The following is a 57219-nucleotide window of genomic DNA, read 5'->3' on the forward strand; positions in this document are numbered from 1 at the left end:
GTCCCGCACGCAATGTTCGTCGGGGACCCGCCGATGTACTTCTCAAAGGACCCCATATCCTCCAAGCGCCCTCCAACCTGTGACCCATATAAATCAACCGATGAACGCCCAATCGTAATCAAATCAAGTGTGGTCATGCGTCGTGTCCTATCGAAATTGGGGTGCCGTTCGAGGTGGCCATGGCGTGGATTACGGTTTCGATATCCAAGCCATGGGCGAAGTCGGGGGCCGCTTTGGGGCCGCCCGCGATGGCGCAGAGCAGATCACGCGCCTCAACCACCTTTTGTTCGTTAAAGCCAAAGTTATGTCCGGGTGCGGGGCAGAACGCGGTGAAATCCGGCTGCGCGGGACCGGTCAGATGGCGGGTGAATCCGTCCGTGCCGCGTTTGTGTATCCAGAGTTCGTTCATGTTTTCCTGATCGAACACCATGCTGCCGTCGGTGCCGTGGATTTCCCATTGCAGGCGGCACTTGCGGCCCGATGCCACGCGCGATGTGGCGAACACGCCCTGCGCGCCGCTGGCAAAGCTCAGCAGGGCATAGGCGGTGTCCTCATTTTCGACTGCCATCGGGCCCTTGGGCGATTGGCGCGTGGGGATCGCGATCTGCGTCTGGCCGATCACACGGGTGACCGGCCCCATCAGGGCAAGCATCTGTCCCACCAAGTGACAGCCCAGATCGCCAAGCGCGCCCAGACCACCGCCTTGGTGGGTCATCCGCCAACTCCATGGGAGATCGGGGTCGGCAGAGTAATCTTCGTCATAGACCCCGCGAAAGGACATCGGCGTGCCGATCTCACCGGCCGCGATCAGGGCGCGGGCGGCTTGGAACGCGGGGCTGCGCAGGTAGTTATACCCAAGGATCGTGACCTGATCGGGATGCGCGGCGGCAAGGTCCGCCATGGCGCGCGCATCGTCCAGTGTCAGGGCCATGGGTTTTTCCAACCAGACGTGCTTGCCCGCCGCCAATGCGGCCTCGGCCATGGGGCGGTGCATGTCGTTCGGGGTCGTGATCGACACGACATCAACGGACGGATCGGCAATGGTTGCGCGCCAATCGGTGGCCGCCCGTGCAAAGCCCCAATCGCGGGCCAGTTGCGCGGCACGGTCCGCGTCGGCATCGCATAGGATTGACAGGGTGGGTCGCGCACCGCCGAACACGGTGGTCACATTGTTCCACGCCATCGCGTGGCATTTGCCCATAAAGCCGGTCCCGATCAGGGCCACGCCAAGGGGCGTCCGAGGCATAGGATGCGTCATAGGATCAACCGGAAAATCAGGTGGGGACGGGCGCGAACGCCCGCCCAAAGGGGTTACACGGTGCCGCCAAGCGACCCTTCGAGCGTGGCCAGTTCCTGCCCGCCTGCCATGAGGTCTTGGAGTTCGGCCGAGGTGATGTCGCCCTTGACCGCCGTGCCAAGGGTCTGACCACGGTTCAAAACGGTGAACCGGTCCCCCACGGCCATCGCGTGGCGCACGTTGTGCGAGATGAAAACCACGCCGACGCCTTGTTCGCGCACCTTGGCGATGGTCGACAGGACGTTCGATGTCTGGCGCACCCCAAGGGCCGAGGTCGGTTCGTCAAGGATCAGAACCTTGGCCCCGAAATAGACCGCGCGGGCAATGGCGACCGTTTGGCGTTCACCGCCAGACAGGGTGCCAACCGCCTGATCCGGTGCGCGCAGGTTGATCCCCATGTTGCGCATTTCGGACATGGTGATTTCATTCGCACGCTCGACATCAAGGCGTTTGAACAGACCTTTACCCTTGGTCGGTTCGCGCCCCATGAAAAAGTTGCGCGTGACCGACATCAGCGGGATCATCGCCAGATCCTGAAACACGGTGGCGATACCGGCCTCCATCGCGTCGCGGGGACTGTCAAAGGACAGGGGTTTGCCCTCGAACTGGATTTCGCCGCTTGTGGGTTTGTGCACGCCGGACATCGTCTTGATGAAGGTCGATTTCCCTGCGCCGTTGTCGCCCAGCAAACAGTGGCATTCACCGGGCCGTACATCGAAGGTCACACCGTTCAACGCGATCACGTTGCCAAAGTGTTTCTTGATGTTTTCCATATGGATAATGGGATCGGACATTAGCGCTCTCCCGTGACACGTTTGCGGATGACGTTGTTAAAGACGACCGCCAGCAACAGCATCCCGCCAAGGAAAATCTGGAACCAGTCCTGATCGAAATCGGTGTAGGTGAGGCCGATGGTGACCATGCCAAAGATGATCGCGCCAAAGAACGCGCCGATCGCGGAGCCGTATCCACCGGTCAACAGGCATCCCCCGATAACGGCGGTGATGATTGCCTCAAATTCCTTCATGAACCCGCGACGGGCGTCCGTGGAACCGGCGTCAATCACGGTGATGATCGCGACCAACGCAGCGGCCATGGCGGTGACCATAAACAGGCTGACCTTGACCTTTTTGACGGGCACGCCCGAGTTCTGGGCGGCGTTGCTGTCGCCGCCGGTTGCGAAAATCCAGTTCCCGACCGGTGTGCGCAGCAGGATATAGGTCGCCACAAGGGCCATCGCGATGAACCACAGGATTTCGACCGGCACGCCAGGCACCTTGGGGGCGCCGGATTTGAATGTCTCGATCAGGCCCGCACTGGCCAGCCACGCGAACAGGCCCTCAAACGCCTCGCCCGAAAAGAACGCGGTCAGCGGATCGCCCTCAACCGCGTCACGCACGCCGCGCAACTGGGTCGAGCCGCCGGTAAAAAGCTTGAGCCCCACCAAAGACGCGCCGCGCAGAATGAACAGACCGGCCAGCGTCACGATAAAGGACGGCAGGCCCGTGCGGATCACGATCAACCCATTGCCCGCGCCAATCGCGGCGGCAAAGGCCAGCGTCAGGGGGATCGCCAAAATCAACGGCAGACCCATGTTCACGGACAGGACGCCAAACACCATGCCCGCAAAGGCCACCATGGACCCGATGGACAGATCAAACTCGCCCCCGATCATCAGCATCGCCGCAGCGATCCCCAAGATGCCCAACTGGGCCGCGGGGGTCATAAAGTTCATGATGCCGGACAGGGTGAACATCGCCTCATCGGCGGTAATCAGAAAGAACAGCGTGACCAGAATAACGCCGCCAATGGCGCCAAGTTCGGGTCGTTTCATCAGTTTCGTAAGAAAGGATTCTGACTTTATCCGCTCGTCTGCGGATGCGATGGCATCGCTCGCCATGGGGGAACCTCCGGAATGTGCCGGACCGCGCGGTGTCGCACGGTCCGGCGGATGTTATTAGCGGATACCTTGCGCCGACAGGTCGATGACCTGAGCAGCCGCATCTTGGGTCACAAGGTTCGGGCCGGACGGCACATCACCACCGGGAACCAGACCGTATTCCGCGTTCAGCGCCAAAAAGGCGACGGGCAGATAGCCTTGCAGGTATTGCTGTTGGTCGATCGCGAAGGCGGCTTTGCCGTCTGCAACCGCCTGCAGGAAGCCCGCCGACAGGTCGAACGAGGCAACCAGAACGTCGTCACGGCCCAGAGCCGTCACAGCCGCCACAGCAGGCTCACCCACCAGAGACGCGCCGAGGCCCAGAACCGTGTCGACATCGGGATCGGATTCCAGTGCCGCGCGGACCTTGGATTCAACCTCGGTCGGGTCGTTCTGGGTCGGGATCACGGTGACCTCTTGGCCGAAACCGTCTGCGAACCCTTCACAGCGCAGGTCCAGCGAGACGTTGCCGACCTCTTGGTTCACACAGATCCCCTTGGAGCCGCCCATTTCCGCCAGTTTCGCACCAGCCGCCTTGCCCGCATCGTATTCCGACTGACCAACGTGCAGCAGCGCACCCAGTTCACCGGCAACGTCCGAGCCCGAGTTCATCGAGATGACGGGAATGCCAGCGGCCACAGCGCGTTCGATCGACGGGCCAAGCGCATCCGCATCGGGGATCGACACGACAAGGCCGTCGGGCTCTTGGTTCACGGCGGCGTCGATCAGCTGGCTCATCGCGACCATGTCAAAGGTCTCGGGCGAGCGGAAATCGACGTTTGCGCCGGTGTGCTCGGCCGCTTTTTCAACGCCGTTTTTGACGACCGACCAGAAGGGGTCGTTGGCCTGCCCGTGGGCGACGACGATGATGTCGGCGGCCATGGCCGGAGCGGCAGCAGCCAGTACAGCGGCCGTAGCGACAGAAGTGAAAAGTTTGTTCATTGGTTCAGTACCTCCCAATTTCGATGATGCGACGACGAATGTCATCGCGCCTGAACTCTGGCCCCTTGGCAATTCAACTTTGGGAACAAAGCCGGAAGCGTCCCCCCTCCTTAAAGGTGACGCGCCCTATGGTGTCGGGTCAGTAGTCGATTTCGACAACCTGACCGGATTTGGCGGACTGGGTCGCGGCCTCGGCCATCGCGAGGGCGGCAATCCCGTCTTCCAATGTGACCGGCATATCCGTGCCATCCAGCGCGGCGGCGACAAAGGCCTCCCACTCGGTGGCATATGCGGGCATGTAGCGTTCCAAGAAGAAATACGTCGGTTTAGCCGACGACACGCCAGCGACGGTCGATTTCACGACCGTGTTTTCCAGCATGTTTTGCGCCTGTAACAGGCCCTCGGAACCCAGCAGTTCGACGCGCTGATCGTATCCATAGACCGCGCGGCGGCTGTTCTTGATGACGGCGATTTTGCCGTCGGCATAGGTCATCGTGACAACGGCGGTGTCGACGTCACCGGCGGCCCCGATTTCGGGATCGACGATGGAACTGCCCACCGCGCGGATCGTGACAGGACGTTCGCCCATCAGGAAATTCGCCATGTCGAAATCGTGGATCATCATGTCACGGAACAGGCCACCCGACACTTTGATGTAGGACACGGGCGGCGGTGCCGGATCGAACGAGGTCAGGGCAAGCAGTTCGGATTTACCGATCTCGCCGCGCAGGCTGGCCTCTTTCAGGGCGCTAAAGTTCGGATCAAACCGGCGGTTGAACCCGATCATGACGGGACGACCGGTGTCCGATGCGGCGGCAAGACAGGCCTTGGCGCGCTCTAGCGACAGATCGACGGGCTTTTCGCACAACACGGCCTTACCGGCGGCGGTGGCGGCCTCAATCAGGTCGGAATGGGTGTCAGTCGAGGTGGCGATCAGAACCGCGTCAATCGCGGGATCGTTCAGGATTGCCTCGGACGTGCGGGCCTCGGCGCCATAGTCTCCGGCCAGTTTTTCGGCGGCTTGTTCGTAGACATCCGACACGGCCACCAAGGTCGATCGCGCATTCCCCGCGATGTTAACGGCGTGCACCTGACCAATGCGGCCCGCGCCGAGTAACCCAACTTTCAGCATGTATTCCTCCCGAATCTGCCACGTCAATTTGTCGCGGCTGACGATAGGGATACGGATTTTGCACGCGCGTGCAAGAAAAAATTGCACGCGCGTGCAAAGTGGCATAGCGTGACATTTGCCCGAGGAGGGGCAGGGAGGAATACGCAAAGGTCTGGGATTTTCCGGAACGGCGTCGTACACCCGTTTAGTAGCCAAGAGGACTGGTGTGTGAGCGCGTCTGACCTACAAGCAAACATTACGGCGGATGATGTGGCCGTGCTGGCGGGGGTGTCCCGCTGGACGGTGAATCGCGCGTTCAAGAACAACGCCTCGATTTCGCCTGCGACGCGGGAAAAGGTGATGAAGGCGGCGCAGACGCTGGGCTATGTGCCCGATCTGCGCGCGGCGGCCTTGGCGTCGGACCGGTCCAATCTGGTGGCGTTGCTGGTCGATGATTTTAACAACCCGCACAAGCTGGTGATGCTGGAACGCCTGACCCGCGCCTTGCGTACGCGGGGATGGGATACGTTGTTGGTGAACACGCTGGACCGTGAGGATGCGGGGCCTGCGTTGATGAATGCGTCCCAGCGCCGCGTCGATGCGACGATCCTGATCGGCATCCAGTTCGATGACGAGGTTCTGGCCGCCGCCCACAGTGCGCGCCGGTTCAAAAAGCTGATCATCTTTGCGCGCACGTCCCAGAACCCCGACACGATTTCGATCGCCGTGGATGATGTGGCGGCCACCCGTGAAATCGCGCAGTACGTCATGCGGCGCGGGTATAAACGGCCCCTTTATCTGGCGGGTCCACGCACGGTGTCGGCGCATCTGTCGCGCAAGGAAACCTTTGTCGCGTTGTGGAAGGAACACACGGGATTCACTCCCGATGACGTCAGTGTCGCGGCCTATGATCCGAACCTTGCGACCGAGATTATCGATACGACTCTGCGTCCGATGGCGACGGAGGACCGTCCCGATATCGTTGTGTGCGAGAACGACGCGCTGGCCATTGGTGCGATTGATTGCATCAAGCACCGGTTCGGCCTGAAGGTGCCGCAGGACATTGCGGTCATCGGGTTTGATGATGTGCCCCAAGCGGCCAGTGCGAATTACCGTCTGACCACATACCGCCAACCGATTTCGGCGATGGCCGAGTATCTGGTGGATGTGCTGGAAAATTCCGGCACCGAGGACATGGACAAGATGTTCCTCGGGAAAATGGTGATCCGCGATAGCGCCTAGTGCGCGCCCGTGTAGGCCGCGATTTCGTTCTCAAGGCTGGTCAGCACCCGCGCCTCGGCGTGTTCGCCGTCACTGTCGGACGGGTTCAGCGCATAGTGTAGGTACAGCCCGTCGATCAGACCGCTGATTCGTTTCGCCACGTCAGGGGCCGCGTCGTCCCCGACCAGTTGGCGCAGGGCATAGACCAGATTGGAATGCAGGCGACGATGATACACGCGCAAGAGCCGCCCCGCCTCGGGCGAGGTCAGGGCCAGCACATAGAAATTCAGCCACGCCGCAATCACGTCCTGACGAAAGTTGGCCGGGGTAAAGCTGCTGCGGATGATGCCGGTGACGCGGTCTTTGGGGGTCTGGGCCGCACGCAGGGCACCGCGCACCTCGGCGCCGTAAACCGCCAGAATATAACGCATAGACGCCAGAAAGAGTTGTTCTTTGTCTCCAAAGTAGTGAAACGCCAACGCCGAGGAGACACCGGCCCGTTTGGCGATCTTGCTGACCGTGACGTTCAGCGATCCGGTCTCGCCGATCTCGTGTATGGTCGCCTCGACCAATTGTGCACGTCTTTTCGGCTCAACACTCATCACTCGGCCCTCTTCAACAGTTTTTGGTTGCAATTACAGTTTTGACCGTGACTAATTGACTCGTCAATCAACAAATAATGGGCATTATGTCCCACAGGGAGCACACATGAAATTCGTATCGACCGTTTCCGCGCTGGCATTGATGACGTCCGGCGCATTTGCCGCCAGCTGTGACACCGTCGTGATGTCGGATGTCGGTTGGACTGATATCACCACCACGACCAGCACGGCCAAGCACGTGCTTGAGGGTCTGGGTTACGATGTTGACGTAAAGGTCCTGTCTGTACCAGTGACTTTTGCATCGCTGGAGAGCGACGATGTCGACATCTTCCTTGGTAACTGGATGCCTGCACAGGCCGGTGCCATCGGCCCCTATCTGGACAGCGGTGAGATCGAGGCGATCAACGTCAACCTCGAAGGCACAAAATACACGCTGGCCGTGCCGACCTACACCTATGAGGCCGGTCTGAAGACCTATGCCGACATCGCCAACTTCCGTGAGGAACTGGACGAGAAGATTTACGGCATCGAACCCGGCAACGAAGGCAACGCCTATCTGGTTGAACTGGCCGAAAACAACACCCACGGTCTGGCCGGTTTCGAGGTCGTAGAGAGCTCGGAGCAGGGCATGCTGGCCCAAGTGGCACGCGCCTATGACGACCAAGAGCACGTTGTGTTCCTTGGCTGGGAACCGCACCCGATGAACGCAAACTTCTCGCTGAAATACCTGACGGGTGGTGAGGACTTCTTTGGTGGCGAAGGTGTCGTGCACACAGTGACGCGCAAAGGTTTCGTCGGCGAATGCCCGAACCTTGGCACGCTGTTTGGCAACATGGATTTCACCCTTGAGATGGAAAACCTGATCATGGGCCAGATCCTTGACGATGGTGAAGACGCCGATGACGCAACCATGGCGTGGCTCAAGGCCAACCCCGAGGTTCTGGACACGTGGTTGGCGGGTGTGACCACGCTGGACGGCGGCGACGCCATCGCAGCGGTCAAAGCGCACATCGGTCTGTAAGGACAAAACACAACGGGCCCCGCAACGCGGGGTCCGTTTTCTATTGGGGCAAGGGAAGATTAGTTTGGACTGGTTGACGGATAGCAAAATTCCCGTCGGCAAGACGGCCAAGGCCGTTTTTGACTGGGTCAGGGATAATTTCGACGGCGCGCTGGACGTGCTGGCCGATGTAATGGAAATGCTGATCGACGGGATTTTGTGGGTGCTGCAAGAACCCAACCCGTTGATTGTGATTTTGGGATTTGTGGCCCTGACGTGGGCGATTCAGCGCAGTTGGAAAACCTGCCTGTTCGTGTTCCTCGGGTTCTTGTTCATCCTGAATCAGGATTATTGGGAGGAGGCGACCGAGAGCCTGACGCTGGTTCTATCGTCCTGTGTGGTCTGTATGGCCATCGGGGTGCCAATCGGGATCGCGGCGGCGCACCGGCCGAAACTCTATACCTATATGCGGCCGGTTCTGGATTTGATGCAGACGCTGCCGACCTTTGTTTATCTGATCCCCGCGATTGTCTTCTTTGGCATCGGCATGGTGCCGGGCCTGATTGCGACGGTGATCTTTGTTCTGCCTGCGCCGATCCGCCTGACCTATCTGGGGGTGTCGTCGACGCCGACCGCACTGCTTGAGGCCGCGCGCGCGTTCGGAGCAACCCCGCGTCAGACGTTGCTGAAGGTCGAATTGCCCTATGCCGTGCCGCAGATCATGGCCGGTTTGAACCAGACGATCATGCTGTCGCTGTCGATGGTGGTTGTGGCCGCGCTGGTCGGGGCGGATGGTCTGGGTGTGCCGGTTGTGCGCGCGCTGAACCAAGTGAACACCGCCTTGGGCTTTGAGTCCGGTTTCGTGATTGTGGTCGTGGCCATCGTGCTTGACCGGATGCTCAGCATGGGAGGGCGCAAGTAATGGCCGATGCTGTTCAAATCGATAACGTCTCGATCGTGTTCGGGGATGCGCCGCAAAAGGCGCTGCCGTTGATGGATGCGGGACAGGAACGCGCGGAAATCCAGACCGACACGGGTCAGGTTCTGGGCGTGCACAATTGTAACCTGACCGTGGGTGAGGGCGAAATCCTTGTCCTGATGGGCCTGTCCGGTTCGGGGAAATCGACCCTGTTGCGGGCGGTGAACGGGTTGAACCCCGTGGTGCGCGGCGCGGTGCGGGTGAATGAAGGCGGGCAGATGGTCGATGTGACCAATGCCGACGCCCAGACCCTGCGCCGTATTCGCCTGAACCAAGTCGCGATGGTGTTTCAGCAATTCGGCCTGTTGCCGTGGCGCACGGTGCAGGAAAACGTCGGGCTGGGGTTGGAGCTGGGCGGGATGCCCAAGGCTGAGCGCGCCGAACGTGTCCGCAATCAGTTGGACCTTGTGGGTCTGTCGGATTGGGCCGAGCGTAAGGTCGGCGAACTGTCCGGCGGTATGCAACAGCGTGTGGGCCTTGCCCGTGCCTTTGCGACCGAGGCCCCGATCCTGTTGATGGACGAGCCGTTCTCGGCGCTGGACCCTCTGATCCGGTCGAAACTGCAGGACGAACTGCTAGAGCTACAACAAAAGCTGAAACGCACGATCATCTTTGTCAGCCATGACCTTGATGAGGCGTTCAAGCTGGGCAACCGCATCGCCATCATGGAAGGCGGGCGGATCGTGCAATGCGGCACTCCGCAAGACATCTTCTCCAACCCCGTCAATGAATACGTGGCGGACTTTGTGGCGCATATGAACCCGCTGGGCGTTCTGACCGCGCGCGATGTGATGGAAGATGTCGATGGCATGCCGACCCAAACCGTGAATGCCACGGATACGGTGGAACAGGTCATGCGCGCCATTACCGATCAGGATGCCCCGTTCGCCGTGATGGAGGATGGTCAGGTGATCGGTCAGGTCTCGCGCGCCAGTGTGCTGCGCGGTTTGCTTGATCCGCGCAAGGTGGATTCCTAACCGCATTTGCGCCTTGGCTCTGGTATACCATGGCCAAGCCTTGTACATAGGGCGTCGCTTGAGGCGGCGCCCTTTTTCGCGCCCCCATGCACCAACGGATGATTAAGCAAGGGAGGCGCGATATGCCCGCCTATCGTTCTAGGACGTCGACCCACGGACGCAACATGGCAGGGGCCCGTGGCCTGTGGCGCGCGACCGGCATGCAGGATGACGATTTCGGCAAGCCGATCATCGCCATCGTCAACTCCTTTACCCAATTCGTGCCTGGTCACGTGCACCTCAAGGATCTGGGCCAGATGGTCGCCCGTGAGGTTGAGGCCGCAGGCGGTGTTGCCAAGGAATTCAACACCATCGCCGTGGATGACGGGATCGCAATGGGGCACGACGGGATGCTCTATTCGCTGCCTTCGCGCGAAGTGATCGCCGATAGCGTCGAATACATGGTGAACGCCCACTGTGCCGACGCGATGGTCTGTATCTCGAACTGTGACAAGATCACCCCCGGTATGCTGATGGCCGCAATGCGCCTGAACATTCCGGCGATTTTCGTGTCCGGTGGCCCGATGGAGGCCGGCAAGATCGACATCGCCGATCTGGACATGAAAAAGATCGACCTTGTCGACGCAATGGTTGCCGCCGCAAGCGAGACCTTTACCGATGAACAGGTTCAGCACATCGAGGAAAACGCCTGTCCGACCTGTGGCTCGTGCTCGGGGATGTTCACCGCGAACTCGATGAACTGTCTGGCCGAGGCGCTGGGCCTTGCCCTGCCGGGGAACGGCTCGACCCTTGCAACCCACGCGGACCGCAAGCACCTGTTCCTTGAGGCCGGTCGTAAGATCGTCGACATCACCAAGCGCCATTATCAGGGCGAGGAAAAGGGCCTGTTGCCGCGCGAGATCGCGACGTTCGACGCGTTTGAAAACGCGATGAGCCTCGATATCGCCATGGGCGGGTCCACCAACACGGTTCTGCACCTCTTGGCCATCGCCAACGAGGGTGAAGTCGATTTCACCATGGACGATATCGACCGTCTGTCGCGCAAGGTGCCCTGCCTGTGTAAGGTCGCGCCGAACATCCACAACGTCCACATGGAAGACGTCCACCGCGCCGGTGGTATCTTCTCGATTTTGGGGGAGCTGTCGCGCGCAGGTCTGTTGAACAACGACTGTGCCACCGTACATTCCAACACCATTGGTGAGGCCATCGGCCATTGGGACATCAAGGTCGCCAACAACCCCGAGGCCGAACAGTTGTTCAAGGCCGCACCGGGTGGTGTGCGCACAACGCAGGCCTTCAGCACCGAGAACCGGTACAAGGAACTGGACACCGACCGTGAAAACGGCGTGATCCGGTCCAAAGAGTACGCGTTCAGCCAAGACGGCGGTCTGGCCGTTCTGTTCGGCAACATCGCCGAAGAGGGCTGTATCGTGAAAACGGCGGGGGTTGATGCCTCGATCCTGACCTTTACCGGCACGGCCCATGTCTGTGAGAGCCAAGACGCCGCCGTCAGTGACATCCTGACCGGCAAGGTCAAAGAGGGCGACGTGGTCGTGATCCGCTATGAGGGTCCGCGCGGTGGTCCGGGGATGCAGGAAATGCTGTATCCGACCAGCTATCTGAAATCCAAAGGTCTGGGTAAGGCCTGTGCGCTGTTGACCGATGGTCGGTTCTCGGGCGGCACCTCGGGTCTGTCGATCGGTCACGTCTCGCCCGAAGCGGCCGAGGGCGGCACGATCGGTCTGGTCAAAGATGGCGACAAGATCGAAATCGACATCCCCAACCGGAAAATCCATCTGGCCGTGGATGACGCCGAACTGGCCGCACGTCGCGCCGCGCAAGAGGCCGCAGGCTGGAAACCCGCCGAGCCGCGCAAGCGTAAGGTCTCGACGGCCCTGCGTGCCTATGCGGCCCTGACGACCAGTGCCGCCAAGGGTGCTGTGCGCAAGCTGTGATTTAGGTCCTGATCTGGATCTTGGGGCGTGCCGGTTTCGGCGCGCCCTTTTCGTTTGGCCTAACCGCGCCCGATATCCTGTTTCGCGACGGCCACGGATTTCAGCACGGCAAACAGGGTCTGCCCCGCGCGGATGTTCAACGTCTTGGCCGACCGTCCCGTGATGCGCGCCAGAATGCGGTCCGGCCCGACCTGCAACTGCACCATCGCACCCGGCCCGTCGCCATCGCGCAGGGACACGACCGTCGCGGGCAGGACGTTCAGCGCGGAGATGTCGTTGGGTTGCTGTAGGGACAGCATCACGTCGCGCGCCTCGACCCGCACGCGTACGGTGCTGTCCACAGGGGCCATGATCCGCGGCAACCACAGCTGTCCGCCGCCCACCGCCAATTCGGTCAGCCCGTCATCATGATGCGCCACCACCCGTCCGCGCAGCATGGCGCCCGCGTCCTGCACCCCGAATGTGGCGACCGCGTCGGGGTCGGACAGGATGTCCTCGGCGGCGCCCGCGCGCACCACACGTCCGTGTTCCAATGCGACCACCGACGTTGCCAGTCGCCCGATCTCGGTTATGGAATGGCTGACGTACAGGATCGGCAAATCAGCCTCATCCCGCAGCCGTTCTAGATAGGGCAGGATGTCGTCCTTGCGCGCCTGATCTAGCGCGGCCAGAGGTTCGTCCATCAGCAACATCTCGGGCCCCGACATCAACGCCCGCCCGATCGCGACGCGCTGTTTCTCGCCGCCCGATAGATCGGTGGGACGGCGGTCCAACAGATGCGCGATCCCCAACATCTCAACCACCTGATCGCCGGACACTCGGGATTTGCGGAACCGCGCGCCGTATTTCAGGTTCTGCGCGACACTCAGATGCGGGAAAAGGCGCGCGTCCTGAAACACATAGCCAAGGCCGCGTTTATGAACAGGCACATTGGTGCGGGTGGGGCTGTCGAACAATGTTCGCCCGTTCATCTCAATCCGGCCACGGTCGGGGCGAAACACGCCGGCAAGCGCGTTGATCACCGTCGTCTTGCCCGCGCCAGACCGACCGAACAGCGCGGTCAAACCGCCCTCGGTCTGGAATTGCACGTCCAGATCAAACCCGTCAAAGCGGTGGTGGATATCGACGCTCAGGCTCATGTCCCGCGCACCCGTTTGGCGATGCGATGGGCAAGGATTTCGGACGCGATCAGCGCGACCATGGAAATCGCCAGCGACACCAGAACAAGGCGCAGCGCGCGTGCCTCGCCCCCCGGCACCTGAAGGAAACCATAGATCGTGGATGGGATCGTGCGGGTCTCGCCCGGAATGCTGGATACGAATGTAATCGTCGCGCCGAACTCGCCCATCGCCTTGGCAAATGCCATGATCGCGCCGCCCAAGATGCCCGGCAGGATCAGGGGCAGGGTCACGGTCAGAAACACCCAGATCGGTGGCGCGCCCAAGGTGCGCGCGGCCTGTTCCAGTTTCGGATCGACCACCTCAATCGCCAGACGGATGGCGCGCACCATCAACGGAAACGCCATCACACCAGCGGCCAGCGCCGCGCCGGTCCAACGGAATGCGAACACAACGCCGAACAGATCCTCAAACAGCGCGCCAATCGGTCCCTGACGTCCAAACCCCAGCAACAGGATATAGCCCGTCACAACCGGCGGCAGGACCAAGGGCAGATGCACCAGACCGTTCAGAACCTGACGTCCGACGAACCGCCCGCGTGCCAGCGCATAGGCCACGGCCACGCCAAACGGCAGGCTACAGGCCACCGCCCACAGCGCCACCCACAGCGACAGTCGCACCGCGTTCCATTCTTCGGGGGTCAGCCAATCCATCATGGGGCCGACAATACCGTAAATCCGTGTGTTTCAAAGATGATTTGGCCCGCAGGGCCGGACAGAAAGTCCAGAAACGCGGCGGCCAATTCCGTGTTCCCACCGTTGATCGCCGCACCGGGATAGGTGATGGGCGGGTGGCTGTCCTCTGGAAAGGTTGCGGCGATGCGGGTGTCCGGCGCGGCGCGGGCGTCGGTCTCATAGACCACGCCCAACGGTGCCTCGCCCCGCGCCACAAGGGTCAGGGCCGCGCGTACATTATCGGTCTGGGCGACGCGCGTCGCGATCCCGTCCCAAAGGCCAAGGTGATCAAGGGCCGCGCGTCCGTAAATCCCCGCAGGCACCGCATCGACAAACCCCATCGCCAGCCGCCCATCGGGACCCAATGCGTGATCCAACCCCTCGGGCGTCAGGGGCACGTCGCCCCCCGCACCATGGGCGATCAGGACCAGCCGGTTCGCCCATAAATCGCGGCGTGTTTCCGGCGCGATCAGACCCGCGTCACCGACCGCATCCATCCATGTGACATTGGCCGACAGGAACACGTCCGCCGGTGCGCCTTGGATGATCTGGCGGGCCATGGTGGAACTGCCCGCAAGGTTCAATCGCGCAACATGGTCGGTTTGATCGGCCCATAGATCCGCGGCCTCGGCCAAGGCATCGCCAAGGCTGGCCGCCGCGAAAACGGTAATCGTTTCGGCCCGCGCGCCCAACGTCGTGGCGGCGATCAAAGCTATGCTGCACAGAAATCGGATCATCGCGTACCTGCCTCACCTGTGGCCGGTATCGTGCGAAGGGTGCGCGCCACATGCAAGGGCATTTGCGCACGACCTTGGTCGCGCCCGCCGGTCGAAACAGGCGGGCGCGGGGGGATTATTTGTGGCCGGACATGCCGCCCGACATTTCTTCGGTCGATTCTGCGGCCAGTTCTTGGGGCAGGATCAGGTTCAAAACGATCGCGATGAACGCGGCCGGCAGGATGCCCGAGGTCGCCAGCACCTTCAGCGTACCGGGCAGGTATTGCAGCGCGCCGGGTTCAAGTTGCAGCCCAAGGCCAAGCGACAGAGAGATCGCAAAGATCACCATGTTGCGGCGGTTCCACGGCACATCCGACAGCATCGAGATACCGGCGGACACGACCATGCCGAACATCACGATGACGCCGCCGCCCAGAACCTCAATCGGGACGGTCGAGATGATCGCGCCGATCTTGGGGATCAGGCCACAGATGATCAGGAAGATCGCGCCAAAGGTCACGACGTGGCGGCTCATAACGCCGGTCATGGCGATCAGGCCGACGTTCTGGCTGAACGAGGTGTTGGGCAGTGCGCCGAACAGACCCGACACAGCGGTGCCCAGACCATCGGCAAAGGTCGCACCTTGGATTTCGGTGTCGGTCGCCTCACGGCCCGCGCCACCCTTGGTGATGCCCGACACGTCGCCCACGGTTTCAACCGCCGACACGAACGACATCAGGCAAAAGCCGACAATCGCGGCCACGCTGAATTCCAGCCCAAAGTGCAGGGGGTTCGGCAGGGCGATCGTCGCCGCACGGCCCACGTTGCCAAAGTTGACCATGCCCATCATGAACGCCACGATGTAACCGGCGATCAGGCCCAACAGGACGGCCGAGACCGAAAGCATGCCGCGCGCAAAGAATTTCAGCGCAAGGGTCACAACGATCACAACGCCCGCCACGGTCCAGTTTTGCAGGCTACCGTATTCCTCGGTTCCGATGGCCGGAACACCACCGGCGGCGTACTGGATGCCGACCTTGACCAGTGCCAAGCCGATCATCGTCACAACCAGACCCGTCACCAACGGCGGCAGGGCAAAGCGCAGTTTGCCGATGAACAGACCCAAGATCGCATGGAACAGACCGCCCACAAGGATACCGCCCATCAAAACGGCCATCGCATCGACGCCCTTACCGGCGACCAGTGGGATCATGATCGGGATGAACGCAAACGACGTGCCCTGTACCACGGGCAAACGTGCGCCTACGGGGCCGACGCCGATGGTTTGGATCAACGTCGCGACGCCCGCAAAGAACATGGACATCTGGATCATATAGATCATCTGCGGAAAATCGGGCGAGTTTGAGCCGAACCCGAAACCCGCCGCGCCACAGACGATAATCGCCGGTGTCACGTTGGACACGAACATCGCCAGAATGTGCTGAATGCCAAGGGGAACGGCCTTGGCCAAGGGTGGGGTATAATTCGGATCGCGCAGCTGCGCGGCTGTCCCTAGTGAACTGTCAGTCATCTTTGGCTCCCTGTGAGCTGTTACAATGTCCCGGTTTTGGCCCGGGTTTTGGTTTTATGCGGGGTGTTCGACGCGATAGGGGGCGTCGAACCAATGTTCCTGTAGGTTGTCGCCCGGTCCGATCCGGTCAACGACGGCAAACCGGCCAGGCGCGTGCAGAGGCGTCAGAACCCCGTGCCACGTGTTCCGCGCGAAATTGATCGCGGTGCCCGGTGTCGTTTCGAACGCCAATGGCGTGCCGGGGGTGCCGTTCTGATCGGGCGCGACGATCACCAGGAACGGATGTTCGGACAGCGGAATGAACGCTTGTGATCCCAGCGGGTGACGTTCCACCATATCGAGGCTTAGGGGCAACACCCGTGGTTCGGCGTCAAACAGGCTGATCCCCGCGCGGCCATCGGGGCCAAAGTCCAGCCCCGCGCGGTCGTGATAGCGTCCGCACAGGCCTTGGTTGATGATCTTGTCCGGTGCCCCGTCAAAGTCCAACACATCGCCGAACGGTGCAAACGCGGCGCGGGTCAGGGGGGCGATATGGATGATGCGGGTGCTCATAGGGTCAGGGACGGATGACGGTTGACGTCTTTGTAGAGGAGATAGCGGAACGGCTCGGCCCCCGCCGCGTAACAGGCCTGTGGGCAAAAGGCGCGCAGCCACATGAAATCGCCGGGCTCGACCTCAACCCAATCTTGGTTCAACAGATAATTCCCGCGGCCCTGCAGGACATAGAGGCCATGTTCCATCACATGGGTTTCGGCGAACGGGATGATGCCACCCGGTTGGAAGGTGACGATGGTCACATGCATGTCGTGGCGCAGATCGTTCGTGTCCACAAACCGCGATGTGGCCCATGCCCCGTTGGTGTCGGGCATCGCATCGGGGGGGACATCGTCGTCATGGGTCACGAAGGCCTCGGGCGCATCCAGACCGGGGACGGGTTCATAGCGCTTGCGAATCCAATGAAAGGTCAGCGCCTCGGCGTTCGCATTGTGCAACGCCCAATCGGTTGCTGGCGGGATATAGACATAGCTACCGGGGCGGAGGGCATAGTCGGTGCCGTTCAGCGTCAGGGTCCCGTTGCCGCCGACGACGAACAACACGCATTCGGCGCCCGCGTCGGGTTCGGGATTTGTCGCGCCACCGTTCTGGGCCACTTCGACGATATACTGTGCAAAGGTTTCGGCGAAACCCGACAGGGGCCGCGCGATGATCCACGCGCGGGTGTTGTTCCAGCCGGGCAGGAGGCTGGTGACGATATCGCTCATCGTGCTGGCGGGGATGAACGCATAGGCATCGGTGAACACCGCACGGTCACGGGCGCGGGTGGTTTGCGGCAACAGCCCACCGGGCGGCAGGGCATAGGTGCGGGTCTGGGTCATAGCATGTCCTCAAGGCGCAGGCGCGCGATGCGTTCCACCTGTTTGCAGGCGGTTGTGAATTCGGTGTCACGGTCGTTTTGCAGGCGCGCCTCGAAGGCGGCCATGATGCCCGCCTTGTCGTGGTCGCGCACCGCGATGATAAAGGGAAAGCCGAACTTGTCCGTGTAGGCCGTGTTCAGGCGGGTAAAGGTCGCGCGTTCCTCATCTGTCAGGTGGTCCAGACCGGCGCTGGCCTGTTCGGCGGTGCTCTCGGCGGTCAGGGCCTTGGCCGCGGCAAGCTTGCCCGCCAGATCGGGGTGGGCGCAGAGCACGCCAAGACGTTCCTCGGCGCTGGCGCTGCGGAACATGCGGCAGAGGGCGGAATGCACACCCACCGCACTGTCATGCGCGGGGCCCAGTTCCAGATCATGCGCACGTTCGGCGATCCACGGGGAATGTTCGAACACACCGCCGAACTTGGCGACAAAGGTGTCGCGGTCCATCTGGCTGGGCCGGTCGATGCGCGCAGGCGGATGGGTGGCCGCCCAGTGGTGCGCGATGTCGATGCGGCGCGGGGTCCAGACCCCGTCGAAACCGGCGATATAGTCGATGAATTTCTTCAGCCCCGCCAATTTCCCGGGACGTCCGATCAGACGACAGTGCAAACCGATGCTCATCATCTTTGGCGCGCCTGCGCTGCCTTCGGCATAGAGTACGTCAAAGGCGTCTTTCAGGTACTGATAGAACTGTTCGCCCGTGATGTACCCCGGCGCAGTGGCAAAGCGCATATCGTTGGCCTCAAGCGTGTAGGGGATGATCAACTGATCCCGATCGCCGTATTCGGCCCAATAGGGCAGATCGTCGTCATAGGTGTCCGAAATGTAGTCGAACCCGCCCTCTTCGGCGACCAGACGGACGGTGTTTTCGCTGCACCGGCCAGTGTACCAGCCGCGCGGGCGTTCGCCGACGACCTCGGTGTGCAGGCGGATCGCCTCGGCAATCGCGGCGCGCTCTTCCTCGGGTGGCATGTCCTTGTGTTCGACCCAGCGCAGGCCGTGACTTGCAATCTCCCAATCGGCGTCGATCATCGCCTGAACCTGCTCGGGGCTGCGGGCAAGGGCGGTTGCAACGCCGTAAATCGTGACCGGAATACTTGCGCCCGTGAACAGGCGGTGCAGACGCCAGAACCCCGCGCGCGCCCCGTATTCATAGATCGATTCCATGTTCCAATGCCGTTGACCGGGCCATTGGGCCGCACCGGCGATATCGGACAAAAACGCCTCGGATGCGGCATCGCCGTGCAGGACACAGTTCTCGCCGCCTTCTTCGTAGTTCAGCACAAATTGCACGGCCACTTTGGCGTCGTTGGGCCATTTCGGATCGGGGGCATTGGCCCCGTAACCGGCCATATTGCGCGGGTATCTGTTCACGCGATGCTCCTATTTTTCGCTGTGCCCAGAATAGGACAGCGGAAACAGGCCCGCTTTCAAGAAAAACTTGAAACTCTTTCAGGTGGCCCCCAGTGTCATTTCAGGCCGCTTCGCCCCAAAGTGTGGGTGCGAATTTTAGGCGTTCAGCAAAGGATTTAGGCATGTCGCAAACCCAAGGATACCTGACCACGCATGTTCTGGACACGGCGCGGGGGATTCCGGCCCAAGGGATCGCGATCACCCTGTTTCGCATCACGGATGGCGGTCGCGAACAGATTGCCACGACCGTGACCAATGCCGACGGGCGCACGGATGCGCCGATCCTGCCGGTAGATGCGTTCGCGACGGGCACGTATGAATTGGTCTTTGCCTGTGGCGATTACCTGCGGGCGACGGGGCAGGCGGGGGATGATCCCCTGTTTCTGGATCAGATCCCGTTGCGGTTCGGGATGTCCGATCCGGACGCGCATTACCACGTGCCCCTGTTGCTGTCGCCCTATGGCTATTCGACCTATCGCGGCAGCTAAGCATCCGGCAAATGCGCCAGACAGGCCGCCAGTTCCTGTTTGCAGCGCGCGATCATGAAATCGACGAACAGGCGCACCTTGGGGTCCTTGAACCGGCGCGACGGGTAGAGACAGGCCAGTTGCGTCGACACGGGCGGTGATCCCTTGGCCACCACGACCAGATCCCCGCGCGCAATGTAATGGGCGACCTCGAACAGGGGTTTCATGATGATCCCCCGACCGGCCAGCGCCCATGCGGTCAACACATCCCCGTCGTCGGATTCCAGTGGGCCGTGCACCTCAAACCTGTGAACGCCGTCGGGCGTCTGTAGGGGCCAGCGGAACTCCGTCGCCCCCGGAAAGCGCAGGTTCAAACAATCATGACCGCCCGTGACCAATTCCCGCCCGTCCGCCGGTGCGCCCCGCCGCGCGATATAGTCCGGCGCGGCGCATAGGACGCGCTGACACTCGGCGATGCTCTGGATTTTAAGGTCGCTGTCGGCCAGCGGCCCAAGGTGGAACGCCACATCCAACCCCTCGGCCATGATGTCGATCACGCGGTCCGACATCCGCAGTCGCACGTCCACATCGGGATAGGCGTCCTTGAATGACGGCACATGGGGTGCGATGAAGCGCCGCCCGACCCCAAGGGGCGCGGCGACAAACACCGTGCCGCGTGGCGCGGATTGATCTTGGGCGACTTCGGCCTCGGCCTCGGCGATGGTTTCAAGGATGCGCTGGGCACCCTTATAGAACAACTGTCCCGCCTCGGTCGGGCGCAGGGTGCGGGTGGTGCGGTTGAACAGACGCACGCCCAGATGCTTTTCCAACTCGCCAATCCGCGCCGAGGCCACCGCCGCCGAGGTGCGTTGATCGCGCGCCGCGGCGCTCATGCTGCCCAATTCATAGACACGGACAAACATTTTGACGTTGTTGATATAGGCCATGGGCGTTCGGATTTGGTTGAAACAGTTTTCGGTTTTACAAGAATTAACAAGCACGGCGCATCGGGTATAGCGTTGTCTTATGCCAAATGAGGGATGTGATGCTGGAACTTGTGGTTCTTGAGGAATGGGCGCGCCTTGCGGTGCGGTGGTTGCATGTGACGACGGCGATTGCGTGGATCGGGTCGTCTTTCTATTTCATCGCGCTGGATCTTGGCCTGCGCCGTGATCGCGCGTTGGCAAGTGGTGCCGACGGTGAGGAATGGCAGGTCCACGGTGGCGGCTTTTATCACATCCAGAAATACCTCGTCGCGCCCGCGTCCCTGCCCGAACACCTGACGTGGTTCAAATGGGAGAGCTACGCGACGTGGCTGTCCGGTTTTGCGATGCTGGTTCTGGTCTATTACCTTGGGGCGGATTTGTATCTGGTGGACCCAAGCGTTCTGGACCTGCCGATCTGGGCCGCGATCCTGATTTCGCTAGGGTCGCTGTCGATTGGGTGGCTGATCTATGACGCCCTGTGCAAATCCCCACTCGGGAACAACAACACGCGGTTGATGGTGCTGCTCTATATCGTGTTGGTCGCAATGGCGTGGGGCTATACCCAAGTGTTCTCGGGGCGGGCGGCATTGCTGCATCTCGGGGCGTTCACGGCGACGATCATGTCGGCGAACGTGTTCCTGATCATCATCCCGAACCAAAAGGTCGTTGTGGCCGACCTGCGCGCGGGCCGCTCACCTGATCCGAAATACGGCAAAATTGCCAAGCAACGATCCACGCATAACAACTATCTTACCCTGCCGGTGCTGTTCCTGATGCTCAGCAACCACTATCCGCTGGCCTTTGCGTCCGATTACAACTGGCTGATCGCCAGCCTTGTGTTCCTGATGGGCGTCACCATCCGGCACTATTTCAACACGCACCACGCCCGCAAAGGGAACCCGCGTTGGACATGGGCGGCCACGGCGGCGATTTTCGCGGTGATTGTGGTTCTGTCCCTGCTGCCTCTCTATTCCGACGATGACTATGCCGAAGAGGCCGCCCTCTCCGGTGCGGCCCAGAAATTCGCCGCGTCCGAGCATTTTGAGGACGTCTATTACATCGTCGCGGGCCGGTGTTCGATGTGTCATGGCCAGTATCCGGGATGGGACGGGATTGTCACTGCGCCGCGCGGCGTGTTGCTTGAGACCGAGGCCGATATCGCCCGCCATGCACGCCAGATTTTCCTACAAGCGGGTGCCACCCACGCCATGCCCCCCGCCAACGTCAGCTATATGGAACAGGCCGAGCGCGACCTGATCGTGGCGTGGTATAAGGATGGTCTGACCCGCTAAACAAACATGATCTCGATCAAAGTGCCCTCACGTCAAATCCTGTATCAGCGATAGAGATTTGACGAAAAATCACAGAGGGACAGGATCATGCGCCTGACAACGCGGACCAATATTGCCATGCGCGCATTGATGTATTGCGCCGTAAATCAGGACCAGATCGTCCGAAAATCCGACATCGCAACCGCCTGCAACACGTCAGAAAATCACATGGCGCAGGTGATCAACGCCCTCAGTCACGCGGGGTTCCTGTCCACGGCGCGCGGGCGCAATGGCGGTGTGATGCTGGGCGCGCCTGCGGAAACGATTTCGGTCGGCAAGGTGTTTCGCACGCTTGAGGCCGGTGTGCCTTTTGCCGAATGTTTCAGTCAGGACAAGAACACCTGCCCTCTTGCCGATTGCTGTCGGCTTAAGGGTGTTTTGTGCGAGGCCCTGAATGCCTTCTACAGCGCGCTGGATAAGGTTACGCTGGCCGATCTGACGGAAAACAACTGTATGTTGGAAACCACGCTGGCAACCACGGAACGCCTTTCCCTCACGATCCCTACGGCCTAAGCTCTCCCCTGAGAGACAGGGGATTTATACGTATGCACGACACGGATGGCACCGATTGGCCCGCCTTTTTGCGGGGGCTGTTTGATGTGGCTGTGGCGGCCGCCGACCCGATGTGCTGTGTTCCCGATGCCCTGCCCGAACGACCCGAAGGGCGTGTTTTCGTGGTGGGAGCGGGTAAGGCCTCCGCGCGCATGGCCGAGGCGGTCGAACAGGTCTGGCCCGATGTGCCTGGATACGTCATCACACGCTATGGATATGAGCGCCCTACCAAGTCCATCGAGATCGTGTCCGCCGCGCATCCCGTGCCCGACGCCGCCGGTCGCGACGCCACGCGCGAGATGCTGAGCCGGCTACAGGATTATGGCGAGGGCGATCTGGTCATCGCCCTGATCTCGGGCGGTGGCTCGGCCCTGATGATCGATCCGGCGGGTGATATCACGCTTGAGGAAAAGCAGGCCGTCAACGCCGCCCTTTTGGCCAGTGGCGCGCCCATCACCCAGATGAACACGGTGCGCAAACACCTCAGCCGCGTGAAGGGCGGCCAACTTGCCGCCGCCGTCCACCCCGCACGCCTGATCACGCTGATGATCTCGGATATTCCCGGCGACGATCCGGCCTTTATCGCCTCTGGCCCGACCGTGGGCGACGACACAACGCCAGGTGACGCGCTGGCCATCGCGGATCGCTGGGGGATCGACCTGCCCCTATCTGTGCGTGCGGTCCTTGGCGGCTCGACCGGTGTCGTTCCCACCTCAGACCCGCGCCTCACCGGATGCGAAAACATCATCGTCGCCGCTCCGTCGCAATCCCTTGCCGCCGCCGCAGAGGCCGCCACCGGTTGCACGACCGACATCCTCGGTGACGCGCTGGAGGGCGAGGCGCGCGATCTCGCCCAAACCCACGCGGATGCCGCGCGTGATATCGCCAAAAAACTCACCGCCACGGACAAACCTCACCTTCTGCTCTCGGGCGGCGAATGCACGGTGACCCGCCGTGGTGACGGCATTGGTGGCCCGAACGCCGAATATGCGCTGGCCCTTGCTGTCGCCCTCGACGGCCATCCCCAAATCTACGCCATCGCCTGTGACACGGACGGCGTCGACGGCGCGGCCGAGGTCGCGGGTGCCACAATCGGCCCCGAAACCCTCGCGCGCGCCACGGCACTAAACCTCGATGCACAGGACTATCTGTCCCGCAACGATGCTCATACGTTTTTCGAAAAAATCGACCGCCAGATCGTCCCTGGCCCAACTCTGACCAATGTCAACGATTTCCGCGCAATCCTGATCCTGCCGCCCGACGCGCCCTGATCTTCAGCTTGGCCCAAATACTCGCGCCGCAGGCTCGGCCTTGGCACCGCCAAGGCCGACACCCCGTGTTTAGTCCGTCACAACCTCGCCGGTGATCGGGTTCTTGCCCAGAATAATCATCCCCAGCAGATCGTCGTCGGTCACATCGGCAATGTTCACCACCCCGACCAGCTTGCCGTTCTTCATCACGGCGGCTCGGTCGCACAGCTTCATCACCTGATGCACATCGTGATCGATCAGGAAAATGCCCAAGCCCTCGGCCTTGAGCTGCTGGATCAGATCGGCCACCATCTGGGTCTCGTGTGGACCCAATGCGGCGGTCGGCTCATCCATGATCAAGATCTTGGCGTTGAAATAGACGGCGCGGGCAATGGCCACCGACTGACGCTGACCGCCCGATAGGGACGAGACCGGCGCGGCAAAATTCTTAAAGTTCGGGTTCAAACGCGCCATGATCTTGCGCGTCTCGGCTTCCATCGCGTCATCATCCACGAACCCCGATCCGGTAACCAATTCACGTCCCAGAAACAGGTTGCTGGCCGCGTCAAGGTTATCGGCAAGTGCCAGCGTCTGATAGATCGTCTCGATATTGTGGGCGCGCGCATCGCGGGGATTGTGGATTTCCACCTTCTCCCCGTTGATCCGGATCTCACCGCTGTCAGGACGATAGGCACCGGACAGCATCTTGATCAGGGTCGATTTACCCGCACCGTTGTGGCCCAGCAGGCCCACAACCTCCCCCGGGTTCAGGTCCACGGAGACGTTGTTCACCGCATGGTTCCCGCCAAAGCGGATGTTCATGTCGCGCATTTCGACCAGAGGTGTCTGTGTCATAGTTCTGCTCCCTTTGCGCAATTAGCTGCCGGTGCGGCGGCGATAGATGATGTCGACATAGACGGCAAAGACCAGAACGACCCCCACCACGATGGATTGTAGAGGCGCATCCACGCCCACCATCGCCATGCCCGATTGCAGCGACTGCATGATCAATGCGCCCAGAACCGCGCCATAGATCGTGCCAACCCCACCCGACAGGGCGGTGCCCCCGATGACGGCGGCGGCGATTACGCGCAGCTCATCCAGCGTACCCAGATCGTTCGCGGCCGAGCCCAGACGTGCCGATGCGATCACGGCCCCCAGACCAACCAGCGCGCCCATCAGGGCAAAGACCTTGACCGTCAACAGGCGGGTGTTGATCCCCGACAGTTCCGCCGCATCAGGGTTGCCGCCCGTGGCAAAGATATAGCGACCCAGACGGGTGCGGCGTGCCAGAACCGTCATCGCAACGGTCACGCCCAGAACAATCAGAACCGAAATCGGCAGGCCATAGCCAAGGGTCAGGCCCTCTGGCATGGTTTCGCCACGCATCTCGAACATCCGTTCCACACGGCGGGTCGGAATTTCATAGGCATTCAGCACGCCAACAAAGCCAAGGATCGTGCCGACATAGATGCCGGATAGGGCGACCTCGGCCCACATGGGCTTGGTGCGGAACCCGTGCGCGATCTTGCGGGCACGCGACCGGAACACCAACAGAACCGCCGCAGCACTCGCCAGACCGCCGACGACCCAGCTCCAGAAGACACCAAGGGTGCCGCCGGCGCCGCCCAGCATTTTGAACGTCTCATCAAGGGGCGCAACGGTTTGGCCTTCGGTGACCCACCACGCGGCCCCGCGCCATGCCAGCAACCCGCCCAGCGTCACGATAAACGCGGGGATCATCTGGTATCCGACCAGCCAGCCCTGAAGCGCACCGATCAGCGCCCCCATGATCAGACCCGCCGCAACGGTGATGATCCACGTCATCGAATGGCCATAGCCCAGAACCTCGGGCAGGACTTGCGCCTGCAAGAGGCCCATGCTCATCCCGATAAACCCGAGGAGCGAGCCAACCGACAGGTCGATATGGCGGGTGACGATGATGAACACCATGCCCGTGGCCATCACGGCCACCGACGCGGTCTGCACTGTCAGGTTAAACAGGTTGCGGGGCGTGATGTACAACCCGCCCGTGAACAGGTCGAACACCAGCCAGATCACGCCAAGTGCGGCGATCATACCGATCAGTCGCAGATCGATCTCTAGCGTTTCTACAATAGACCTTAGCCGACGCATCGACACGCCCCCTTTGTTATTCGATGTAAGGAGTTTGAAATAAAAAGGACCGCCGCGCGCCGTTCTGTGACGGGCGCGGCGGTCCGAATTAGTGCTTAGTCACACGCGGCGACGGCACCTGCGGGAACACCCTGACACAGGGCGTCTTTTTCGATCCAACCGGCGGTGACAACGTCACCAAGGTTGTCGCGGGTCACCGGAACGGGCGACAGGAACGAGGCGCTCATGTTGGTGCCGCCCGGGCTCATCCAGTTGACGGTGCCGCTGATGCTGGACATCTTGGCGCCACCGGCCAGTTCCACCGCGATTTCGCCTGCGGCCATGCCCAGATCACGCGCATCTTTCCAGACCGACACGGTTTGCGTGCCCAAGGCAACGCGGTTCAGCGCGGCGTGATCGCCATCCTGACCGGAGACCGGGATACCTTCCATGCCTTGCGCGGTCAGAGCGGCCACAACACCACCGGCGGTGCCGTCGTTCGAGGCCACAACCGCGTCGACGTTGTTGTCGTTAGCGGTCAGGATCTGTTCCATGTTGCGCTGGGCATTGGCGGGCAGCCAGCCATCGGTGTAGGCCTCGCCCACGATGGTGATGTCGCCGGCGTCGATCGCGGCTTGCAGTACCTCTTGCTGACCACCACGCAGGAAGTCTGCATTCGGGTCGGTGGGCGAGCCTTTGATCATGACGTAGTTGCCGCTAGGCTGGGCCTCAAGCACGGCGCGGGCCTGCATCCGGCCAACCTCGACGTTGTCAAAGGTCAGGTAATAGGCGCGGCTGTCTTCGATCAGGCGGTCATAGGCCACGACAGGAATGCCCTCGTCGCTGGCGGCGTCCATCGCCGGACCAACAGCCGAAGCATCTTGTGCCAGAATGATCAGGGCGTCAGCGCCACGGGCGATCAGGCTCTCGATATCGGACAGCTGTTTCGCGGACGAGCTCTGGGCGTCGGCCGAGATATATTCAGCGCCAGCAGCTTCCAGTGCGGCCTTGATCGCGGCCTCATCGGTCTTCCAGCGCTCTTCCTGAAAGTTCGACCAGCTTACGCCGACGATCAGGTCTTCTGCCCAAGCCGAACCGGCAAAGGCCGAAAGCATCGCGGCAACGGCCGCGGTGTGTTTAAGTTTTTGCATGTCTTCCTCCCATTATCGCATATTCAAATCGCGTGGATTCGAGCGAATGTTAGGACGCTAACATTTATAATTCGAGTTTCCAATTTAAAATTTCAATTTCCGTCAGGAAAATCGTCCTGCGACGGGAAGTATGGCGGGCTATACGGGGTAATTCATGTCCTGATGCGGTTTTTCGTTTGGGGTGTGAAATATATTTCTGCTACAGAGATGTTCTAGGGGAGGACAGGCCATGGTGACAGATCAGCGCGACGCGGGGCGGCGTTTGGTGTTTTCGGCAATCCGCAAGGCGGGGCGCATTGCCCGTGTGGATTTGGCGCGGATCACGAACATCAGTGCCGCGACAGTCACCTCCATCACCGCCGAACTGATCCGTGAAGGTCTGATTGAGGAAACCGGTCCCAACACCGAGGGCGACCTGCGCCGCGGACGCCCGCGCGTGGATCTCAAGGTGCGGGGCCCCGCCCGATACGTGGCGGGGATGAAGCTGGCCTATGATACTTTGACTGTGGCCGTTCTGGATTTTGAGGGCGAGTTGGTCTCCGAGAGCCACATGCGTCTCAGCCGTGTGCGCCACAGCGCCGAGGAACTCGGCCCGCTGTTCGCGCTGGCCCTTGATCAGGCGGCGGAACAGGGTGGGCTAAAACGATCCGATTTGGCGGGCGTTGGTCTTGGGGTGTCGGGCACGGTCGATGCGAACAACGGCGTCGTCTACTGGTCCCCCGGTTTGAAAGAGCGCAACGTCCCCCTGCGTGATATGCTGCAATCCCATCTGGGTGTGCCGGTGTTCGTCGACAACGACGCGAACCTTGTCGCCATGGCCGAGATGTTCTTTGGTCAAGGGCGCGGGGTCAGCGACTTCATCGTTCTGACCATCGAGAGCGGCGTCGGCATGGGCATTGTGATCAACGGCGAGCTTTACCGTGGGGCGCGTGGCTGTGGCGCGGAATTCGGCCACACCAAGGTGCAGCTCGACGGCGCGCTGTGTCGTTGTGGTCAGCGCGGATGCCTAGAGGCCTATGTCGCCGACTATGCCCTTCTGCGTGAGGCCGCAACGACAACGGATTTCAACGATCAGGCTACCGCGCAGGAAAAGCTTCAGTCGCTGGTTGAGGCCGCGCGCGGCGGTGATCAGACCGCCCAGATGATATTTGAGCGCGCGGGGCGCATGTTCGCCATGGGCTTGGCCAACATCGTCAACATTTTTGACCCGCAGTTGATCATCCTGTCGGGTGAGCGGATGCAGTTTGATTACCTCTATGCCGACGAGGTTCTGGACAGTATCCGGAAATCCATTGTTCAGATCGATGCCGATCCGCCCGAGGTGCGCATCCACAAATGGGGCGACCTGATGTGGGCGATGGGCGCGGCGGCCTATGCCATTGATGGGGTTGCCGAAATCGCAATGCAACAGATTGCCGGCCATGCGGCCTAGCGCGGTTTTTGCGACGTGGTTGGCAATGGCGGGTGCGGCGATGGGCGATCCGCTTTTCGTTAATCGTGCGCCCGACTTGGGCATCACTCACACCTACGACGGCGGGTGGGAGCACTTTGTCGGTGGCGGCGTTTCGGTGTTCGATTGCAACGGCGATGCACGACCCGAGATCGTTGCGGCGGGGGGTGAGAACCCGATGGCTCTGCTGCTTAATCGCGGTGAGGCCGGGGGCGATTTGAACTTTGTTCAATCCGCCGATTTCCCCGAAATCAACGGCGTCACCGGTGTCTATCCGGTCGATATCGACAACGACGATATCCTCGATCTGGCGGTGCTGCGCGTCGGGGAAAACCGGTTCCTGCGTGGGCAGGGGGATTGCACGTTTGTGCCTTTTTCGGGTCTTGGTTTGACGTCGGATGATCGGTGGAGCACGGCGTTTTCTGCAACGTGGGAGGCGGGCCAAGCCCTGCCGACACTGGCCGTCGGGAATTACGTTGACCGCAGTGATCCGAATGGCCCGTTCGAGGCCTGCGATGATAATACCCTCTATCGGCCTGATGGGGATCACTACCCTGCGCCGATGGTTCTGACTCCCGGATACTGTGCGCTGTCTATCCTGTTTTCCGACTGGAACCGGACCGGCCGCGCCGATTTGCGGGTCTCGAACGACCGCCACTATTACGTGCGTGGCGGGGCCGAGCAGATGTGGCGCATGGACGGCGAGCCCCGTCTTTTTACGGCGGATGAGGGCTGGGCCAAGCATGAACTGTGGGGCATGGGTATCGCCAGCCGCGACATCACCGGTGACGGCTTGCCCGAAGTGTTCCTCAGTTCCATGGGGGATCAGCGGTTGCAAATGCGCGATCTGACGCGTGACGGGCCCGCCTATGTCGATGCGCCGTTTTCGCTCGGCGTGACCGCGCATCGCCCCTATGCGGGCGGGGACGGGCGGCCCTCAACCGGCTGGCATATCGCATTCGGGGATGTGCAAAACGACGGGCGCGATGATGTGTTCATCGCCAAGGGCAATGTCGAAATGATGCCCGACAGTGCGATGGATGATCCCAATAACCTTTTGATTCAAAAAGACGACGGCACGTTTTCCGAATTCGGCGGCATGGCGGGGATCGGATCGATGGCGCGGGCGCGCGGGGCGGCGTTGGCCGATCTTAATGGCGACGGGGCGCTGGATCTGGTGGTGGTGAACCGTCGCGCGCCGATGGAGATTTATCAGAACATCACGCCGGACATGGGGCATTGGATTGCCGTCGATCTGCGCCAAGAGGCCGTCAATCGCCGTGCCGTTGGCGCGTGGATTGAGGTGACGGCGAACGGGCGCACCTATGCGCGTGAGATCACGATTGGCGGCGGTCATGGCGGCGACGTTGCGGGGCCCGCGCACTTTGGTCTGGGCGATGCGGGGCGCGTTGATCTGCGCGTGATCTGGCCGGACGGGGAGGTTCAGGACTGGACCGATGTCGCGGCGGATCGGGTGATTACGCTGCGCCGGTGATCAGCGGTCGATGGGCAGGTGGCTGGGCACGCTGTCAGGAATGCCGAGGCGACCTGTGAGGCTCTGCGGGTCCTCAAACGTTCCGAGAAAGGCGATGATGGCCGCGATATCAGCGTCGCTTAGGTCCATCGGCGGCAATGTGTTTGCGGCGGCAATCGTCGCCACCTCATCCGCATCCTGCAAAATCCGGTCGTCCGGTGCGACGTCAATAGTCGGCAGGGTTGCGGCGGAGATATCATAGGATTGGAGAGATTGAACGGCGTTCAGATGATGCCGGATCACGCTATCCAAATCGGGAAACGCGCCGCTGTGCCCATAGGGGGCGGTGCGCGTCACATTGCGCAGGGACGGTGTGCGAAACGCAAAGGCATCCGCCGGATCACCCGTCACCCGCAGGCGTCCGGTGTCGCGGGCGTGGCGTTCAAATCGGGCGCTTTTGCCCGGTCCGATCTGGGGCATAGCAATGGCGTGAAAATCGTGATCCGTCTGGAATTGTCCCGCGTGACAGGTGCCACATTGCGCGGGGCCATAGAACAAGTCCATGCCGGTCATCTCGATCGCGGTGAGGTTCTTTTCGCCCCGCAGGTATTGGTCAAAGCGGCTGTTGTCCGCGCGCCATTCAAACGCGATAAAGGCCGCCAAAGCGTTTGATATGTCGGCAAATGTGATCGGCGCATCTGTGCCCAGAACCGCATCGAACCGCACGCGATAGTCGGGGATACCTGCGACCCGCGCGGCGATGATGTCCCACGCGCCACCCGGTTGGGCCAACATCCCGCGCCGCACGGCGGTGGATACGTCGTTTTCCGAATAATGCCCGGCCATCTCATCAGGTGACAAAGCGGGGAACATGGTCTGTGCGGCAAGGGCGTTGTCAAACCCCACGACCATATCCGCGCCAAGGGGGGTGCGGATGCCGTTCGGGGCGTTTGGATCGTCCTCTAGCCGCCCGTCATGAAAGAACCGCGTGAATTCCGTCGCGCCCAGATTGAACAGGGCGGGGGAATGGCGGGGGATACGTTGTTCGGGTGGATTTTCAGGGTCTGAACGGCGTTCGGGCCCAAGGCCAATGCCGCCATCCCCAACGCCCAAAGACACCCCATCGGACGTCGCAAATTTTGGATGGTGGCAGGTGGCGCAGGACACGGTTTTGTTGCCCGACAGGATCGGATCGTAGAACAGGAGCTGTCCCAACGCCACCTCAACCGGATCGGTGGGGCGGAACGTGGCATCCGCACGGGGCAGGGGTGTCTCGGCAAGGGCCATCGCCCCCGCTACCGCCATCACGCCCCCAAACAGGATGCCACGCGCCCGCATGATCAGACGAACCGGTTGATGACGTTTTCCAGATATTCCTGCTTGCCCGATTTGGGTTCGGGGCGCAGGTCGGTCGTTTCGACCATCTGGGCGATCTGGTCCAGATCCATTTCACCGTTCAGCATTTTCGCGGCCGTTTCGCCCTGCCAGCCCGCATAGCGGTCGGTGACGAAATCGGCCATCGTGCCGTCCTCGATCATCTTGGCGGCGGCCTTGAACCCGCGCGCGCAGACGTCGATGGCGCCGGCATGGGCAAGGATCAGGTCCTCGGGATCAATCGACTGGCGGCGCAGTTTGGCGTCGAAGTTGGTGCCGCCCGTGCTGAACCCGCCGCCCTGCAGGATATAGTAATAGGCCAACGCGACCTCGGGCACGTTGTTGGGGAACTGATCCGTGTCCCAGCCCGATTGATAATCGTTGCGGTTCATGTCGATCGACCCGAATAGGCCCAGCGATTGCGCCATTGCGATTTCGTGCTCAAAGCTGTGACCGGCAAGGATCGCGTGCCCCTGTTCGAGGTTCAGCTTGATCTCGTTTTCCAGACCGTGGCGTTTCAGGAACCCATAGACCGTCGCGACGTCATAGTCGTACTGATGCTTGGTCGGTTCTTGGGGTTTCGGTTCGATCAGCAGCGCGCCTTTGAACCCGATCTTGTGCTTGTACTCGACCACCATGTTCATAAAGCGGCCAAGCTGTTGATCCTCATGCCGCAGGTCGGTGTTCAGCAGGGTCTCATACCCCTCACGACCGCCCCAGAGGACATAGTTTTCCCCGTTCAGGCGATGCGTCACATCCATACAGGTTTTGACCGTGGCCGCGCCAAAGGCGAACACATCGGGATCGGGGTTGCTGGCCGCGCCGCCCATATAGCGGCGGTGCGAAAACAGGTTGGCCGTCCCCCAGAGCAGTTTCGTGCCGGTCTCTTCCATCTTGTCCGCAAAGTAATCCGCGATCTCGTTCAGATTGCGGGTGTTCTCGGCAAAGCTCTGACCCTCGGGGCGGACGTCGGCGTCATGGAAACAGAAATAGGGCACGTTCAGAATGCGGAACATGTCAAAGGCGGCGTCGGCCTTGGCTTTGGCCAATTCCATGCTGTCGGCGGGGAACCACGGACGCTCAAACGTCTGGCCGCCGAACGGGTCGTTCCCGGGCCAGACAAAGTTGTGCCAATAACACACGGCAAGGCGCAGATGCTCGGCCATGGTTTTGCCCATCACGACCTCGGACGGATCATAGTGGCGATAGGCAAAGGTGTTTGTGCTGTTTGGGCCTTCGTAGGTGATGTCGGGGATGTTCTGGAAATAGCATTGGGTCATTTTAGGGCCTTAAGTGCAGGGTAAAGCGCGCGGAAACGGGCATAGGCATCGTCATATGCGCCGCGCAGGTCGGTGTTCGGGGTGATGGTGCGGGCCACTGGCGGGGGCGTCATGACGTCGGATGCCGAGGCGCCTTCGGCCCCCATCATCGCCAGTCGCGCCGCCCCAAGGGCCGCGCCGAAATCGCCCGCCTCGGGCAGGTCGATGGGCAGGTTCAAAACGGTGGCCAGCAGTTCGACCCAATAGGCCGATTGCGCGCCGCCTCCGATGGCCAGAACGTTTTTCAGATCTGTGCCGGTGCCCTCCAGCGCATGCAGGTTGTCGCGCAGGGCGAATGCGACGCCTTCCATCACGGCGCGGGTCAGATCGGCGCGGGTCGTGTCGACGCCGATGCCGGTGAACCCGCCACGAATGTGGCTGTCGTTGTGGGGGGTGCGTTCGCCCGACAGATAGGGCGCAAACCCGACCGCGCCGGGGGTGGTCAGGTCATCGCCCACCTCGGCCGCCAGATCACGCGCGCTCTGTCCTGTGATGCGGGTCAGCCAGTTCAAACTGTCCGTCGCCGACAGGATCACACCCATCTGGTACCACGTGTCCGGAATGGCGTGACAAAACGTGTGCACGGCGGTTTCCGGCGCGGGGGCAAAGCGGTCCTTGGCGGCCAGCAATACGCCCGACGTACCAAGGGAAACAAACCCCTGACCTTCGGACATGGCGCCGATCCCGCAGGCCGCGACGGCATTGTCGCCGCCCCCGCCCACGACGGTGACGGTGCCGGAAATGCCCCAGCGTTTGGCCAGTGCACGGCGTAATGTGCCGGCGGGCTCTGACCCCTCAACCAGATCGGGCATCTGATCGCGGCGCATTTGCCCAAGGCTCAGCAGCCGGTCGGACCAATCACGCTTTCCAACGTCCAGCCATGAGGTTCCGGCGGCATCTGACATGTCGGCAGCCACGGTTCCGGTCAGCCACAGGCGCAGATAGTCCTTGGGCAGCAGAACCTTGTCGACCTTGTCAAACAGGTCCGGTTCATTCTGTTTCAGCCACAGCAGTTTCGGCGCGGTGAACCCCGGGAACACGATGTTGCCGGACAGATCGCGCACCTCTTGGATCGCGTCCAGCGCGCGCGCCTCTTGATGGGCGCGGGTGTCATTCCACAGGATACAGGGGCGGAGCGGCTTTTGTGCGGCGTCGATCAGGGTCGCGCCATGCATATGTCCCGACAGGCCGATCCCGCGCAGGGCGGCCATCGCCTTGGGCGCCTCGGCGTGCAGCGCGTCCAGCACGGTCTCACAGGCAGAAACCCAGTCATCGGGGTTCTGTTCGCTCCACCCCGAATGGGGGTGATCAACATCATAGCGTGCTTCGTGCGCGGCAATTGTGGTGCCGTCTGAATCGACCAGACAGGCGCGCAAGCCTGATGTTCCCAGGTCAAGACCGAGAAACATGTGTCCTCCCTTAGTTTTGCGCTATCATCTGCCTTATTATTTTTTCTGTCAAATTTAAAATGCCTGTGATCTGGCTGATTTGGGGCGTTTCATCGGGTTTTCTGGCAAATCCCGCGCCAAAACTTTGGTATAAAATTCCTGAGGGTCGTTAAAATGTCGGGGCCCACACGTTTCCCGAGTGATGAATATATGGGCGTGATTCTGGTTGGGGTCGCCGATTTTCCTCTCTCGCACACAACCGCAACGGGGGGTCTTGCCACCGCTTTCCAATTGTCCAAACATGCGCAGAGGGGCTGAGGGGTAAGAATGACGACAATTTCGCCAAACCTGAAAATGAAGCTGCGTGATTTGCTAGAGCAGATCTATCCGGCGTTGGACCAAGATCATCTGGCGCATGAGGTGATCGCGGCCTTTTGGCCCGAGGACATGCATCCGCGCAAGCGCTCCCGCGTGCCGGGGAACAAGCTATGGTCGTCCAAAGACGTCATGGTCATCACCTACGGCAACAGTTTTGTCGATGGCACGCACAAGCCGCTGGACCTGCTGAACGACTTTTTGAAACGGTATCTCAAGAGCTATGTGAACTCTGTTCATATTCTGCCCTTCTTTCCGTTCACGTCCGACGATGGGTTCGCGGTGACGGATTATCGCGCCGTCAATTCGCACCTTGGGGATTGGGCGGATGTCGAACGCATCGCATCTGAATTCAAGCTGATGTCGGATCTGGTTCTGAACCACGTCTCCAGTCAGGGGAAATGGTTCAACGGATACCTGCAGGGGCATGAGCCCTATGATAAGTTCTTTTTCGAGGCCTCGCCGAACGACGACCTGTCCGAGGTCGTGCGCCCCCGTACCAGCCCCCTGTTGCGTGAAGTCGAAACCGCAAACGGCACCCGCCATGTGTGGTGCACGTTCAGCCATGATCAGGTGGACGTGGATTTCTCGAACCCTGAGGTTCTGCTTGAATTCATCCGCATCATGCGCCTGCACATCAATCACGGTGTGCGGATCATCCGCTTGGACGCCGTCGCCTTTATCTGGAAGGAACTCGGCACCAATTGCATCCACCTGCCGGAAACCCACGCAATTGTACAATTGATGCGAGTCCTGTGCGATTTCGCGGTGGAACCGATCATTTTGTTGACGGAAACGAACGTTCCCAACGTTGAAAACCTGTCCTACTTCGGTAACCGCAACGAGGCGCACGCGATCTATAACTTCTCGTTGCCGCCCTTGTTGCTGCACGCCTTGATGAGTGGCACCGCCGAGCATTTGCACCGCTGGCAGGCGACCATGCCGCCCGCGCAATTGGGCTGTGCCTATCTGAACTTTACGGCCAGCCACGATGGCATCGGTATGCGCCCCGCAGAGGGCATTTTGCCGCCCGAAGAAAAAGAGCAAGTGATCGAAAAGGTCCGCGACTTTGGCGGCCGTGTTTCGATGCGCGCCCTGCCTGATGGTGGCGAAGCGCCTTATGAGCTTAACATCACCTGGTTCGATGCGATGAAGGGCACGTTTGAGGGCGAGGACGAATTCCAGGTCGACCGCTTCTTGTGTTCACAGACGATTGCCATGGCGCTTGAAGGGATTCCGGCGATCTATGTGCATTCCCTTTTGGGCACGCCGAACGATCAACAGGGCGTGGAAAAGACGGGCGTCAACCGCGCCATCAACCGGCATCGGTGGGATTACGCGGCCTTGCGTGAACAGTTGGACGATCCGTCATCCGTCCACGCGCAGGTCTTGCGTCAGATGAAGCGCCGCATCGACGTGCGCTGTGCCCAAGAGGCTTTCCATCCGAACGGAACACAGTTCACGCTGCATCTTGATCCGCGGATTTTCGGGATTTGGCGGCAGAGCCTTAACCGCGACCAGTCGATTTTCGCCCTGCACAACGTCAGTAAAGATGAGCTGTCGATCAAGCCGATGTCGATCAATCTGATCGGCGGTGAGGACTGGATCGACCTGCTATCCGGAGAGCCGATCCACGCGAATGGCACCGATATTCCGATGCGGCCCTATCAATGCCGCTGGATCACCAACCGTCGGTAATAAAACGGCGCCGCGGTCATCATGGTCCGCGGCGCCGTTCGTTTCAGCTGTAGGTTTCGCAGTCCTGCGCGACCACCTGTACCATGTCATCCATCAATTGCGGGTCGGCGGCGAAAACGCGGCTCCACGTCGGGATGAACGGTGTTTCTTCGGGGTGGTCGAGGAAGACTTGACCGGCCACCATGATATTGGCCGAGAACAGTTCGATCATGTTTTCCTCGGCGTGGCGGTCGATCTGCAGACCGTTCATGCGCGCGTCGGCCTGATAATTGTCCAGCAAATCCAATGCGGTACGGTAATAGGTCGCCTTGAGTGTGCGGAAGATTTCCTCGGTAAAGACGGTGCCATCGGCGGCCAGTTTCCGGAACAGCGCCTTGGAGATGTCGACGGACATGCGCGACAGACCCTTGGTCGCGTCCTCTTTGGAGACCGGTTGGTGCTTGTGGTCGTAGTTGTCCGCGATCTCGACCTGACAGACCGATTTCGGGGCCAGATTGCGCCATGCCTCGGACAGAACGCCGATCTCTAGGCCCCAGTCCGACGGGATGCGCAGATCGGCCAGAGGGGCCACGCGCATCGCGAATTCGCCCGACAGCGGATAGCGGAACGCCCGCAGGAAATCGAGGTAATCGCGATCCCCAAGAACCTTTTTCAACGCGATCAACAGGGGGCTGACCAACAGGCGGCTGACCCGCCCGTTCAGTTTGCCGCCGCCGACACGGGGATAGAACCCTTTGGCCAGCTGATAGGGAAAGTTCGGATTGGCCAGCGGATAGACCAGTCGCGCCAGCATATCCGCCGAATAGGTGACGATATCGCAATCGTGCAGGGCCACGACCGAGCTATCCTTGCAGGCAAGCGTATAGCCCAGACAGAACCACACATTGCGCCCCTTGCCTGGTTCGCCGGGGTCAAGGTTCAGTTCGTCCAGACGGGCATGGATTTCTTTCATCCGCGGGCTGTCGTTCCAGATGACCACGTGTTCCTGCGGCAGGCGGGCAAAGAACTTTCGCGCATGGCGATATTGTTCTTCATCCGCGCGGTCCAGGCCGATGACGATCCGGTGCAGGTATTTCACCTTGGACAGTTCATCTAGAATGTTGGGCAGGGCGTCGCCTTCAAGCTCGGAAAACAGCGAGGGCAGGATCAATGTGATCTTGCGGGATTGGGAAATGCTCTCCAACTCGCGGGCCAGATCTTCGGCCGTGTTGGTGCGCAGATTGTGCAGGGTTGCGACGTTCCCGTTTTGATGAAAGTCAGCCAAGGTCTACTCCGTGGGCACTGTAGGTATTCAGCGCCGCCAGAACGGTGTCGTTCCAGCCCTCGGGGCCTGCGGCGGTGCTGCGAATAATGTGGCCGTCCTGTTCGCCTGGTAATTCGGGCAGGGGCGGTCGGTGTGGGTTGTGAATGACGATGCCCAAATCCGCGTGACATAGCATCTCGCGGTCATTGGGCGCATCGCCAAGGGCAATCGAATAGGTCGCGCCCAGTTTGTCCATCAGGCGGTCCATCTGGTCGGCCTTGGTCGCGCCAAAGGACAGGGTCAGGAACCGGCCGCCCTCGCGCGCATTGACGCCCTCGCGTTCGAGTTGGGCAATGAACGCGGTCTTCATGTTCTCGGTGCCCGACCACAGGCCGGGTTCGGAATACATCCGTTTCGCGGCCAACTCGGCCTTGTCCAGTGGCAGGCCGGTTTCGGTCTGAATGCCGGTGACGCCCCAATCGGTGAACCCCGAAAACCCGCTGCGGATATTGCGGGGCAGGCGGTTCAGAACCTGACGCAGACGGTGGTGTTCTTGGCGGTCCGTATCGGCGTCCTGACCGGGGGGCAGCAATCCGGCACCGTTTTCCACGATGGCAGGATAGGCATCTAACCCCATCGCAAGGCGCACACAGGAAATTTCGGCAGCAGTTTTCGAACTGGCCAGAATGACGGGGATACCCAATTCGGCCAAACGCTTCAGCGCGGGTTTTGCGGCATCAAACCCGTATGTTTCATGGTCCAAAAGCGTCCCGTCTAGGTCGCTGAACACCGCGATTTTCGCGTCACTTGGAATCGGTCGTATCTGCATCAACGGTAAAATTGCATGTCCGTATGACGGCTGCACCCCCAAGGAGGGCCGTTACCGATAAACGTGGGAATTGCTGCCGAAATGCGTGAATAATGTGCGTGATGGTTGAAAAATGTGCGAAAAATGAACGAAATCCGTGGCCATACCGCCCATATTTTGGGCGTAGGGTTGGAAAAGTGGGATCTATTTCCCCGTCAGCCGATAGAAGATTCCGGCGGGCAGGAACCGACCCCATTTGAAAAACCACGAAAACGGACGCGGGAACGACGCGTGTAGGGCGCCGCCACGCATGATCCGCATGACATGATCCGCCGCATCCTCGGGCGTCATGATCTGGGGCATGTCGAAATCATTCTTATCGGTCAGGCGGGTCTTGATAAAGCCGGGGCTGGCGACCTGAACCTTGACCCCACTGCCGCGCAAATCGGCGTAGATGGATTCCCCAAGGGCGATCAGGCCCGATTTCGACGCGCTGTATCCGATTGATCCCGGCAGGCCGCGATATCCGGCTAAGGATCCGATCAATACGATATGCCCGCTGTCCCGTTTGGCGAATGCGGGCACCACGCGACCCAGAACATTCACTGCCCCGCGCAGGTTCACGTCGAACATCAGTGCGACCTTGTCGGCGTCCCAATCCTGGGCGCGCATGGGGTCGTAGACGCCAGCGCAATAGATGATGCCGTCGATGTCCGCCGCGTCGGGCGCGTTTGCGGCAATGCTATCCATGTCGGTGGCATCCAGCGAGGCGATTTCGGCACCTGTCAGCTCATCCGCCAAATCCCGCAGCCGGTCCTCGGATCGGGCGGACAGGATAACGCGCGCGCCGGCCTTGGTCAGGGCGCGCGCCAATTCGCGGCCCAAGCCCTCGCTTGCGCCGACGATCCAATAGGTTTTGCCGTTAAACATGCTGGTTCGCCACCGGACGCATAGTTGCGATTAGCTCGCCCACCTTGATTCCGAACTTGCGCATCTCGGACCGGTTCATGACCGTGCCGTTTTCCATCAGGTACATCCAGTCGGTCACATCCAGAACATGCCCGCCCGCGTCCTCTTCCAGCCGGAGGCGATAGCGCATGCAAGCGGTTGCGCCATCCATGCGCCCCGTGGCCTGACCGATGATGTCATCGGCGGTGGCGGTGAACGTGCCATCGTTGTTAAAGGTCAGGTTCCATTTGCGCCGCTGTTTCGCACCTGAGGCAAAGGAAAATTCCTCGTCCAAAGTGCCCGCGCGCCCATCAAATGTACCAAGCATGTCCGCCACAAAACGCCCCGCGACCTTGCCCGTTGGGCCATAGATGACGCCCTCGGAAATAATCGGCCCAGACAGGTGCGTGCGAATGTCGATCGCAGGTTCGCCAACCTCCATTGCAGAGGCCGATTTGCGCGCAAACCCCGTCCCCCGCAGCCACAGCGCGACCGCCAACAGGGCAACACAGATACCAACAAGGAACATCATGAAATCAACACCTTTTTAGGGAGCTTTAGCAGAACGCCAAGAGCTCCGATTTTCACGAGACAAGGTAGAACGGCATAGGCAAAAGTCAGGGGTAAAACATTGCTTTTTTCGCCTGTTTTTAAGGGTTCATAGCCAAAAAGGTCCAGCGCAGGCAGAACCGCGACAGCCGCAACTGCAAGGGCGAGTTTCGACACGAAGGACCACAGGCCAAACGCCGCCCCGCGGGGATGATCGTTTTGCGCCAGACGGGCGGCAAACAGGGCGGGCAGGATCACCATATCCGCGCCCAATGTCGCCCCCGACCCGATGCAGATGATCGAGAACTGCACGACATCCCCCGCGCCCAAGGTTGCGGCCCAGATGAACACCGCCATCGACGCAATCATCGCCCCCGCCAGAACCCGCCGCGCGCCATACCGTGTGGCCAATGTGGACCAGAGGGGGGCCGACATTCCGGCGGCGAGGAAAAAGGCGACCAAAAACACCGCCGCCAGATCGGGCAGGATCAGAACATCCTCGACAAAGAACAGGAACAGGGTCGAACTGATTGCGACGGGGGTGGCGTTGATCAGGCCTAGGATCAACAGACCCCGAATGCCTGGACGTTTCAGCAGGGACAGTTGCAGTTGATCCTTGGGCTGTGCCGCGCGGCGTGGGGTGGTCCAAAACCCGCGGGTCAGGGTGCCGATGGCCAAAATCAACGCGGCCAGAACCCAACCAAAGCTGCGGTATCCGCCGTCCGTCCCGTCGAACCCCGACAGGATTTGTGGCAGGATCGCCGCCAAGATAATCCCGCCCAGCATCCCCGCTTCGCGCAATCCGGCAAGGCGCATGTGCTGTCCTGTGCGGGCTTGGGCCACGTCAACGCAGGTCGCGTAAAACAGGATGTAGAGCAGGCTATAGGCGCTGAACACCAGGACCAGACCGGCCATCAGCCACGCGGTCGCGCCCACTGGCGTCAGGGTGAATACCGACAGAAACCCGACCACCAAACCGATCAGCCCGATCCACGCAAGGCGGGTGCGCGATACCATCGCGCTATCGGACAGACGGCCCAGAAACGGGTCCTGCACCAGATCGACCACTCGGATGGAAATCAGAATTGCCCCAACGGTCCCGAGGCTGAGACCCAGATCGCCGACCGCGAAACGGGGCAAGTGGATGTACAATGGCACCCCCGCCGCCGCCAAGATCACCGCGATCAACGGGACCTGAAACGGGGTCATTGGCCGCCACGCAATTGGCGGGTCAGGTTGGGCATGCGCGACTTTTCCGACAGCCAGATGCCGAGGAGACGCTCACGAATGCCATCATGGCGCAGGTCACAGACCTGAGTTCCGTTCAGCCAGAACCCGATCCGGTCCCGACCTTGGGCCAGTGCGACATAGCGATCCCCGTCCTGCACATCGCGAAAACAAGAGGTCAGCTTGGTGGCGATGTCGCTGTGGTCTTCGCGGGCGCCCTCCAGCCGGCGCATCTCCTTGATCGTTGTCGAAATCAACCGTTCGCCATCGATGTCCTGATCGTAATCGAGGCGCAGGGCAAAGGGTTGCGACCAGTCAAACGGCGATCCGGACGGGGTGAAAAGACTGGCCTGATAAAGGGAAATCCCCAGCCACCGCACCCGCGCCTGACCGATGGGCGCGGGGTTGTTGAGGCGGCTTTCCACCTCGGGCACGCCGGTCGCGAATGCGGGCGCGCCAGTTAGCGTGGCAAGGGCCATCGCCCCCGCCATCAGCCAATTATTTATGGGCCAATTCCACTTGTACAACATTGGTTTGTCCCGTTTCAAAAGAGGCGGCGCAGATGCCAAGATAAAAGCGCCAGTTGCGCAAGAACCCTTCGCTGTAGCCAAGGGATTTGATCCGGTCGCTTTGTGCGTTCAGGGACGTCGTCCATTCCCGCAGCGTGCGCGCGTAATCCGTGCCAAAGCCGAAGTTGTTCACGACCTGCAGGCCCGCGCGGTTGGCCTGATCCGCAATCGCCTGGTCAGACAGCAACATCCCACCCGGGAACGTATATTGGCGGATATAGTCCGAGCCCTTGCGGTACGTATCGAAATAGGCGTCGGGCACCGTAATCGCCTGAACCACCGCGCGGCCCGTGTCAGATAGGCGGCGTTTGATCGTCGAAAAATAGGTGGGCCAATAGCTCTCTCCGACGGCCTCAATCATCTCGATCGACACGATATTGTCGAATACGCCATCGCAGTTGCGATAGTCCTGCAGGCGGATTTCGGCGCGCCCGTCGAGACGCGCGTCGGCGTATCCCTTTTGGCTGGGCGAAATGGTCAGGCCGGTCACATGGCGCCCCTGATCGGCGGCGCGTTCGGCAAACCCGCCCCAGCCGCAACCGATTTCCAGAACACGTTCGCCCGTCGATAGACGGTCCAGAATGCGGTCGTATTTGTTCAACTGTGCGCGGTGCAGGTCGTCATCGTCCCCTTGATACAGGGCCGAGGAATAGGTCATCGAGGGGTCGAGCCAGAGTTGGTAGAACTCATTCCCGACATCGTAATGGGCGCGGATATTGCGGGACGCGCCGCGCTTGGAATTGGCGCGTAGGATGCGGTCGACCATGCGGAACTTCAGGCTATTCCAGAAGGTCGCATAGGCATAACCGTTGAAATGATCGAGGTTCTGCAACGCCACCTGTACCAGCGTCTCGATACACGGCGTGTCCCACAGACCCTCAACATAGGTTTCGCCAAGGCCAATATCGCCGCGCGCGGCAAGGGACGTCACAACCGCCCAGTCATAGATCGACATTTCGGCGGCCGGTTCGCCGGACCCGAAATCATGCACATCCCCCTCGGGCGTGATCAGGCGCAGGGACCCGTTCGGCATCCCCTCACAGCACTCCAGAAAATCGCGGCGGACCCTGTGGGAAAATGAAAACATTATGTGACCTCCTCGGATGGGGGCGTTGGGCGCGTCGTGTAGTGCGCGCCTTTGAATTTAAGCTTGAGGGCTTGGAAATAGATTAGCGCAACTGTGCGCATTGCACCAAATGGCCGCCGGATCAGCGCGCCAAGGATGCTGCGATTGCTTAGGGGACGTCGCGTGCCGGTCAGGGTCGCCAGAACGCCGTCAGGCCCGTTTTTGTGGTTGATGCGGATCGCCACGCTGTCGGGTGTGATCTTGAAATTGAACGTATAGGTGCCCGCGATTTTCTGAAACGGGGAGACATGGAACACCTTGTGCGCGTCCACCTGATCGGCGGGGGTGATCGGCGCGAAATCCGGCTTGTGACACACGTAACTGTGCCGGTCGCCAAAGGTGTTGTTTACCTCGGCGATCACCGCAATCAGGTCGCCATCGCGCTGGGCGATCCAGAAACTGACGGGGTTGAAGATATACCCGACAAAGCTGGGCTGGGTCAGAAGGCGCAGGTCATAATCGCCGCTCAAACCGTGCTGGGCAAACACCTGCCGCGCCCATGGGGCACCGACGCCGTGATCGCGTTTGCCGCCATGGTTGCGGTCATGAACGGCGGTCAGGTTAAAGCGGTTGCGCGAAAACAGGGCGGGGCCGGTCCGGGTCTCGGGGTCGATCAGGACATAATCGACGCCATAGGTGAAAACGTTGCCGATCCCACCGTGGCGGACGTGGGTTGTGCTGCCCGCGATATGTTCGGGGGCGGCGCTCATACCAATTCGCGGTCCAACTGGCGAACCACGCGCACTGCGCTGGCAAACCCGTCCTCATGGAACCCGTGGCGGGTATATGCACCGGCGAACCACGTGTTGTTTTGACCTTGGATCGCCTTCAGGCCCTCTTGGGCGCGGATGGCGGCGCGGTCAAACACCGGATGTGAAAAGGTTTTGGTGTCGTAGATCAACCGTTCGTCAATCGGGGTGTTTGCGTTCAGCGTCACGAACAACGGATCGCCCTCGGGGATGTTTTGCAGACGGTTCATCCAATAGGACACGCCGATGCCGGCATTGGGTTTGTCATGATCGGCCTTATACACCCAGCTGGACCAACAGGCGCGGCGCTTGGGCATTTGGCGGGGATCGGCGTGCAGGATCATCTCATTCGGCTGATAACGGATCGCGCCCAGATGTGCCTGTTCGTCCTTGGTCGGGTGTTCCAGAAGGCGCAGGGCCTGATCGGAATGACAGGCAAAGATCACGTGATCATAGGCCTCGGTCTGGCCTTCGGTGTGGACCATAATCCCCGCGTCATGGCGGCGCACGGTTTGCACAGGTGTGCCGGTCCGCAGCGTCGCGCCCACAGCGGTCAGATGCGCGCACAGACGCGTCACGTAGGAAATACTGCCCCCCGACACGGTCCACCATTGGTGTTGACCTGAGGCACTGAGCAGCGCGTGGTTGCGGAAAAATTGGACCAGCGATTTCGCCGGAAAGGCCGCGATTTCCTCGGCCGGTGTGGACCAGATCGCCCCACTGATCGGCAAGAGGTAATAGTCGCGGAACCAGTCGCCAAGGTTCAGGTCGGCCATCAACTCGCCAATCGTGACGCTGTCGTCTTTGGCGACCTCTTCGGCGCGGGCGTTGAACCGCAGCACATCGCGGATCATCCGATAGAAACCGGGGCGGGTCAGGTTCTGACGCTGGGCAAACAGGGCGCCCAGATCTTTCAGCCCATATTCGATCGACCCGTCGTTGATCGTTGCGCCAAAGCTCATGCAGGACTTTTCGACCGGCACGTCCAGATCGCGGAACATCCGCGTCAGGTGCGGGTAGTTGGCGTAGTTGAAAACGATAAAGCCCGTATCGACCGGCTGATCCCCGTTTTTGCCTGCCATCACGGTGCGCGCGTGCCCGCCCATGCGATCCTCGGCCTCGTAAACCGTGACGGTGTGATGGGGGGACAACAGATAGGCCGCCGCCAATCCCGAGATACCCCCGCCGACGATTGCGATCTTCATTGGGCGGTGTGATAGGACGTCTAGGGACATGGTCGCTCCGGTGTTCTTTATTATGCTTACGACCAAAATTCCCGATTGGATCAAAAAAAGTGATCCAACTGTTCTCAGGGCCCGTATCCGTTGTATGTTGACCGACAAACATACCACGGGGCACCGTGCCGACCATGTCCAGAACGGGCATTTGGCACATGCATTCGTGTCGGGGACAGCATCGGGGAAGTCATTGACCGCGAACGAAAAATCAGCGGCCTTATCGCCACAAACCGAATGGTTGATGGCGGTGCGCGATCAAAGGGATCGACAGGCGTTTGCACGTCTATTCGATTTCTTCGCGCCGCGTCTGAAATCCATGATCATGCGATCAGGGATCAACGCCGCACAGGCCGAGGACATCGTTCAGGACGTGATGTTGACCGCGTGGCGCAAGGCAGATCAGTTCGATCCCTCGCGTGCGCAGGCCTCGGGGTGGATATACCAGATCGCGCGCAACCGTCAAATCGACATCTTGCGCAAGGAACGGCGACCCATCCCTGAAGAGCTGTCGGTCCCCGATCAGGAAAATGAGGATGCGTCGCAATCCTTGGCGTTCGAGCAAGAGGCGCAACAGGTGCGCAAGGCCCTGAACGGGCTTAATGCCGAGCAACGTCAGGTGGTGGAAAAGGCCTATTTCGGAGAGCTGAGCCATTCCGAAATCCAGCAGGAAACTGGCCTGCCCATCGGGACCATTAAATCGAGAATTCGCCTTGGCCTGGAGCGCCTTCGGCACGAACTGAAAGAACTGCGATAGTCATGTCTGAAATTCGCCATCATATTTCGGATAACCTGCTGACCGCCTATGCGGGCGGGTCGTTGGGGCATCCGTTCGCCTTGGTTGTGGCGGCCCATGTGTCGATGTGTGACGAATGTCGCGCGCGGCTTGAGGCGCACAATGCGGTCGGTGGGGCCCTGTTGGATGATCTGAACGAAATCAAGGTGTCCGACGGGTTGCGTGACGCCGTTCTGGCCGGTCTGGACGATGATTTCGACGCCGCCCCCGCGCCTGTGCGGGCGTCCGGCGTGTATCCCGCGCCGGTGGCTGAAATGCTGCCGATGGGGCGTCCGAAATGGAAATCCCTTGGCCTTGGGACGCGTCAGTCGATCCTTTATGACGGACCCGAGGGCAGTGCGCGGTTGCTTTATATCCCTGCGGGGCAGGCCGTGCCGGATCACGGACATAATGGTCTGGAATTGACCCTCGTTTTGCAGGGCAGTTTCCATGACGAAACCGGCGGGTTCGGGGTGGGCGATGTGGAAATCGCCTATGACGATCTGGACCATTGCCCGACTGCAGGGACCGAGGCCGATTGCATCTGTCTGGCCGCGACCGACGCGCCACTGCGGTTCCACAGCTTTGTTCCGCGTCTTTTGCAGCCGCTATTCCGCATCTGACCGGGGTCTGATCCACGCAAAATGACCATGAAAACAGGGGCATTCGTGCCCCTTTTTTATTGTCTGGCAAACGGGCCGTCGCGCGATCATGCCGCAGGGGCGAAAGTTTTCACGCCATCCATCGCCGTATTGGAACAGTTTCCCACCTTGGGCGGTGAAACCTGCACGGCCTCCTTATTTTGTTCTGCATATAGCGGCATAGGGGGTACAGCATCTATTTTCTGCATAGGCAAACAGAGTCGGTGCAATGAAGCATTTTCCTATTTTTATGGCCGTTCAAGGCAAACGGATCGTGGTCGCAGGTGGTGGTGAAGCCGCCGTTGCGAAACTGCGACTGCTGCTCAAGACCGAAGCCGTGATCGAGGTTTACGCCGGTGACGCCGACGATCTGATCCGCACTTGGGCGGGTGAGGGGCGCTTGCGTCTGGTGCCGCGCGATGCGGTGGCGGACGATCTGCGCGACGCCGTTCTGGTCTATGCCGCCTATGAGGACGCTGTGCGCGACGCCGATCTGGCCGCCGCGGGTGCGTCCGTGGGCGCGTTGGTGAACATCGTCGACAATCTGGACGACAGCGCCTTTATCACGCCCGCCATTGTGGACCGCGATCCCGTGACCATCGCCATCGGCACAGAAGGTGCGGCGCCCGTTCTAGCCCGCGCGATTAAGGCCGACCTTGAGGAGCGCCTGCCGACCGCCCTTGGCACGTTGGCGCGCGTTGGCAAATTGTTCCGCCCGCTGGCCGAACGTCTGCGCCCCGGTCGTGCGCGTCGCGATTTCTGGAGCGATTATTATTTCGAAAAAGGTCCCGAGGTTCTGGCGCGCCACGGCGTTGACGCACTGGACGGGGCACTGGCCGATCTGGTGTTTGATCATATGGCGCGCGAAGGCCGCACCGGTCACGTCCATCTGGTCGGTGCAGGTCCGGGCGATCCCGATCTGCTGACGCTGAAGGCGCGCAAGACCCTGCATGAGGCCGATGTTGTCATCCACGACCAACTGGTCTCGCCCGAGGTTCTGGAACTGGCCCGTCGTGAGGCGATCATCATCGAGACCGGCAAAAAGGGCTTTGGCCCCTCGTTCAAACAGGAAGACATCAACGCCCTGATGGTCGAGCACGCCAAGACCGGCGCGCAGGTTGTGCGCCTCAAGGCCGGTGATCCGGGTGTGTTCGGGCGTCTGGACGAAGAGCTGGACGCGCTGAACGACGCGGATATCTCGTGGTCGATCGTGCCGGGCATTACTGCCGCGACCGCCGCCGTTGCCCAGATCGGTCAGTCCTTTACCAAACGCGGCCGCAATTCGGCGGTGCGCCTGATGACCGGCCATGACGTCAACGGGTTCGCCGAACAGGATTGGCGCAGCCTTGCCGCACCGGGTGAGGTCGCCGCGATTTACATGGGCAAGCGCAGCGCGCGGTTTTTTCAGGGCCGGTTGCTGATGCATGGGGCTGCGCCCCTGACGCCCGTGACGATTGTCGAAAAGGCCTCGCGCACCGATGGCCAGACGATTGAAACCACGCTGGCCGAACTGCCCAGTGCCGTGGACGGCATCGAGGGCGCAGCGGTCATTCTCTACGGTCTTGCCCCGCGTGAGGCCGCCAAAGTTGCACAAAACCTAAACACAAAGGAGCAGGCGAAATGAGCCGCCGTTTCACACCCAAAGTCGTGACTGCCAACCACCTGCTCGAAGGGGACGCTGTTTGGCTGACCGCCGACAACGCATGGACCCGCACCATGTCCGAGGCCCAGTTTCTGGATGACGAGGATCTGGCGAACGAACGTCTGGCCTATGCGTTGACTCAAGAGGCCGACATCGTGGGTCCGTATCTGGCCGATGCCCAACTGGGCGAAAACGGCCCCGAGCCCACCCATTTCCGCGAAACATTCCGCACCCGTGGCCCGTCGAACTACGCCCACGGCAAGCAGGTTGAGGTAGCCTAATGTATAATTACAACGAATTCGACAAAGCCTTTCTGGACGAGCGCGTTGAACAGTTCAGCGCACAGGTTGCCCGCCGTATCGACGGCTCGCTGACCGAGGATGAATTCCGTCCGCTGCGCCTGATGAACGGTCTGTACCTGCAACTGCACGCCTATATGCTGCGGGTTGCTATTCCCTATGGCTCGCTCGATGCCGCCAAAATGCGCCAACTGGCCTATATCGCCGAGCGGTTCGACAAGGGCTATGGCCACTTCACCACGCGTCAGAACATCCAGTACAACTGGCCGAAATTGCCGGATGTGCCCGCGATCCTGCGCGCGCTGGCCGATGTGGGCATGCACGCCATCCAGACCTCGGGCAACACGATCCGTAACGTGACCTCGGACCACTTTGCCGGTGCTGCCGCCGACGAACTGTTGGACCCGCGCCCGTTTGCCGAACTGATCCGTCAGTGGTCGACCGACCACCCCGAATTCCAGTTCCTGCCGCGCAAGTTCAAGGTCGCAATCACCGGCTCGCCCAATGACCGCGCTGTGGTCAAGGCGCATGACATTGGTCTGCGCATGGTCGAAAAGGACGGCGAAGTCGGCTTTGAGGTCATCGTCGGTGGCGGTCTGGGCCGTACCCCGATTGTGGGCAAGGTCATCCGTGACTTCCTGCCCCAAGAGGACCTGTTGCCCTATCTTGAATCCGTGGTCAGCGTTTATAACCTGCTGGGCCGTCGCGATAACAAGTACAAGGCCCGCATCAAGATCACCGTGATGGAAAACGGTCTGGACACCTATCGCGAACTGGTCGAGCAGGAATTCATCGGTCGCCGCGCACTGTTCAACGGTGTGGATCAGGCGTTGCTGGACGAAATCCACGCGCGCTTCCGTCGTCCCGATCTGGCCCAAGGTCGTTCGGTCGAGGCCTTTGATCAGGCCTATGGCGCGGACCCCGTGTTCCGGTCGTGGGCGGATACGAACCTTGCCGAACACAAGCAGGGCGATCATGCGATCGTCACCGTGTCGATCAAGGCGCATGGAGAAACCCCCGGTGACGCAAGCGCCGAGCAAATGCGCGTTCTCGCCGATCTGGCCGAGGAATTCGGCTATGACGAACTGCGCATCAGCCATGAGCAGAACGTGATCCTGCCCCATATCCACAAGGGCGATTTGCCTGCCGTTCATGCGCGTCTGGCCGCCGTCGGTCTGGCGACCGCGAACGTGGGCCTGATCAGCGACATCATCGCCTGCCCGGGTATGGATTACTGTGCGCTGGCCACCGCGCGCTCGATCCCGATTGCCCAACAGATCGCCGAACGGTTCGACGAACTGAAGCTGGAGCATGAGGTTGGCCCGCTGAAGCTGAAAATCTCGGGCTGCATCAACGCCTGTGGTCACCACCATGTGGGCCATATCGGCATTCTGGGTCTGGATCGCGCAGGGGTCGAAAACTACCAGATCACCCTTGGGGGTGACGGCACCGAAACCGCCGCTATTGGCGAACGCACCGGTCCGGGCTTCCCTGCCGATGAAATCGTCGGCGCGGTTGAGCGTCTGGTAAAGGCCTATTTGGAACACCGCAGCTCGGTCGAGGAAACCTTCCTCGAAACCTATCGCCGTCTGGGTATGGCCCCCTTCAAAGAGGCGCTGTACGGAGAGGTCAAGGAACGTCATGCAGCCTAACACACTCCACACCGGTTCAGTGGCCGAGCGTATCGGCTTTCTGAACGACCGCTATCGCCATCATGCGGCACAGGCGGTTTTGGAACATGCGCTTACCGATAGTGACGTGGGTAGCATCGCCATGGTGTCGTCCTTTGGGGCGGAATCCGTGGTTCTGCTGCACATGCTGTCGGTGATTGACCGCAACATTCCGGTGCTGTTCATCGACACGCAGATGCTGTTTGAGGAAACGCTGACCTATCAGACCGAGGTCTCGCAAAAGCTCGGCCTGACGGATGTGCGCGTGATCCGCGCGGCACCCGCCGCCGTGGCCGCGCATGACCCCGACGGGTTGCTGCACAAGTCGGACACCGATGCATGCTGTAACATCCGCAAGGTTGTGCCTCTGGAAAACGCGCTGTCGAAATTCGATGCGTGGATCACCGGACGCAAACGGTTCCAAGGCTCGACCCGCGCGGCGCTGGACTTTTTCGAGAACGAAGAAGACCGCCGGATCAAGATCAACCCCTTGGCCCATTGGACGCCGCAAGACGTTCAAGACTATATCATCAACAACCGCCTGCCGCGTCACCCGCTGGTCGCTCAGGGCTATCCGTCCATCGGATGTGCCCCCTGCACCTCGCGCGTGGCCCCGGGCGAAGATCCCCGCGCTGGTCGTTGGCGTGACCAGGACAAAGAGGAATGCGGCATCCACTTCGTGAACGGCAAGATCGTTCGCGGACCCTTGCCCACAGTAGAGGATGAACCAGAGATGAACACCATTGTCACCGATGCGGGCTTTGCTGCGGACGAATGGACGCATGGTTTTGTGACGCCCGATACCCTAGGCGGTGGTGGTGCGGCGGCTGTGGCTGTCGATCTGGCATCCGATGCAGACCCTGCCGTTTTGGCCGGTCGTCTGGACGGCATCGACCTGATCCGCGTGGATTTCCCGTCCTTTGCGGATGGTCGCGGGTTCACTCTGGCCCGTCGTCTGCGCCTGATGGGGTTCAACGGCCGTCTGCGGGCCAAGGGCCACGTGATCGCCGATCAATATGCGATGGCGCGCCGCTCGGGGTTTGACGAGGTGGAAATCTCGCCCGAACTGGCCAAACGCCAACCCCAAGACCAATGGCTGGCCCGTGCCAACTGGCAAAGCCATGACTATCTGAACCGTTTGCGCGGCACCGCCTAAGCAGACCGCGAAAAGGATACGAACGATATGACGAGCACTACTGCTGCTGAAACGACCGCGCCCTCGACGCCCGTATTGCCCGACGCCCAGACGGTGACGGCTGTGACGCATTGGACGGACCGGCTGTTTTCCTTCCGAGTGACGCGGCCTGCGTCGTTGCGGTTCCGGTCGGGGGAATTTGTGATGATCGGCCTGATGGGCGACAACGGCAAACCCTTGCTGCGTGCCTATTCGATCGCCAGCCCGTCTTGGGATGACGAGTTGGAGTTCTACTCGATCAAGGTGCAGGACGGCCCTCTGACCAGCAAACTGCAACACATCAAGGTCGGCGATCAGANTTCCACCGGCACGGGGATTGCGCCCTTCGCCAGCCTGATCCGCGATCCGCAGACCTACACGGATTACGAGCAGATCATCCTGACCCACACCTGCCGTGAGGTGGGCGAGCTGACCTATGGCCGTGAGTTGGTCGAGCAGGTCAAGAATGACGAACTGATGGCCGAACTGGTCGGGGCCGAGAACCTGTCCAAGCTGGTCTATTACCCGACCACCACGCGCGAGACCTCGCCGAAAATGGGCCGCATCACCGACCTGATGACCAATGGCACCGTGTTCAAGGATCTGGGGATCGAAGGCATGTCGCCCGAAACCGACCGCGGCATGGTCTGCGGGTCGCTGGCCTTCAACAAGGACATCATGGCGATCATGGAGAGCTTTGGCCTGCGCGAAGGCGCAAACTCCGAACCCCGCGAATACGTCGTCGAAAAAGCCTTCGTCGGAGAAGGCGTCTAAAGACCTTTGGTTGCGGCAATCCGTTGCCGCAACCATTGATGCATCGGCGATCTGTGCGTGCGCGCGGTCCAATGCATGTAGATGTCAAACGGGGCCGGAAACGGACAGGGGCGCGTGACGATCTGCGGGCCGAACCGTTTGGCAATCCGCGACGGGATCGTGGAAATCAGATCGGTTCCTTCAATCAGTTCGGGCAGAATCGCGGGGCTAGGCAGTTCCAGCGCCATACGTAATTTCAGACCCGCGTGATCCATTTCCTGCAAGAACCACGATTTCCACGTGCGCCCGTAGGTGACCACCGCATGGGGGGCATCCAGAAATTGTTCGATGCTCAGATCATCCTTGGCCAGCGGATTATGCGGGTCCATCACACAGACATATTCCTCCCGAAACAGGCGTTCTCGGTAAAATCCGGTCGCCTCGATCTTGAACGGTCCGACCAGCGTGTCGGCCTCGCCCGACGATAGCAATTCGCGCCCCTGACTGGTTGATGACACGATCCGCAGACTGATGTCCGGCGCGGCGCGGCGCAGATCCCGCACCAGATGCGGCACGATCGTCGCCCGTTCGAAATAGTTGCAGGCAAGGCGCACGGTGGCCTTTGCGCTGGCCGGATCAAAGGCGTCGGGGTTGGCCAGCTCCAGAAAGGTTTCGATCAGGGGCTGGGTGTCCTCAACGATCTTGTCACAGCGTACCGTGGGCGCAACGCCGCCCGCCTGCCGTATGAACAGAGGGTCCTGAAACACCGCCCGCAGGCGTTCAATCGTATAGCTGATCGTGGATTGATTGGTTCCCAAATGTTCAGCAGCCCGCGAGAAAGAGCGTTGCTCATGCACGACCCGAAGGACGCGCAGGGCGGCAAAATCGATGTTCAGGGGCGAGGTCTGTGGCATGTGTTAGATATATCAGAAATTTCGATAATAACTATCTACTTCATCAGATTGGCAGATTTAAAATGCAACGATAGGGTGACTGCTCAGGCATGTTGAGGGAGGAAACATGACCAGTCTTGCTGGGGCCGATCAGGCACCGTTGGATCGTGATATCACCATTCAACAGTTGACCCATGATCCGTATTCGATCTATCGCCGCTTGCGGCAAGAGGCACCGGTTTTGCGTGTGGAATCCGTTGGGCGGACCCTGCTGACCAAGGCCAAGGATACGAAATACGTCAAGGATAACCCCGAGTTATTCAGTTCCGACGACCCGAACACACCGATGAAGCGGGCCTTTCGCGCACATACCTTGATGCGTAAGGACGGTGAAGAGCACGCGCGCGAACGTGGCGCGATGGCCCCGTCGTTCGGTGCGCGCAACATCAAGAACTGCTGGCAGCCGATTTACACCAAGGTTGCCGAAGAATACGTCGCGCGCCTGCCCAAGGGTGAGGTGGTCGATCTGTTCCCCGCGCTTGCCGGTCCGTTTGCGGCGCGGTGCCTGACGCATTTGTTGGGCATCCCCGAGGCAAGCGATGATGACATGCAACGCTGGTCCCAGATCCTGATCGACGGGGCGGGCAATTTCGGGTGGAGCGACGCCCTGTTTGCCGAATGCGATCAGGCCAATGACGAGATGGACGCGCTGTTCACCGCCGCGATGGATCGCCACAAGGCTGAGCCGAACCAGAGCGCGTTGTCGGTGATGCTGAATGCCGAGAACCCGATCCCCCTTAGCCAGATTTTCGCGAATATCAAAATCGCGATTGGCGGTGGCATCAACGAGCCGCGTGATGCGCTGCTGACGATTTTGTACGGTTTGCTGCAGAACCCTGACCAATTGGCCGCCGTCAAAGAGGGCGGTCTGTGGGGGCAGGCGTTTGAGGAAGGCGTGCGCTGGGTTGCACCGATTCAGGTTAGTTCGCGCCTTGTGACGGCGGACACGGAAATCGGCGGCTATCACATCCCCAAGGGCGATACGGTGATGACCATTCAGGCCTCGGCGAACCACGACGAGGATCTCTATGACGCACCCGAACTGTTCAACATTGATCGCCCGAAGCAGCCCCATCAGGCGTTCGGGAACGGTCCCCATTTCTGTCAGGGGACCCACATCGCGCGACGCATGACGGCGGACATCATGCTGCCGCTCTTATTTGAACGTTTTCCGAATATGTCCTTGCCAGACCCCAGTGCAGTTTCGTTCTATGGGTTCGGGTTTAGAGGGCCGCGTAATCTGCCTGTTCTGTTGAACTAGGCGTGCCTTGATCCAAAAATTTGCGGGTTGGGAGGCCCGCACCAACGGGAGGAAACTATGAAACGACGTAACTTTATCGGCGCACTTGCGGGTGCTGCTTGTGCAACGGCTTTGACGGTCGGTTCGGCATGGTCCGCGGACGTGACCCTGCGCCTGCACCAGTTCTTGCCGCCGATGGCGACCGTGCCCAAGCACATCCTGAAACCTTGGGCCGAGCAGGTTGAAGAAACCTCGGGCGGTGCGATCGCGATTCAGCATTTTGATGCCATGGCTCTTGGCGGCAAACCGCCGGAACTGATGGACCAAGCCATCGACGGCGTGGCCGACATCACCATGACCGTTGTCGGTTATACCCCCGGTCGTTATCCGCGCACCGAGGTGTTTGAACTGCCGTTCATGATGACCAACCCCGTTGCGACGTCCAAGGCGTTCATGGAAATGGTCGAGAACGATTTCCAAGAAAGCGAATACGGCAACGTCAAGGTTCTGGGCGCGTGGGTACATGGTCCGGGTCTGATCCACACCAAGGATGGGGTGGCCAAGCTTGAGGACCTGCAGGGCAAAAAGCTGCGCGGTCCGACCCGCGTAATCAACGACATGCTGAACGAAATGGGCGCAACGCCTGTTGGTATGCCGCTGCCCGCGATCCCCGAGGCCCTGTCCAAAGGCGTGATCGATGGCACCGTGATACCGTGGGAAGTGACCCCCGCCGTGCGTCTGTCGGAACTGGTGGGCCATCATACCGAATTCGCGGGTGATGAGGCGCTCTATACCGCGACGATCATCATGGTCATGAACAAAGACCGTTATGAAGGCCTGTCGGACGAGGCACGCGCCGCCATCGACGCGCATTCGGGTCAGGCCCTGTCGGAATTCGCGGCTCAGGTCATGTGGGACTATGACGCCCCGGGCCGGGCGATTGCCGAAAAGGCGGGCAACCAGATCACAGTTCTGGACGAGACCGAAGTCGCCCGTTGGAAAGAAGCGGCCGAGCCGGTTTATGCGCGCTGGATCGCGGATATGGACAGCAAAGGTATCGACGGTCAGGCCCTGATCGACGAGGCGCGCGCGCTGATCAAAAAGCACGGCGGCTAAGCCAATACGCCGAAAGAAAGAGGCCGGTCCCAGAGATGGGGCCGGCCTTTTCGTTTGGGCAGATGGAAAAACCGGCCCGCGAACGGGCCGGTTTCGCATTGTGTCAGTAGGTTTTTACGCCGCGCTCACCGTCGAACAGGACCTCAACCGCCTCGGGGCGGTGACGGATCACGGCGCGCTGGTTGATAGAGCCTTTGTCGGTCGCCTCACCCTTATCAAGGCTCGGCACCTCACGCAGGACAACCAATCGGCGCACGCGGTTCGAACTACCGGTGGCCTTGGCGTTGAACGCGTCCAGAACGGATTGATAGGCCGCCAGATCCGGTTCAGCATCGGGATTGGCGGGAAAGACCATCGCGCCCAGTTCATCGCGGTTTTCACCGACGATCACCGCATCGCGGATCAACCCGTCAAAGTGATCGACCATCGAGGCGCGAAGGGCACCCACGGCGACCCAAGTGCCGGTCGAGAGTTTGAAGTTCTCGGCGATCCGCCCGTCGAACAGGAACCCCTTGGTCAGGTCGTTCATGTCCACGGGGCGCAGGGCGTCCCCAAGGCAATAGAAGCCTTCGTCGTCAAAGGCCTCGGCGGTTTTGGCGGGATCGTTCAGATAGCCACGGGTGACCGACGGGCTTTTGATCCGCGCCTCAAGCTTGTCCTCGTTCGGGACCAGTTTCAGCGTGACACCCTTGACCGGTACACCGACGTTGCCTGGCTTCTCCTGCTGGGTCGTGCCGATCATCGCCAGCGGGCCGGTTTCCGTCGCGCCAAGCGCGGTGGTCAACAGAACCTCATGGCCGGTGGTTTCGCGCGACAGGGTCAACAGGTCTTCCCATGTGTGCTGGGCCATGCCTGCGCCCGCGTACATCATCATGTCTAGGTTGCTGAAGAAGTTGTTGCGCAGTTGATCGTCCTCGCGCATCGCCTGCACCAGCATTTCATAGCCGACCGGCACGTTGAAATACCACGACGGCGCAATTTCACGCAGGTTGGCGATGGTTTTCCCGATCAGTTTCGGGGTCGGCTTGCCCTCATCGATATAGAAGGTGCCGCCGTTGGTGATGACGATGTTGAACGCCTTGTTGCCGCTGGCCGTGTGCGACCACGGGGCCCAATCGACCAGAACCGGCGGTTTGAACGCCAGAAAGCGGAAGCAATCCGCCGCCAGCGCCATGTTCGACGTCAGCATGGATTGCGTGTTGATCACCGCCTTGGGGCTGCCGGTCGAACCCGAGGTGAACAGGTATTTCGCCACCGTGTCACCGCTGAGATCGGCAAAGGCTGCATCGGCCGCCGTCAGGTCGATGTCGGCGTGGGTCAGGTCGGACAGCAGATGCATGCCCTCGGCCGGATTTTTCGACACGATCACGTGGGTGTCGGGACCGGCCACGGCGGCAATCGCGGGACCATAGGCCGCGCCGTCACTGGCATAGATCGCACCGGCGTTCAGCTGACCCGCCACATCGCGCAGCTTGTCATGCGTGTCGGACAGCAGGGCATAGGCCGTCGAGACCGCCGCGCCGGGGATGCCGACATATTGGCAGGCCATCGCGACGACGCCATGGTCAATGCTGTTTTCCGACAGAATCAACACAGGGCGATCCGCGGTCAGACCCATTTTCAGAAACGCCGCGCCCAGCTTGCGCAGCATCGGCAGCGCGTCACCATAGGTTAGGCGATCCCACGTACCCGCCTCATTCCGCTGGGCCAGCCAATCGTGGTCCGGGGTCTTTTGTGCCCACCGGACCAAACTGTCCGGAATCGTCCGGCCAAAGTAAATTTCCGGATCGGTGTGGCGCATGATGATGCTACCGTCATCCCGATATTCAACTTCAAATTCTGGGGTCCAAAACTTGTCGCTCACCTGTTCCTCTCCTCCCAAGATCAGGGCCAAGATCAGTACTGTCTCCCTCAGCCTGATATGTTATGAATAGTAACAATGTGCAGATATAGCAATCGTGAAGTGCAATCGTCGGAGGGGATATGACGCAAAATCTAACCTTGGGGGTGCCGCCCCTGACGCATGTGTGTGATTTATTTGTGGAATTGGACCCGATCCGCGAAATGGGGCGGGGCAATGCGGGCGTGCGCCGGATCATTCCGATCGTCGGCGGTCGGGTCGTTGGGCCGCGTCTGAACGGTCGGATTCTGAACGTTGGGGCCGATTGGCAGACGATTTGGGACCATGGCGTGGCCGAGTTAGACACGCGTTACGCGATGGAAATGGACGACGGGGCGGTGATCGAGATTCGCAACTATGGCCTGCGCCATGGACCGGCCGAAGTGATCGCCAAACTGGCCGCGGGCGAAGAGGTCGCGCCGGACCAATATTACATGCGCACGCACGCGCGCCTGGAAACCGGCGATCCGCGCTATGACTGGGTGAACCGGACGCTGTTCGTGGGGACGGGCGCGCGTTTGGCTTCTGCGGTTCAGGTGTCACTGTTTGCGATCGGATAGGGGCGGGGTGAAAAAAACCGTCGCCCCCGCGCGTCGGTAGGGGTAACAGGTGTCAAAACCTGTGTTGTGGCGAGATCCAGATGACCAAGAAAATCTATATCCTGAACGGGCCGAACCTGAACCTGCTGGGCAAGCGCCAGCCCGAGATCTATGGCCATGACACGCT

The 57219-nt window shown here is 60.7% G+C and carries 54 protein-coding genes and 1 pseudogene (1 of these 55 only partly in view); 24 read left to right on the top strand and 31 right to left on the bottom strand.

Annotated features, from left to right (window positions below; translation table 11 throughout):
* Positions 1-133: 133 nt before the first annotated feature.
* From R1W00_RS16505 to iolG, 5 genes are all read right to left on the bottom strand, one after another.
* Positions 134-1246: a Gfo/Idh/MocA family oxidoreductase gene (locus R1W00_RS16505; RefSeq protein WP_317263870.1), complete on the bottom strand. Its 1113-nt coding sequence runs from the start codon at positions 1244-1246 to the stop codon at positions 134-136.
* Between the two features lie 65 nt (positions 1247-1311).
* Complete coding sequence (locus R1W00_RS16510) at positions 1312-2091, bottom strand: ATP-binding cassette domain-containing protein (protein WP_317263871.1); 780 nt, start codon at positions 2089-2091, stop codon at positions 1312-1314.
* Positions 2091-3131 carry an ABC transporter permease gene (locus R1W00_RS16515; RefSeq protein WP_410901570.1) on the bottom strand — a complete coding sequence of 347 codons (1041 nt, stop codon included), beginning with the start codon at positions 3129-3131 and terminating at the stop codon, positions 2091-2093. Before R1W00_RS16515 ends, R1W00_RS16510 begins: the two co-directional genes overlap by 1 nt.
* 123 nt (positions 3132-3254) lie before the next feature.
* Entirely contained in the window at positions 3255-4178 is a 924-nt protein-coding gene (locus R1W00_RS16520; RefSeq protein WP_317263873.1) for a sugar ABC transporter substrate-binding protein, read from the bottom strand.
* 139 nt (positions 4179-4317) lie between these two features.
* Positions 4318-5310, bottom strand: a complete 993-nt coding sequence (gene iolG / locus R1W00_RS16525; protein WP_317263874.1) for an inositol 2-dehydrogenase — start codon at positions 5308-5310, stop codon at positions 4318-4320.
* Between the two features lie 207 nt (positions 5311-5517).
* Between iolG and R1W00_RS16530 the strand changes: the two genes are divergently transcribed.
* Positions 5518-6531 (top strand): LacI family DNA-binding transcriptional regulator, encoded by a 1014-nt coding sequence (locus R1W00_RS16530; RefSeq protein WP_317263875.1) that lies wholly within the window; start codon positions 5518-5520, stop codon positions 6529-6531.
* Here the strand turns inward: R1W00_RS16530 and betI are convergent.
* Positions 6528-7112: a choline-responsive transcriptional repressor BetI gene (gene betI / locus R1W00_RS16535; RefSeq protein ID WP_317263876.1), complete on the bottom strand. Its 585-nt coding sequence runs from the start codon at positions 7110-7112 to the stop codon at positions 6528-6530. The two genes, R1W00_RS16530 and betI, sit on opposite strands and share 4 nt — an antisense overlap.
* Positions 7113-7218: 106 nt before the next feature.
* On the opposite strand from betI, the gene choX reads away from it, so the two are divergent.
* The 4 genes from choX to ilvD all read left to right on the top strand — a co-directional run bounded on the left by choX (position 7219) and on the right by ilvD (position 12023).
* A complete protein-coding gene (gene choX, locus R1W00_RS16540) occupies positions 7219-8133 on the top strand; it encodes a choline ABC transporter substrate-binding protein (RefSeq protein ID WP_317263877.1) in 915 nt (304 codons plus the stop codon).
* Between the two features lie 64 nt (positions 8134-8197).
* Entirely contained in the window at positions 8198-9034 is an 837-nt protein-coding gene (gene choW / locus R1W00_RS16545) for a choline ABC transporter permease subunit (RefSeq protein ID WP_317263878.1), read from the top strand.
* Positions 9034-10068, top strand: coding sequence for a choline ABC transporter ATP-binding protein (gene choV / locus R1W00_RS16550; RefSeq protein ID WP_317263879.1), 1035 nt, complete (start codon positions 9034-9036; stop codon positions 10066-10068). The genes choW and choV overlap by 1 nt, the downstream gene beginning before the upstream one ends.
* A gap of 122 nt (positions 10069-10190) precedes the next feature.
* Positions 10191-12023, top strand: a complete 1833-nt coding sequence (gene ilvD / locus R1W00_RS16555; RefSeq protein WP_317263880.1) for a dihydroxy-acid dehydratase — start codon at positions 10191-10193, stop codon at positions 12021-12023.
* Positions 12024-12082: 59 nt separating this feature from the next.
* On the opposite strand, the gene modC is transcribed toward ilvD, so the two are convergent.
* The 7 genes from modC to puuE all read right to left on the bottom strand — a co-directional run bounded on the left by modC (position 12083) and on the right by puuE (position 18907).
* Positions 12083-13162 carry a molybdenum ABC transporter ATP-binding protein gene (modC, locus tag R1W00_RS16560; RefSeq protein ID WP_317263881.1) on the bottom strand — a complete coding sequence of 360 codons (1080 nt, stop codon included), beginning with the start codon at positions 13160-13162 and terminating at the stop codon, positions 12083-12085.
* Positions 13159-13857 carry a molybdate ABC transporter permease subunit gene (modB, locus tag R1W00_RS16565; protein ID WP_317263882.1) on the bottom strand — a complete coding sequence of 233 codons (699 nt, stop codon included), beginning with the start codon at positions 13855-13857 and terminating at the stop codon, positions 13159-13161. Before modB ends, modC begins: the two co-directional genes overlap by 4 nt.
* Positions 13854-14612: a molybdate ABC transporter substrate-binding protein gene (gene modA / locus R1W00_RS16570; protein WP_317263883.1), complete on the bottom strand. Its 759-nt coding sequence runs from the start codon at positions 14610-14612 to the stop codon at positions 13854-13856. Before modA ends, modB begins: the two co-directional genes overlap by 4 nt.
* A gap of 115 nt (positions 14613-14727) precedes the next feature.
* Positions 14728-16122: a nucleobase:cation symporter-2 family protein gene (locus R1W00_RS16575; RefSeq protein ID WP_317263884.1), complete on the bottom strand. Its 1395-nt coding sequence runs from the start codon at positions 16120-16122 to the stop codon at positions 14728-14730.
* A 54-nt stretch (positions 16123-16176) separates the two neighbouring features.
* Positions 16177-16674: an ureidoglycolate lyase gene (locus R1W00_RS16580; RefSeq protein ID WP_317263885.1), complete on the bottom strand. Its 498-nt coding sequence runs from the start codon at positions 16672-16674 to the stop codon at positions 16177-16179.
* On the bottom strand, positions 16671-17498 hold the full coding sequence (locus R1W00_RS16585) for a bifunctional allantoicase/(S)-ureidoglycine aminohydrolase (protein ID WP_317263886.1): 828 nt from the start codon (positions 17496-17498) through the stop codon (positions 16671-16673). The genes R1W00_RS16580 and R1W00_RS16585 overlap by 4 nt, the downstream gene beginning before the upstream one ends.
* Positions 17495-18907: an allantoinase PuuE gene (gene puuE, locus R1W00_RS16590; RefSeq protein WP_317263887.1), complete on the bottom strand. Its 1413-nt coding sequence runs from the start codon at positions 18905-18907 to the stop codon at positions 17495-17497. Before puuE ends, R1W00_RS16585 begins: the two co-directional genes overlap by 4 nt.
* Before the next feature lie 161 nt (positions 18908-19068).
* Here puuE and uraH point away from each other — a divergent pair, with 161 nt between their 5' ends.
* The gene (uraH, locus tag R1W00_RS16595; RefSeq protein WP_317263888.1) at positions 19069-19434 is read left to right on the top strand and encodes a hydroxyisourate hydrolase; all 366 of its coding nucleotides are present in this window, start codon (positions 19069-19071) and stop codon (positions 19432-19434) included.
* Here the strand turns inward: uraH and R1W00_RS16600 are convergent.
* The gene (locus R1W00_RS16600; protein WP_317263889.1) at positions 19431-20360 is read right to left on the bottom strand and encodes a LysR family transcriptional regulator; all 930 of its coding nucleotides are present in this window, start codon (positions 20358-20360) and stop codon (positions 19431-19433) included. The two genes, uraH and R1W00_RS16600, sit on opposite strands and share 4 nt — an antisense overlap.
* 98 nt (positions 20361-20458) lie before the next feature.
* Between R1W00_RS16600 and R1W00_RS16605 the strand changes: the two genes are divergently transcribed.
* The 3 genes from R1W00_RS16605 (at position 20459) to R1W00_RS16615 (ending at position 23553) form a co-directional block, all read left to right on the top strand.
* Positions 20459-21691 carry a urate hydroxylase PuuD gene (locus R1W00_RS16605; protein ID WP_317263890.1) on the top strand — a complete coding sequence of 411 codons (1233 nt, stop codon included), beginning with the start codon at positions 20459-20461 and terminating at the stop codon, positions 21689-21691.
* An 87-nt stretch (positions 21692-21778) separates the two neighbouring features.
* Positions 21779-22243, top strand: a complete 465-nt coding sequence (locus R1W00_RS16610) for an Rrf2 family transcriptional regulator (protein ID WP_317263891.1) — start codon at positions 21779-21781, stop codon at positions 22241-22243.
* Positions 22244-22275: 32 nt separating this feature from the next.
* The gene (locus tag R1W00_RS16615; protein ID WP_317263892.1) at positions 22276-23553 is read left to right on the top strand and encodes a glycerate kinase; all 1278 of its coding nucleotides are present in this window, start codon (positions 22276-22278) and stop codon (positions 23551-23553) included.
* A 69-nt stretch (positions 23554-23622) separates the two neighbouring features.
* Here the strand turns inward: R1W00_RS16615 and R1W00_RS16620 are convergent, their stop codons facing one another.
* From R1W00_RS16620 to xylF, 3 genes are all read right to left on the bottom strand, one after another.
* Positions 23623-24387, bottom strand: a complete 765-nt coding sequence (locus R1W00_RS16620; protein WP_317263893.1) for an ATP-binding cassette domain-containing protein — start codon at positions 24385-24387, stop codon at positions 23623-23625.
* A 21-nt stretch (positions 24388-24408) separates the two neighbouring features.
* Positions 24409-25668, bottom strand: coding sequence for a sugar ABC transporter permease (locus tag R1W00_RS16625; protein ID WP_317263894.1), 1260 nt, complete (start codon positions 25666-25668; stop codon positions 24409-24411).
* Positions 25669-25763: 95 nt separating this feature from the next.
* Complete coding sequence (gene xylF / locus R1W00_RS16630) at positions 25764-26798, bottom strand: D-xylose ABC transporter substrate-binding protein (RefSeq protein ID WP_317263895.1); 1035 nt, start codon at positions 26796-26798, stop codon at positions 25764-25766.
* Between the two features lie 229 nt (positions 26799-27027).
* Between xylF and R1W00_RS16635 the strand changes: the two genes are divergently transcribed.
* Both R1W00_RS16635 and R1W00_RS16640 read left to right on the top strand, forming a co-directional pair.
* Positions 27028-28230: an ROK family transcriptional regulator gene (locus tag R1W00_RS16635; RefSeq protein WP_317263896.1), complete on the top strand. Its 1203-nt coding sequence runs from the start codon at positions 27028-27030 to the stop codon at positions 28228-28230.
* Between the two features lie 40 nt (positions 28231-28270).
* Complete coding sequence (locus R1W00_RS16640; RefSeq protein ID WP_317263897.1) at positions 28271-29743, top strand: CRTAC1 family protein; 1473 nt, start codon at positions 28271-28273, stop codon at positions 29741-29743.
* Here the strand turns inward: R1W00_RS16640 and R1W00_RS16645 are convergent, their stop codons facing one another.
* The 3 genes from R1W00_RS16645 to xylB are packed head-to-tail and all read right to left on the bottom strand — an operon-like array spanning position 29744 to position 33824.
* Complete coding sequence (locus tag R1W00_RS16645) at positions 29744-31027, bottom strand: cytochrome-c peroxidase (RefSeq protein WP_317263898.1); 1284 nt, start codon at positions 31025-31027, stop codon at positions 29744-29746.
* A gap of 35 nt (positions 31028-31062) precedes the next feature.
* Positions 31063-32376 (bottom strand): xylose isomerase, encoded by a 1314-nt coding sequence (gene xylA / locus R1W00_RS16650; RefSeq protein ID WP_317263899.1) that lies wholly within the window; start codon positions 32374-32376, stop codon positions 31063-31065.
* Positions 32373-33824, bottom strand: coding sequence for a xylulokinase (gene xylB / locus R1W00_RS16655; RefSeq protein WP_317263900.1), 1452 nt, complete (start codon positions 33822-33824; stop codon positions 32373-32375). Before xylB ends, xylA begins: the two co-directional genes overlap by 4 nt.
* 306 nt (positions 33825-34130) lie before the next feature.
* Here xylB and R1W00_RS16660 point away from each other — a divergent pair, with 306 nt between their 5' ends.
* Positions 34131-35876, top strand: coding sequence for a sugar phosphorylase (locus R1W00_RS16660; protein ID WP_317263901.1), 1746 nt, complete (start codon positions 34131-34133; stop codon positions 35874-35876).
* A 43-nt stretch (positions 35877-35919) separates the two neighbouring features.
* Here the strand turns inward: R1W00_RS16660 and R1W00_RS16665 are convergent, their stop codons facing one another.
* From R1W00_RS16665 to R1W00_RS16705, 9 genes are all read right to left on the bottom strand, one after another.
* Entirely contained in the window at positions 35920-37140 is a 1221-nt protein-coding gene (locus R1W00_RS16665; protein ID WP_317263902.1) for a glycosyl transferase, read from the bottom strand.
* Positions 37133-37909, bottom strand: coding sequence for an HAD-IIB family hydrolase (locus R1W00_RS16670; protein ID WP_317263903.1), 777 nt, complete (start codon positions 37907-37909; stop codon positions 37133-37135). Before R1W00_RS16670 ends, R1W00_RS16665 begins: the two co-directional genes overlap by 8 nt.
* A gap of 222 nt (positions 37910-38131) precedes the next feature.
* The gene (locus R1W00_RS16675) at positions 38132-38857 is read right to left on the bottom strand and encodes an SDR family NAD(P)-dependent oxidoreductase (RefSeq protein ID WP_317263904.1); all 726 of its coding nucleotides are present in this window, start codon (positions 38855-38857) and stop codon (positions 38132-38134) included.
* Positions 38850-39407: a DUF3833 domain-containing protein gene (locus R1W00_RS16680; protein ID WP_317263905.1), complete on the bottom strand. Its 558-nt coding sequence runs from the start codon at positions 39405-39407 to the stop codon at positions 38850-38852. The genes R1W00_RS16675 and R1W00_RS16680 overlap by 8 nt, the downstream gene beginning before the upstream one ends.
* Positions 39404-40633, bottom strand: coding sequence for an MFS transporter (locus tag R1W00_RS16685; RefSeq protein ID WP_317263906.1), 1230 nt, complete (start codon positions 40631-40633; stop codon positions 39404-39406). The genes R1W00_RS16680 and R1W00_RS16685 overlap by 4 nt, the downstream gene beginning before the upstream one ends.
* A complete protein-coding gene (locus R1W00_RS16690) occupies positions 40630-41181 on the bottom strand; it encodes a hypothetical protein (RefSeq protein WP_317263907.1) in 552 nt (183 codons plus the stop codon). The genes R1W00_RS16685 and R1W00_RS16690 overlap by 4 nt, the downstream gene beginning before the upstream one ends.
* On the bottom strand, positions 41150-42307 hold the full coding sequence (locus R1W00_RS16695) for a cyclopropane-fatty-acyl-phospholipid synthase family protein (protein ID WP_317263908.1): 1158 nt from the start codon (positions 42305-42307) through the stop codon (positions 41150-41152). The genes R1W00_RS16690 and R1W00_RS16695 overlap by 32 nt, the downstream gene beginning before the upstream one ends.
* Positions 42307-43056, bottom strand: coding sequence for a DUF1365 domain-containing protein (locus tag R1W00_RS16700; RefSeq protein ID WP_317263909.1), 750 nt, complete (start codon positions 43054-43056; stop codon positions 42307-42309). The genes R1W00_RS16695 and R1W00_RS16700 overlap by 1 nt, the downstream gene beginning before the upstream one ends.
* Complete coding sequence (locus R1W00_RS16705; protein ID WP_410901571.1) at positions 43053-44330, bottom strand: NAD(P)/FAD-dependent oxidoreductase; 1278 nt, start codon at positions 44328-44330, stop codon at positions 43053-43055. The genes R1W00_RS16700 and R1W00_RS16705 overlap by 4 nt, the downstream gene beginning before the upstream one ends.
* A gap of 244 nt (positions 44331-44574) precedes the next feature.
* On the opposite strand from R1W00_RS16705, the gene R1W00_RS16710 reads away from it, so the two are divergent.
* From R1W00_RS16710 to R1W00_RS16745, 8 genes and pseudogenes are all read left to right on the top strand, one after another.
* Positions 44575-45087 (top strand): sigma-70 family RNA polymerase sigma factor, encoded by a 513-nt coding sequence (locus R1W00_RS16710; protein WP_317263937.1) that lies wholly within the window; start codon positions 44575-44577, stop codon positions 45085-45087.
* Positions 45088-45089: 2 nt separating this feature from the next.
* Complete coding sequence (locus tag R1W00_RS16715; RefSeq protein WP_317263911.1) at positions 45090-45728, top strand: ChrR family anti-sigma-E factor; 639 nt, start codon at positions 45090-45092, stop codon at positions 45726-45728.
* A gap of 247 nt (positions 45729-45975) precedes the next feature.
* Positions 45976-47370 (top strand): siroheme synthase CysG, encoded by a 1395-nt coding sequence (gene cysG, locus R1W00_RS16720; RefSeq protein ID WP_317263912.1) that lies wholly within the window; start codon positions 45976-45978, stop codon positions 47368-47370.
* The gene (locus R1W00_RS16725; RefSeq protein WP_317263913.1) at positions 47367-47669 is read left to right on the top strand and encodes a DUF2849 domain-containing protein; all 303 of its coding nucleotides are present in this window, start codon (positions 47367-47369) and stop codon (positions 47667-47669) included. Before cysG ends, R1W00_RS16725 begins: the two co-directional genes overlap by 4 nt.
* The gene (locus R1W00_RS16730) at positions 47669-49339 is read left to right on the top strand and encodes a nitrite/sulfite reductase (RefSeq protein WP_317263914.1); all 1671 of its coding nucleotides are present in this window, start codon (positions 47669-47671) and stop codon (positions 49337-49339) included. Before R1W00_RS16725 ends, R1W00_RS16730 begins: the two co-directional genes overlap by 1 nt.
* Positions 49329-50066 (top strand): annotated as a pseudogene (locus tag R1W00_RS16735) (phosphoadenylyl-sulfate reductase); the annotation flags it as partial. The gene R1W00_RS16730 and the pseudogene R1W00_RS16735, both read left to right, overlap by 11 nt.
* Before the next feature lie 24 nt (positions 50067-50090).
* Entirely contained in the window at positions 50091-50513 is a 423-nt protein-coding gene (locus tag R1W00_RS16740) for a DUF934 domain-containing protein (protein ID WP_317263938.1), read from the top strand.
* A 27-nt stretch (positions 50514-50540) separates the two neighbouring features.
* Positions 50541-51305, top strand: coding sequence for a ferredoxin--NADP reductase (locus tag R1W00_RS16745; RefSeq protein ID WP_317263915.1), 765 nt, complete (start codon positions 50541-50543; stop codon positions 51303-51305).
* Here the strand turns inward: R1W00_RS16745 and R1W00_RS16750 are convergent.
* On the bottom strand, positions 51302-52198 hold the full coding sequence (locus R1W00_RS16750; protein WP_317263916.1) for a LysR family transcriptional regulator: 897 nt from the start codon (positions 52196-52198) through the stop codon (positions 51302-51304). The genes R1W00_RS16745 and R1W00_RS16750 overlap by 4 nt on opposite strands.
* Before the next feature lie 106 nt (positions 52199-52304).
* Between R1W00_RS16750 and R1W00_RS16755 the strand changes: the two genes are divergently transcribed.
* Positions 52305-53498 carry a cytochrome P450 gene (locus tag R1W00_RS16755; RefSeq protein ID WP_317263917.1) on the top strand — a complete coding sequence of 398 codons (1194 nt, stop codon included), beginning with the start codon at positions 52305-52307 and terminating at the stop codon, positions 53496-53498.
* A gap of 57 nt (positions 53499-53555) precedes the next feature.
* Complete coding sequence (locus R1W00_RS16760) at positions 53556-54593, top strand: TRAP transporter substrate-binding protein (protein ID WP_317263918.1); 1038 nt, start codon at positions 53556-53558, stop codon at positions 54591-54593.
* Positions 54594-54696: 103 nt separating this feature from the next.
* Here the strand turns inward: R1W00_RS16760 and R1W00_RS16765 are convergent, their stop codons facing one another.
* Positions 54697-56457: a feruloyl-CoA synthase gene (locus R1W00_RS16765; RefSeq protein ID WP_317263919.1), complete on the bottom strand. Its 1761-nt coding sequence runs from the start codon at positions 56455-56457 to the stop codon at positions 54697-54699.
* Between the two features lie 119 nt (positions 56458-56576).
* Between R1W00_RS16765 and R1W00_RS16770 the strand changes: the two genes are divergently transcribed.
* Both R1W00_RS16770 and aroQ read left to right on the top strand, forming a co-directional pair.
* A complete protein-coding gene (locus tag R1W00_RS16770) occupies positions 56577-57053 on the top strand; it encodes a DUF3237 domain-containing protein (protein ID WP_317263920.1) in 477 nt (158 codons plus the stop codon).
* 80 nt (positions 57054-57133) lie between these two features.
* On the top strand, positions 57134-57219 hold the 5' portion of the coding sequence (aroQ, locus tag R1W00_RS16775) for a type II 3-dehydroquinate dehydratase (RefSeq protein ID WP_317263921.1). The gene runs 352 nt beyond the window's last position; 86 of the gene's 438 nt are visible here — the first part of the coding sequence; the start codon lies at positions 57134-57136; its stop codon lies off the right edge, out of view.

The sequence above is a fragment of the Rhodovulum sp. FJ3 genome (assembly GCF_032918305.1).
Lineage (GTDB): Bacteria > Pseudomonadota > Alphaproteobacteria > Rhodobacterales > Rhodobacteraceae > SAT37.

What these genes read in the sequence shown, in the direction of transcription:
- R1W00_RS16505 (WP_317263870.1), bottom strand. Translation starts at nt 1,246, where the DNA reads ATGCCTCGGACGCCCCTTGGCGTGGCCCTGATCGGGACCGGCTTTATG.
- R1W00_RS16510 (WP_317263871.1), bottom strand. Translation starts at nt 2,091, where the DNA reads ATGTCCGATCCCATTATCCATATGGAAAACATCAAGAAACACTTTGGC.
- R1W00_RS16515 (WP_410901570.1), bottom strand. Translation starts at nt 3,131, where the DNA reads ATGAAACGACCCGAACTTGGCGCCATTGGCGGCGTTATTCTGGTCACG.
- R1W00_RS16520 (WP_317263873.1), bottom strand. Translation starts at nt 4,178, where the DNA reads ATGAACAAACTTTTCACTTCTGTCGCTACGGCCGCTGTACTGGCTGCT.
- iolG (WP_317263874.1), bottom strand. Translation starts at nt 5,310, where the DNA reads ATGCTGAAAGTTGGGTTACTCGGCGCGGGCCGCATTGGTCAGGTGCAC.
- betI (WP_317263876.1), bottom strand. Translation starts at nt 7,112, where the DNA reads ATGAGTGTTGAGCCGAAAAGACGTGCACAATTGGTCGAGGCGACCATA.
- choX (WP_317263877.1), top strand. Translation starts at nt 7,219, where the DNA reads ATGAAATTCGTATCGACCGTTTCCGCGCTGGCATTGATGACGTCCGGC.
- choV (WP_317263879.1), top strand. Translation starts at nt 9,034, where the DNA reads ATGGCCGATGCTGTTCAAATCGATAACGTCTCGATCGTGTTCGGGGAT.
- ilvD (WP_317263880.1), top strand. Translation starts at nt 10,191, where the DNA reads ATGCCCGCCTATCGTTCTAGGACGTCGACCCACGGACGCAACATGGCA.
- modC (WP_317263881.1), bottom strand. Translation starts at nt 13,162, where the DNA reads ATGAGCCTGAGCGTCGATATCCACCACCGCTTTGACGGGTTTGATCTG.
- modB (WP_317263882.1), bottom strand. Translation starts at nt 13,857, where the DNA reads ATGATGGATTGGCTGACCCCCGAAGAATGGAACGCGGTGCGACTGTCG.
- modA (WP_317263883.1), bottom strand. Translation starts at nt 14,612, where the DNA reads ATGATCCGATTTCTGTGCAGCATAGCTTTGATCGCCGCCACGACGTTG.
- R1W00_RS16575 (WP_317263884.1), bottom strand. Translation starts at nt 16,122, where the DNA reads ATGACTGACAGTTCACTAGGGACAGCCGCGCAGCTGCGCGATCCGAAT.
- R1W00_RS16580 (WP_317263885.1), bottom strand. Translation starts at nt 16,674, where the DNA reads ATGAGCACCCGCATCATCCATATCGCCCCCCTGACCCGCGCCGCGTTT.
- R1W00_RS16585 (WP_317263886.1), bottom strand. Translation starts at nt 17,498, where the DNA reads ATGACCCAGACCCGCACCTATGCCCTGCCGCCCGGTGGGCTGTTGCCG.
- uraH (WP_317263888.1), top strand. Translation starts at nt 19,069, where the DNA reads ATGTCGCAAACCCAAGGATACCTGACCACGCATGTTCTGGACACGGCG.
- R1W00_RS16600 (WP_317263889.1), bottom strand. Translation starts at nt 20,360, where the DNA reads ATGGCCTATATCAACAACGTCAAAATGTTTGTCCGTGTCTATGAATTG.
- R1W00_RS16605 (WP_317263890.1), top strand. Translation starts at nt 20,459, where the DNA reads ATGCTGGAACTTGTGGTTCTTGAGGAATGGGCGCGCCTTGCGGTGCGG.
- R1W00_RS16610 (WP_317263891.1), top strand. Translation starts at nt 21,779, where the DNA reads ATGCGCCTGACAACGCGGACCAATATTGCCATGCGCGCATTGATGTAT.
- R1W00_RS16615 (WP_317263892.1), top strand. Translation starts at nt 22,276, where the DNA reads ATGCACGACACGGATGGCACCGATTGGCCCGCCTTTTTGCGGGGGCTG.
- R1W00_RS16620 (WP_317263893.1), bottom strand. Translation starts at nt 24,387, where the DNA reads ATGACACAGACACCTCTGGTCGAAATGCGCGACATGAACATCCGCTTT.
- R1W00_RS16625 (WP_317263894.1), bottom strand. Translation starts at nt 25,668, where the DNA reads ATGCGTCGGCTAAGGTCTATTGTAGAAACGCTAGAGATCGATCTGCGA.
- xylF (WP_317263895.1), bottom strand. Translation starts at nt 26,798, where the DNA reads ATGCAAAAACTTAAACACACCGCGGCCGTTGCCGCGATGCTTTCGGCC.
- R1W00_RS16635 (WP_317263896.1), top strand. Translation starts at nt 27,028, where the DNA reads ATGGTGACAGATCAGCGCGACGCGGGGCGGCGTTTGGTGTTTTCGGCA.
- R1W00_RS16640 (WP_317263897.1), top strand. Translation starts at nt 28,271, where the DNA reads ATGGGCGATCCGCTTTTCGTTAATCGTGCGCCCGACTTGGGCATCACT.
- R1W00_RS16645 (WP_317263898.1), bottom strand. Translation starts at nt 31,027, where the DNA reads ATGGCGGTAGCGGGGGCGATGGCCCTTGCCGAGACACCCCTGCCCCGT.
- xylA (WP_317263899.1), bottom strand. Translation starts at nt 32,376, where the DNA reads ATGACCCAATGCTATTTCCAGAACATCCCCGACATCACCTACGAAGGC.
- xylB (WP_317263900.1), bottom strand. Translation starts at nt 33,824, where the DNA reads ATGTTTCTCGGTCTTGACCTGGGAACATCAGGCTTGCGCGCCTGTCTG.
- R1W00_RS16660 (WP_317263901.1), top strand. Translation starts at nt 34,131, where the DNA reads ATGACGACAATTTCGCCAAACCTGAAAATGAAGCTGCGTGATTTGCTA.
- R1W00_RS16675 (WP_317263904.1), bottom strand. Translation starts at nt 38,857, where the DNA reads ATGTTTAACGGCAAAACCTATTGGATCGTCGGCGCAAGCGAGGGCTTG.
- R1W00_RS16680 (WP_317263905.1), bottom strand. Translation starts at nt 39,407, where the DNA reads ATGATGTTCCTTGTTGGTATCTGTGTTGCCCTGTTGGCGGTCGCGCTG.
- R1W00_RS16685 (WP_317263906.1), bottom strand. Translation starts at nt 40,633, where the DNA reads ATGACCCCGTTTCAGGTCCCGTTGATCGCGGTGATCTTGGCGGCGGCG.
- R1W00_RS16690 (WP_317263907.1), bottom strand. Translation starts at nt 41,181, where the DNA reads ATGTTGTACAAGTGGAATTGGCCCATAAATAATTGGCTGATGGCGGGG.
- R1W00_RS16695 (WP_317263908.1), bottom strand. Translation starts at nt 42,307, where the DNA reads ATGTTTTCATTTTCCCACAGGGTCCGCCGCGATTTTCTGGAGTGCTGT.
- R1W00_RS16700 (WP_317263909.1), bottom strand. Translation starts at nt 43,056, where the DNA reads ATGAGCGCCGCCCCCGAACATATCGCGGGCAGCACAACCCACGTCCGC.
- R1W00_RS16705 (WP_410901571.1), bottom strand. Translation starts at nt 44,330, where the DNA reads ATGTCCCTAGACGTCCTATCACACCGCCCAATGAAGATCGCAATCGTC.
- R1W00_RS16710 (WP_317263937.1), top strand. Translation starts at nt 44,575, where the DNA reads ATGGCGGTGCGCGATCAAAGGGATCGACAGGCGTTTGCACGTCTATTC.
- R1W00_RS16715 (WP_317263911.1), top strand. Translation starts at nt 45,090, where the DNA reads ATGTCTGAAATTCGCCATCATATTTCGGATAACCTGCTGACCGCCTAT.
- cysG (WP_317263912.1), top strand. Translation starts at nt 45,976, where the DNA reads ATGAAGCATTTTCCTATTTTTATGGCCGTTCAAGGCAAACGGATCGTG.
- R1W00_RS16725 (WP_317263913.1), top strand. Translation starts at nt 47,367, where the DNA reads ATGAGCCGCCGTTTCACACCCAAAGTCGTGACTGCCAACCACCTGCTC.
- R1W00_RS16730 (WP_317263914.1), top strand. Translation starts at nt 47,669, where the DNA reads ATGTATAATTACAACGAATTCGACAAAGCCTTTCTGGACGAGCGCGTT.
- R1W00_RS16740 (WP_317263938.1), top strand. Translation starts at nt 50,091, where the DNA reads ATGAACACCATTGTCACCGATGCGGGCTTTGCTGCGGACGAATGGACG.
- R1W00_RS16750 (WP_317263916.1), bottom strand. Translation starts at nt 52,198, where the DNA reads ATGCCACAGACCTCGCCCCTGAACATCGATTTTGCCGCCCTGCGCGTC.
- R1W00_RS16755 (WP_317263917.1), top strand. Translation starts at nt 52,305, where the DNA reads ATGACCAGTCTTGCTGGGGCCGATCAGGCACCGTTGGATCGTGATATC.
- R1W00_RS16760 (WP_317263918.1), top strand. Translation starts at nt 53,556, where the DNA reads ATGAAACGACGTAACTTTATCGGCGCACTTGCGGGTGCTGCTTGTGCA.
- R1W00_RS16770 (WP_317263920.1), top strand. Translation starts at nt 56,577, where the DNA reads ATGACGCAAAATCTAACCTTGGGGGTGCCGCCCCTGACGCATGTGTGT.